Below are 56,145 nucleotides of genomic sequence, written 5' to 3'. Positions count from 1 at the left end.
CGGGGGGGGGGGGGGGGGGTTGGGGGGGGGGGGGGGGGGGGGGGGGGGCCCGCCCCGCGGGGGGGGGGGGGGCGCCCCCGGGGGGCCGCGGGGGGGGGGGGGGCCGCCCGGGGGGCCCCCCCCCCCACCCCCGGTTCAAAACCCAAGGCGAGGTGAACGACCGCCCAACTTCTGCCGTTTCAACGCCCTCTTCAGACGCGGGCCGACCGGCTTCTCCACGAACCGGTGGATCAGCCAGGCCAGCGCGAGCATGCCGAGCACGGTCACCGCGAGCGTCGGCCAGGGCGGCAGGCCCAGGCTCCGGTGCAGGACGCGGATGACGAACCAGCCCAGGTGCTCGTGGACCAGGTAGAACGGGTAGGTCAGCGCGCCGGCCGTGGTCAGCCAGCGCCAGTTCGCCCACCGCGTCCAGCCCAGCGCGACGGCCGCCACGGCGGCGAAGGCGAGCGTGACGATCAGAAGGATGACGTGCGGATCGCGGTGCACGGGACCCTGCGACCCCGGATGCCACAGACCCCGGGTGGCGGTGTACTGGCCCAGCAGCCAGGAGACGCCCACGATGCCCCACAGCAGCAGGTCCCCGCCGAAGCGGTGGACGAGGTACAGCGCGAGACCGCCGACGAAGAACGGCGCGTACTGCGGCATGACCAGCTGCTCGATCAGCGCGTTCCCGGACGACGCGCACACCGCCGCCGCCAGCGTCCAACCGCCGCAGAACAGCACCACCCGGCGGTAGGTGACGCCCCGCGCGACCACGAGCAGCGCGAACAGCACGTAGAAACGCACCTCGACCCAGAGCGTCCAGCACACGCCGAGCACCCGCGGCACGCCCATCGGCTGCTGCAGCATCGTCAGGTTGACCAGGAACTCGTCGGTCCGCACCGGGTGCACCACCACGGGCAGGGCCACCGCCGCGCCGGTGACCAGGACCAGGGCCGCCCAGTAGGCCGGATAGAGGCGGGCCACCCGGGAGCGGAAGAAGTCGCCCAGGGTGCGGCCCCAACTGCTCATGCAGATCACGAAACCGCTGATGACGAAGAAGAACTGCACGCCCAGACAGCCGTACACGGCCGCCTGGTGCAGGGACGGGAACATCCGGGTCGGGGACTGGTGCCAGGACGCGGCAACGGGTCCTCCGCGACCGGTGTAGTGGTAGAGGCAGACCATCAGCGCGGCCACGAGCCGCAGTCCGTCCAGGGCGAGCAGGCGCCCCCGGCCCCCGCCGGAGGCCGCCTGGTGCGAACTCGGGGGCATGGCCCCGGCCTTGTCCTGGGGAAGCCCGCCACCCTGGGGGAGCGTCGCTTGACTCACCGGCGGTGTCATGGGCGCACGCCCCGGCGCAGACTGCGTGCCGTGCGGGCCACGCGGCGGACGGTGGCGTTGCGCGGGATGAACGCCAGCTGGGCGGGGACCCCGCCGGGCAGCGCCAACGAGGTCAGACGCCTGCGCTTGAAGTAGCGCAGCGTCCCGTCGCGCAGATGTCCGGCCAGATAGCGCTCGGTCTCCTCGCGCAGCGCCGGCAGGATCTTCGGCTGCATCGCGTAGCCCACCGCCCGCACCAGCGCGCCCAGCGCCTCGACCGCCATGCCCGGTCGCTGCGCGGTCACCGCGGCCCGGTCGGTCAGCTCCGGCAGCAGCGCGTCGACGACGGTGACCGGGACGCGGTTGCTGTTCTCGTACGGGGTCAGGTGCTCCAGCAGGGTGCCGGTGCCGACGCGGGCGACCGGCAGGCCGTACAGCGCGGAGGCGGTGAGCAGCGCGGTGGAGAAGCAGCCGACGACCAGCGCGGGACGCATCCGCTGGTACAGCACCTCGGCGAGCACCGGGGTGTCCAGGACGGTGAGGTCGGCGCCGAGCTTCTCCGCCTCCTGCTCCAGGGTGCGGGCGAAGCGGGCCGGGGCGGAGGGGTGCGGCTTGAACACCACCCGGGTGTGGCCGAGGGCGACGGCGCCGCGCAGCATCCGGACGTGCAGGTCCTCCTCCTGCTCCGGAGTGAGGATCTCCAGTGCCGAGAGGTACTGGCCGAGCAGCAGCGCCGGCTCCTCGATCTCCGGCAACTCGTCGGCTATGGACGTGAGGTGGGCCAGCACCTTGGTGAAGGCGGCGGTCGGCACGATCTCCGGCGGCACGCCGAACTCGGTGAGCAGCAGCGGGGTGAGGCCCGGCACCAGGTCGAGGTGGAGGAGGCGGTCCACCCGGGTGCCGACCAGCGGGTCGATCTTGTTGCGGGTGGGGCCGTAGCTCATCAGACCGTCCGCGTAGACCGTGACCGGTGCCCCGGTGAAGATCTGCGCGAGGCCGAGCGCCGGGTTGACCTGGATCGACTCCACGGCCAACTCGACGTCGTCGTCACCGAGTTCCCACTCCAGTCGCAGGAACCTCTCCCACAGCGGCAGGTCGTCCGGCCGGGGCGCCCAGCCGCCCGGGTGGAAGGGGAAGATCGTCTCGTTGTACGACAGCACCTCGTCGAACCGCTCGCGCAGCTGCTCGAACCCGGGTGCCTCGTCCAGCCCCGGGGTCGTCTCGGGCGTCGCCGTGGTGTTGCAGACCAGCAGGATGCGCCGGTCGGCGGGGCGGAAGCAGCCGGAGTCCAGGGCGGCGGCGAGGGTGGCGGTGCCGTACAGCGTGGACGCCTGGAAGATCTGGGTGGTCACGCGGCGGCTCCGGCGGGGGCGGGACGGCGGCGCAGCCGGCGCAGCTTGCCGGCGCGCTGGACGTCCATCGAGTCCAGCGCGTCGTCCAGCACGTCCTGCGGCATGCGCCGCAGGGCGGCGGCACTGAGGGATTTCAGTTTCTTCGCCACCGGAGCCTCGAACCTTTCGATGGATCCCAGATGATGGGAAATGATGGCGCAATACGTGCGCACGGCCTTTGGCAGGAGTTTGTCCGATTCCGGGTCCCGTGCGACTTCCTCTATCACCTGGTCGAATGCCCGAATGAAATCGAGTTGCCGGACATCGCCGATCTGGGTGAGCGAAGAGGCGACCCCGCGCCGGTAGAACACCCCGAGCAGGCTCACCGCGGCGAAGGATTCCGCCTCCCGGTGCAGTTTCCAGATCCACGGCCGGTCCTCCGCCGTGCGCAGCCCGTCGGTGAAGTGCAGCAGCCCCCGGTCGGCCAGCCGGCGGTGGTAGACGCCCGCCCAGGCGAACGCGTAGTCCACCGAGGTGGACCGGTCGGCGGGCAGGATCGCCTCCCGCGGGTTCATCACCACACCGCGCCGGCCGTGCGGCACCCGGTGCACCACGCGCGCCCGGCCCGTGCACTGCACATGGTCCGTGCGGACGAAGTCGCAGCCCAGCTCCTCGATCGCGGCGACCAGCTCCGGGTAGTAGCCGGGTGCCAGCCAGTCGTCGCCGTCCAGGAACGTCAGGTACTCGCCGCGCGCCCGGTCGATGCCGGTGTTGCGGGCGGTCGCCAGCCCGCCGTTCTTCTCGTGCCTGACGTGGACCGCGCCGGGCAGCTCGCGCTCCGCGCGCGCGAGAATCTCTGAAGTCCCGTCGCGCGAACAGTCGTCGACGAGAATGAATTCGAAGTCGTCACGCGCGTTCGCCCTGAGGCTCCTCAGGGTGTCGGGCGCGTATTGCTGCACGTTGTAGAACGGCACGATGACGGAGAGCTTGACCACGCACAGGACGCTAGGGCGAAGCCCGGCATTCGTCTTGGCCGTCGCCTTGATCTCAGGTGAACGACGCGTGGCGAAGCTGTGAACCGGGCCTTTTTCCGGGCCGATCGGGGCCCGAAACGCCATTCGGCGATGTGCTGTTAACCGTTTGTTGCATTCCGGTTGGGCCGGACCTCGGAATGCCTTCCTAGCGTCTTCGGCGTGCCAGCAAGTGCAACGAAGGCCCTGCGGGTCGCCGTCCTCGCGGATTCCGACACCCGGTGGAAATGGGGCGCGCTCACCGCGCAACGCCTCAACCCCACCGACACCGGGATCCGGCTCGACGGCTATCTCCTGCGGGGCCGAGCGACCCCCACCGCCCGCCAGCTCGGCGAGGTCGGCGTCCGCGCCGACTCGCTGCGCGAGGTGAGCGCCCTGGAGTTCCTGCGCGCCATGGACGCGGAGTCGTACGACGTCCTCGTCCTCGCTCTGGTGGGCGGCGGCGTCCAAGCCGTGCTGCACGGGCTGAAGCAGGTCTGGGCGAGCCGGACCCGGCGTCCCGTCGTCGTCACCGGCTATGTCGGCGTCGTCTACGAGAAGCTCGCCGACGGCCTGCTGCTGCGGCACGGCGCGGACCTGGTCCTCGCCAACTCCCGCCAGGACGCGGACCGCTTCCGAGCCGTGTACGAGGGGGTGGGCGCCGACGCCTCCTCGGTGACCGAGGTCGCCCTGCCGTTCCTCGGCGGCGAGCCCTACGCCGGCCAACACGAGCCCCGCACGGTGGTGTTCGCGGCCCAGCCCTCGGTCCCGGACAGCCGCGAGGACCGCGCCTACCTGCTCGGCCGCCTCATCCGGCACGCCCGCGGGCACCCCGAGCGCGAGGTGCTGCTCAAGCTGCGCTCCAAGCCGGGGGAGCACACCACCCACATCGAGGAGCTGCCGTACCAGAAGCTGGTCCAGGGCCAGGACCCGCCCGCCAACTTCCGCCTGGTGTACGGGCACATGGGCGAGGTCCTCGACCGCACCGACCTGCTGGTCACCCTCAGCTCGACGGCCGCCCTCGAGGCCCTGCACCGGCGCATCCCCACGGCCGTCCTGACCGACCTGGGCGTGCGCGAGGTGCTCGGCAACCACCACTTCGTCGGCTCCGGCTGCCTCGCCTCCTGGGACCAGCTGGACGCCGGGCACCGCCCGGTGGCCGACCCCGGGTGGGTGGCCCGCAACGGCGTCGCGGCCGACGGAACCTACGCCACCGCCTTCGACGCGGCCCGCGAACGCATCGCCGGGCTGCTGGACCGCCCCGGCGGCCTGCCGCCCCTCACCCCCTACTACACACCCCAGACCGCGCCCGGCTACCTCCCCGGGATCCTCGCCCGCCACCACCTCGGTCCCGACGGCTCACCGCTGCCCGGGGCCCCCGCCGCCGACAAGGCCCCGGGACCGGTCCGGCAGATCGTCCGCCGGGCCGCACGCGGCGCCTACCGCCACGGCGTCCAGCGGGTGGCACCCGTGATCCGACGAATGGGAGAGCTGTGAGCGACCGGATCCCACGCCAAGGAGTCGAGCCCATGCCCAACGCCAACCCGGAAGCGGACCCCGCACCCTCGGTACGCCGGGTGCTCGCGGTGATCCCCGCGCGCGGCGGCTCCAAGGGCGTGCCCGCCAAGAACCTCGCCCCCGTCGGCGGCGTCCCGCTGGTGGCCCGCGCGGTGCGCGAGTGCCGGGCGGCCCGGCTGGTCACCGACGTGGTCGTCTCCACCGACGACCAGGCCATCGCCGCCGCCGCGCGGGCGGCCGGCGCCGAGGTCGTCCTGCGGCCCGCCGCCATCGCCGGGGACACCGCCACCTCCGAGGCCGCCGTCCTGCACGCCATGGACGCCCACGAGGCCCTGCACGGCTCACCGGTCGACGTCGTCCTGCTCGTGCAGTGCACCAGCCCCTTCCTCGTCCGCGAGGACATCGACGGGGTGGCCGGCGCGGTCGTGGACAACGGCGCCGACACGGCGGTGACCGTGGCGCCGTTCCACGGCTTCCTCTGGCGGGACCCGGCCGACGAGACCGACTCCGGGGACGGCAGCGGCGGTTACGGGGTCAACCACGACAAGTCCTTCCGGCCCCGCCGCCAGGACCGCCCGCAGGACCTGCTGGAGACCGGTGCCGCCTACGCGATGGACGCGGCCGGCTTCCGCAAGCACAACCACCGGTTCTTCGGCCACACCGAGCCGGTCCGCACCGACCCGGCCCGGGTGCTGGAGATCGACGACCCGCACGACCTGGCCCGCGCCCGGGCCCTCGCGCCGCTCTTCGACGCCGAGCGGCCCGGCGCCCTTCCCCGCCACGACGACATCGACGCCGTGGTCCTCGACTTCGACGGCACCCAGACCGACGACCGGGTGCTGATCGACTCCGACGGACGGGAACTCGTCTCCGTCCACCGCGGCGACGGACTCGGCATCGCGGCCCTGCGCAGAAGCGGCCTGAAGATGCTGATCCTCTCCACGGAACAGAACCCGGTGGTCGCCGCCCGCGCCCGGAAGCTCCAGCTCCCGGTGCTGCACGGCATCGACCGCAAGGACCTCGCCCTCAAGCAGTGGTGCGAGGAGCAGGGCATCGCGCCCGAGCGCGTGCTCTACGTCGGCAACGACGTCAACGACCTCCCGTGCTTCGCCCTCGTCGGCTGGCCCGTGGCGGTCGCCAGCGCCCACGACGTCGTACGCGGCGCCGCACGCGCGGTCACCACCGTCCCCGGTGGCGACGGCGCGATCCGAGAGATCGCCAACTGGATCCTCGGCCCCTCTCTCGATTCCCTCCCCGAGTAAGGACATCCCAGCCATGAGCACCAACTCCCGCATCCGTGACTTCGGTTCCCGCGAGGCCGGCCCCGGCCGCCCCGTCTACATCTGCGGCGAGATCGGCATCAACCACAACGGCGAGCTGGAGAACGCGTTCAAGCTCATCGACGTGGCCGCCGAGGCCGGCTGCGACGCCGTGAAGTTCCAGAAGCGCACCCCGGAGATCTGCACCCCGCGCGACCAGTGGGACATCGAGCGCGACACCCCCTGGGGCCGGATGACCTACATCGACTACCGCCACCGGGTGGAGTTCGGCGAGGACGAGTACCGTCAGATCGACGAGTACTGCAAGAGCCGGAACATCGCCTGGTTCGCCTCCCCGTGGGACACCGAGGCCGTCGCCTTCCTGGAGAAGTTCGACGTGCCCGCCCACAAGGTGGCCTCCGCCTCCCTCACCGACGACGAGCTGCTGCGCGCCCTGCGCGCCACCGGCCGCACCGTCATCCTCTCCACCGGCATGTCCACCCCGAAGCAGATCCGCCACGCGGTCGAGGTCCTCGGCTCGGACAACATCCTCCTGTGCCACGCCACCTCCACCTACCCGGCCAAGGCCGACGAGCTGAACCTCCGGGTGATCAACACGCTGGAGAAGGAGTACCCGAACGTCCCGATCGGCTACTCCGGCCACGAGACCGGTCTGCAGACCACCCTCGCCGCGGTCGCGCTCGGGGCGACCTTCGTCGAGCGCCACATCACCCTGGACCGCGCCATGTGGGGCTCCGACCAGGCCGCCTCCGTCGAGCCGCAGGGCCTCACCCGCCTGGTCCGCGACATCCGCGCCATCGAGGCGTCCCTCGGTGACGGCGTCAAGAAGGTCTACGACTCCGAGCTGGGCCCCATGAAGAAGCTGCGCCGCGTCGCCGGCGTCGTCGCCGAGGCGGAGATCGCGGCGGCGGCGGGCGAGCCGGTCGCGGTCTGAGAACGGCCCAGCGAGCCCCTCACCACGGGACGGTCGTACGTCGATGAGCCCCCGCGCCACGGACCCCGGCGCCCCGGTCCGCACCCTCGCCTTCGTGGAGAGCCCGGTCCAGCTGCTGAACGTGCTGGAGTGGGCGCACGTCCACGGGGTGCGCGGGGCGGACCCCGGCCCGCCGTCCGTGCCCCCGCAGGTACGGCGGTCGATGGCGGACGGGCCGCCGCCCGGCGCGGAACTCACCGTCGTCGTGCTGTCCCCGACCGACCCCATGACCCGGGGCCAGCTGCGGCGCATGGCCGACCTGGCCCGGGACGAGGGGTTCCGGGTGCGCTGGGAGGAGGCGCGCGGCGGCCCGGTCGCGCCCTTCCACACCATCGGCGGGCTGACCGGGCCGCTGCGCCGGGCCGACCGCATCGTCATGGGCGACCCGTTCTCCCGCTACGTACAGCTCCTCCTGACGATCACCCGGGCCCGTGACCTGGTGGTGGTCGACGACGGCACGGCGACCATGGAGTTCGTCGCCCAGCTCGCGCGCGGGGAACGCCTGGTCCGCTGGCACCGCAAGGGCGGCCGGCCCGGTCCCCGCGACCTGCTCTTCGCGCCGGTGTCCGCCGCCGCCCGCCGCCGGCTTACCCCGGGCGACCGCCGCCGGGTGGAGGTCTTCTCCTCCATGCCGGTGACCGAGACACCCGCCGGGGTGACCGTCACCGCCAACGACTTCGGCTGGACCCGCTCCCGCTTCGGGCCGCCGCGCATCACCAAGGGCGCGGACATGGTCGGAACCTCACTGGTGGAAACCGGCGTCGTCGACGGCGACCGCTACCAGGAGGCCGTCCGCGACCTCGCGAAGACCCACGGCGCCACCCGCTACTTCGCCCACCGCCGCGAGAGCGCGGACAAACTCCACCGGCTGGCCGCCGAGACCGGCCTGGAGATAGTCCGCCCCGATCTGCCCCTGGAGCTGATCGCCCGCCGTGGCCCGATCGGCCGTACGGTCCTCAGCTTCCCCTCGACGGTGGTCCACACCCTGCCGCTGGCCCTGGCCGGCACGGGCGTCCGGGTGGCGGTCTGCGACATAGACCCCGACTGGCTGACGGAGACGGCGTCCCCCCGGGCGCAGGGCTTCCTGTCGGGGGTGACCGGTACGGCACGGGACGTACACCGTCTGGCGGCGGTGAGCCCGGCGTAGGGCCCCTTCGGGCCGCGCCCGCCCCGCCCGGTCAGCGCCGGGCCAGTACGAAGGCCCGGGGCCGCTTCTCCTCCCCGTCCGGTTCCCGGAGGACCGTCGCCCGCACCTCCAGTCCGGCCGCCCCGAGCAGCGCGCCCATCGTCTCCGGGGTCCGCCAGTAGTACGGGAGATCGATCTCGTACCCGAACCGCTCGGTGAGCCGTGTACCACCCCCTTCACGGCCCGACTGGAACGCCAGCAGGACATGACCGCCGGGCACCAGGGTGCGGTGGAATTCGGCGAAGGCGACCGGGAGCTGCTCGTCGGGCACGTGGATCGTCGAGTACAGCGCCAGGATGCCGCCCAGCGTCCCGTCCGGCAGATCCAGCGCGGTCATCGAGCCCACGTGGAAGCGAAGGTGCGGATGGGCCTCCCGGGCGAGTGCCACCATCCCGGGCGAGACATCGACCCCGAACACCGCAACGCCCAGGTCGTGCAGGCGGGCGGCGACATGCCCGGGCCCGCTGCCGAGGTCCGCGACCGGGGCGGGCGAGTTCGCCGCGACCAGCTCGGCGAAGGCGGTGACCAGGGACTTGTCCAGGGGGTTCGCGGCCAGGCCGTCGGGGTGGCGGGCCGTGTACTCCTTGGCGATCCTGTCGTAGGAGAGGCGGGTGGTCTCCAGGAAGTCCGCGGGGTCCGCGTCGACGTCGCTCACGCCGGCGCACGCTACCGGTTACCGGCCGGTCCCGGTACGTGGACAGTTCCGGCGTGACTGTACCGAGGCGTGGTATCCGTGGAGTAGGGAAACAGAGGTCTTACCCACCTCAGTCCGCCGCCATGCGTCCGCCGGTCAGATTTTCTTCACCTAACGGGTTGAAGTTTTGTTGATCGAGGGTCAGTCGACCGACCGGGCGTCCTACCCTTCAGAGGGTGAAGCAATTGATGTCCCGAGAGTCCGAGGCCGACCTTCCCGGCGATGCGCTCCCCGGCGTGCTCAGCGAGGAGCTGTTCGCCGAACTCGTGGCGTTCCGCCGCGACCTGCACATGCACCCGGAACTGGGCAACCAGGAGTTCCGCACCACCGCCGCGATCAAGGAGCGGCTGGAGAAGGCCGGGCTGAAGCCCCGCGTCCTCTCCGTCGGCACCGGACTCATCTGTGACATCGGCGATTCGGGCGCCGGCGCCCCGATCCTCGCCCTGCGCGCCGACATCGACGCCCTGCCCATCCCGGACACGAAGAGCGACTGCGCGTACCGCTCGACCGTGCCCGACCGGGCCCACGCCTGCGGTCACGACGTGCACACCACCGTCGTCCTCGGCGCCGGCCTGGTCCTGGCCGACCTGCACGCCAAGGGCATGCTGCCGCGCCCGGTGCGGCTGATCTTCCAGCCGGCCGAGGAGGTGCTGCCCGGCGGCGCCGCCGACGCCATCGCCTGCGGGGCGCTCGACGGGGTGGCCCGTATCCTCGCCGTGCACTGCGACCCGCGCGTGGACGCCGGTCTGATCGGCCTGCGGCACGGCCCCATCACCAGCGCCTGCGACCGGCTGGAGATCGCCCTCGACGGCCCCGGCGGACACACCGCCCGCCCGCACCTGACCACCGACCTGGTCACCGCCGCCGCCCGCGTGGTCGTCGACGTGCCCGCGCTGGTCGCCCGCCGCGTCGACAGCCGCAGCGGCCTCGCCGTCACCTGGGGCAGGGTCGAGTCGGGGCACGCCCCCAACGTCATCCCGCAGCACGCCGAGCTGTCCGGAACCGTGCGCTGCCTGGACCTGGAGACCTGGCGGCAGGCGCCCGACGTCCTGCACGCCGCCATCGACGAGGTCGCCACCCTGCACCGGGCCAAGTCGGAGATCAACTACGTACGCGGTGTGCCCCCGGTCGTCAACGACCCCGCCGTCACCGAACTGCTGCGCGAGGCGATGACCGCCCGGCGCGGCGTGGAGTCGGTCGAGGGCACCGAGCAGAGCCTCGGCGGCGAGGACTTCTCCTGGTACCTGGAACGGGTGCCCGGCGCCATGGCCCGCCTCGGCGTACGTACCCCCGGCGACCGCACGGTGCGCGACCTGCACCAGGGCGACTTCGACGCGGACGAGCAGGCGATCACGGTAGGCGTGGAACTGTTCACGGCGGCTGCACTCCTGGACGCGATGCCCTAACGCGCGGCGGTGCGGGGGCACCACGGTGCCGCGCGAGCGCCGGGCGCGATGCCGTTAGGGCGCGGGGGTACGGGGCGCCCTGGTGCCGCGCGTCCCGGGGGTGCTCGCCGCGTGACCGGATTTCGCGGATCCGGCAGCGTGATGCACGCCTCCCGTGCCGCGCTCGCCGCGTGGCCGGATGGTGCTGACCCGCGCAGGGTGATCCGACACGTCCAGGGACTCGCCGCGTGGCCGGATGGTGCCTGCCTTGCCTCGTCGTGATGTCGGCGCGGACGAGCAGTTGTCCGCGAGGGATCTCGCCGCCCGGACGCAGTGGGCGAGCGCCCGGCGCGCGTACTCGGGCGAAGCGCCCCGCGAGTCCGCATGCCGGGGGTGAGCGTGACCGGCTCGCGCCGCGACCCCGGCGGTCGTAGACGACCGCCGCGCAGCGGTCCGGGAGCCGCCGCGCGCTGCCGCAGGGTGCCCGGGGCGCTGCCTCGGGGTCCCGCGCTGCGTCCGCACCGGCATGCGCCCGCCCGGTGACGGGACGGTGAGCGGACCTGCGCCAGGGTGGCTTCCGTGCCCTGGAGCCGGCATCGCGACCCCCGACAGCGGGGGCACCCCATTAGTGACCCTTCGTCCGCTTGTGTCACCCTGGTGTAACCGTCGGCGCACCGTCGTAACCCGGAGTCGGCACGAATCGATAACGGCGGGGAGAAACCCCGTTCCCCTCCCCTTCTACGCGCGTTACTGTGCGCCGAAATCGCCACCACTGGCGGCACATTGGGGAAGCGGGCCGGTGACGGTGCCGTGGGGATGAAGGGTGCTTGCTGTGCGTCTGATCTCTCGGAGGACCAGGTTCTCCCAAGCTGCGGTGACCGTCGCTGTCGTCGCCCTCGCGGCCGCCGGTTGCGGCAAGTCCAGCACCGACTCCACCACCTCGTCCAAGGACGGCAAGTACTCCGGCAAGGGCATAGGCCTGGCCTACGACGTGGGCGGCAAGGGCGACCAGTCCTTCAACGACGCCGCCTACTCGGGCTTCAAGAAGGCCGAGACCGACTTCAAGATCGGCGGCCGGGACATCGAGCCCCAGGACGGCGAGTCCGACGCGGACAAGGCGCAGCGCCTGGAGACCCTGGCGAAGGCGGGCTACAACCCGATCATCGGCGTCGGCTACTCCTACGCGCCGGCCGTCAAGGAGGTCTCCGCCAAGTATCCCCACGTCACCTTCGGCATGATCGACGACTCCACGATCCAGGCGAAGAACGTCGCCGACCTGGTCTTCGCCGCAGAACAGTCCTCGTACCTCGCGGGCGTCGCCGCGGCCTCGGCGACCAAGAAGGACCACATCGGCTTCATCGGCGGCGTGGACATCCCGCTCATCCACACCTTCGAGGCGGGCTTCGACCAGGGAGCCAAGTCCGTCAACCCGAAGATCAAGATCGAGTCGCAGTACCTCACCCAGACGGCCCAGGAGGGCGGCTTCTCCAGCCCCGACAAGGGCAAGGACGCGGCTCAGGGGCAGATCGACGCGGGCGCCGACGTGATCTACCACGCGGCCGGCCTCTCCGGCCAGGGCGTCATCCAGGCCGCCGCCACCGCCAAGGTGTGGGCGATCGGCGTGGACTCCGACCAGTACCAGCAGACCGCGCTCGCCAAGTACAAGGACTACATCCTCGGCTCGGCGCTGAAGAACGTCGGCGGCGCGGTCTACGACCTGGCGAAGTCGGTCGTCGAAGGCAAGCCGGAGAGCGGCACCGTGGAGGGCACCCTGAAGTCGGGCGGCGTCGGCTTCGCGGACACCAACCCGAAGTACAAGGCGCTGACCAAGGTCGTGGCCGCCGTGGACAAGGCCAAGCAGGACATCATCGACGGCAAGGTCACCGTCAACACCAAGTGATCCGAGCCCGGCCGGTACACCCGGTCGGGCACGGTTGCACCCGTGCGCCCCTTGCCTCCCGCAAGGGGCGTACTGCTCTCCGTAACCTTGGCCCGTGACTGTGGCCACAGCTCGATAACGGACCGGACATTGGGGGTTTTCCGTCAGGTCTACGCGCGTTACGCTGCGGCGGAACCAGCGCCTGGTTTGGGCGCTTGCACAAAGGAGTCAAGTTCCATGCGCCGGGTGTCCCGTATCGCGGTTGCAGGCGTTGCAACCGCAGCCCTTGCTGTCACTGTTTCCGCCTGCGGAAGCTCGTCCACCTCGTCCGCGACCGGCGGCAAGTCGAAGGGCATCGGCCTCGCCTACGACGTCGGCGGCAAGGGCGACCAGTCCTTCAACGACGCCGCCTTCGCGGGCTTCCAGAAGGCCGAGAAGGACTTCGGCGTCAGCGGCCGGGACATCGAGCCGCAGGACGGCGAGTCCGACGCGGACAAGGCGCAGCGCCTGGAGACCCTGGCGAAGGCGGGCTACAACCCGATCATCGGCGTCGGCTACTCCTACGCGCCGGCCGTCAAGGAGGTCGCCGCCAAGTACCCGAAGGTGACCTTCGGCATCATCGACGACAACACCATCAACGCGAAGAACGTCGCGGACATGGTCTTCCACGAGGAGGAGTCCTCCTACCTCGCCGGTGTCGCCGCCGCCAAGGCCACCAAGAAGAACCACATCGGCTTCATCGGCGGTGTGGACATCCCGCTGATCCACAAGTTCGAGGCGGGCTACGTCCAGGGTGCCCAGTCGGTCAACCCGAACATCAAGGTCGAGAAGCAGTACCTGACCGAGACGGCCCAGGAGGGCGGCTTCTCCAGCCCCGACAAGGGCCAGAACGCGGCCCAGGGTCAGATCGACGCGGGCGCCGACGTGCTCTACGCCGCCGCCGGCCTCTCCGGCCAGGGCGTGATCAAGGCCGCCGCCGCGCACAAGATCTGGGCGGTCGGCGTGGACTCCGACCAGTACCAGCAGACCGCGCTGGCCGCGTACAAGAACTACATCCTGACCTCGGCGCTGAAGAACGTCGAGGGCGCGGTGTACGACCTGTCCAAGTCCGTGATCAAGGACAAGAAGCCGCTGTCCGGTGAGATCCGCGGCTCGCTCGTCAACGGTGGCGTGGGCCTGTCGAACTCCAACCCGGCCTTCGCCGGCAACGCGGACATCCAGGCCGCGGTCAAGAAGGCCGAAGAGGGCATCAAGAACGGCACCATCAAGGTGAAGACCTCCTGACCTTCCCGGTCACGGGCCTTGGCCTGGAGAGCGCTGTAATGGCAGCGTTACGGCCACGGAACGGGGCCCGGGGAGCATGTCTCCCCGTGTCCCGTTCGCGCGGCAGAATGCTCGGAACGGATCGGGTACTTCAACAAAGCCGATCAGATCCGGGCACTATTTAAAGCAGGGGCGCTACGCGCGTAGAGTGGCCCCTTTCCTGAGGAGAGTGCGCCATCGACGCGTCCAGCAGCCCTCCGCTCACCGCACCCTCGACCGTCGCGGTAGAGCTCGCGGGCATCACGAAACGATTCCCCGGTGTCGTCGCCAACCACGACATCCACCTCACGGTCCGCAAGGGCACCGTCCATGCCCTCGTCGGCGAGAACGGCGCCGGCAAGTCGACCCTGATGAAGATCCTCTACGGCATGCAGAAGCCGGACGAGGGCACCATCGCGGTCGACGGCGAGCAGGTCTCCTTCTCGTCCCCGGCCGACGCCATCGCGCGCGGCATCGGCATGGTCCACCAGCACTTCATGCTGGCCGACAACCTGACCGTGCTGGAGAACGTGGTGCTCGGCAGCGAGAAGCTGCACGGCATCGGCGGCGGCGCCCGCCGGAAGATCAAGGAGATCTCCGACCGCTACGGTCTGGGCATCCGCCCGGACGCCCTGGTCGAGGACCTCGGCGTCGCCGACCGCCAGCGCGTCGAGATCCTCAAGGTCCTCTTCCGCGGCGCCAGCACCCTCATCCTGGACGAGCCCACCGCCGTACTGGTCCCGCAGGAGGTCGACGCACTCTTCGCCAACCTGCGCGAGCTGAGGTCCGAAGGCCTGTCCGTCATCTTCATCTCGCACAAGCTGGGCGAGGTGCTCTCCGTCGCCGACGACATCACCGTCATCCGGCGCGGCACCACCGTCGGCACGGCAGTCCCCTCCGAGACCACCCCGCGCCAGCTCGCGGAGCTGATGGTCGGCAGCGAGCTGCCCACCCCGGAGACCGCCGAGTCCACCGTCACCGACCAGCCGGTGCTCGAGGTCAGCAACCTCACCGTCTACGCGAGCGGCGGCGCCTCCCTGGGCGCCGAGGCCGAGCCGTCCTCGCCCGGGCTCACCGAGTTCGCGGGCGCCGGCGAGGCCAAGCGCGTCCTGGACGACGTCACCTTCACCATCCACGCCGGCGAGGTCATGGGCATCGCCGGTGTCGAGGGCAACGGCCAGACCGAGCTGATCGACGCGCTCATCGGCACCAAGCACGCCGACTCCGGCCGGATCGTCTTCCTCGGCGACGACATCACCCCGTGGGCCACCCGCAAGCGCCGCGAGCGGGGCGTCGGCTACATCCCCGAGGACCGCCACCGCCAGGGCCTGCTCCTGGAGTCCCCCCTCTGGGAGAACCGTATCCTCGGCCATGTCACCGAGAAGCCCAACGCCAAGGGCTTCTGGCTGGACATCAAGGGCGCCCAGGCCGACACCCGCCGGATCGTCGAGCAGTACGACGTCCGCACCCCCGGCATCGACGTCACCGCGGCCTCCCTCTCCGGCGGCAACCAGCAGAAGCTGATCGTCGGCCGCGAGATGAGCCACGACCCCAAGTTCCTGATCGCCGCCCACCCCACCCGGGGCGTGGACGTCGGCGCCCAGGCGCAGATCTGGGACCGCATCCGCGAGGCCCGCCGCGAGGGCCTGGCCGTGCTGCTGATCTCCGCGGACCTGGACGAGCTGATCGGCCTGTCCGACACCCTGCGCGTGATCTACAACGGCAGGCTGGTCGCGGACGCCGACCCCGCCACCATCACGCCGGAGGAGCTGGGCTCGGCCATGACGGGTGCCGCGTCCGGTCACCTGGAACACGTAGAGACCGCCCCCGAAGACGGGGCAGACGCCGGTCCGGAGGACGACGCCCGATGAAGAAGTTCGACAAGGAGCGGGTGCTCCTCGCGGTGGCCGGACCGGTCATCGCGCTCGTCCTGGCGATCGCGCTGACCTCCGTCGTGCTGCTCGCCTCGGGCAAGAACCCGTTCGAGCCGTACACCCTGATGCTCCAGCAGCTGCCGTACTCGGACATCCAGGTCCTGATCATCAACCAGGCGTCGCTGTACTACATCGCCGCCATCGCGGTCGCCCTCGGCTTCCGCATGAACCTGTTCAACATCGGCGTCGACGGCCAGTACCGCCTCGCCGCGGTGATGACCGCCGTGGTCGGCGCCAACGTCGGCCTGCCGAGCTTCCTGCAGATCCCCCTGCTCCTCCTGGTCGCCATGGGCACCGGCGCCTTCTGGGCCGGTATCGCGGGCGTCCTGAAGGTCACCCGGGGCGTCAGCGAGGTCGTCGCGACGATCATGCTCAATGCCATCGCCACCAGCGTCATCGGCTACGTCACCCTCACCGACGTGTGGGGCGTGCAGGTCGGCAACAACATGACGACCGGCATCATGAAGAAGTCCGGCTGGTTCCCCGGCATCAACATGGGCTCCGACGTCGGCGAGATCTACGGCCTGGTCTTCCTCGCCGTCCTGCTCGGCATCGGCTACTGGCTGGTCCTCAACCGCACCCGGTTCGGCTTCGACCTGCGCGCCACCGGCGCCTCCGAGACCGCCGCCGCGGCCTCCGGCGTCGACGCCAAGCGCATGGTGCTCGTCTCCATGCTGATCTCCGGCGCCATCGCGGGCCTGTCCGGCCTGCCGCTGCTGCTCGGCGACACCCACACCTACAGCCTGAGCTTCCCGGCGGGCCTCGGCTTCACCGCCATCGGCATCGCCCTGCTCGGCCGCAACAACCCCGGCGGCATCGCCCTCGCCGCCCTGCTGTGGGCCTTCCTCGACAAGGCGTCTCCCGCCCTCGACTACGCGACCCCGGTGGCGTACGACAAGGAGATCGCCACGATCATGCAGGGCCTGATCGTCTTCGCGGTCGTCATCTCGTACGAGGCCGTACGCCAGTGGGGTCTGCGCCGCCAGCAGCGCCAGGTCGGCGCCGAGCTGGCCGCGGCCGCCGCTCAGAACACCAACAAGGAGGTGGCGGCCTGATGTCCACCGCGACCATCGCCAAGCCGCAGGCGAAGCAGCCCGGCAGGGGCCGCCGTATGTCGCTCCCGGTACTCCTGCTCGTCATCGCGGGCGTACTGGTGCTGACCTCGATCGTCCGCCTGATCACCGGCGCGGACGGCATCACCTCGACCGGCCAGATGTCCACCGCCCTGGAACTCGCGGTGCCGATCGGCCTCGCCGGCCTCGGCGGCCTGTGGGCCGAGCGCGCGGGCGTCGTCAACATCGGCCTCGAGGGCATGATGATCCTCGGCACCTGGTTCGGCGCCTGGGCCGGCTACCAGTGGGGCCCCTGGGCCGGTGTCGCCTTCGGCATCATCGGCGGCGCGCTCGGCGCCGTCCTGCACGCCATCGCCACGGTGACCTTCAACGTCAACCACATCGTCTCCGGTGTGGCGCTGAACATCCTGGCCCTCGGTGTCACCCGCTACCTGTCGAAGTTCACCTTCGCCAACGCCCCGCAGGGCTCCACCAAGCAGTCCCCGCCGATCGACTCGCTGGGCACCTTCTCGGTCCCCGGCCTGTCCGACTGGCTGGACACCCTCAACGGCAAGCACTGGTTCCTCGTCTCGGACATCGGCGGCCTGCTCGGCGGCCTGGTCACCGACCTGTCGCCGCTCACCGTGATCGCGGTGGCCCTGGTCCCGCTGACCTGGTGGGTGCTGTGGCGCACCGCCTTCGGCCTGCGCCTGCGCTCCTGCGGCGAGAACCCGGTGGCGGCCGAGTCCCTCGGCGTCAACGTGTACAAGTACAAGTACATCGCGGTGATCATCAGCGGTGGCTTCGCCGGACTCGGCGGCGCCTTCCTCTCCCTCGTCGCCTCCAACGTCTACCTGGACGGCCAGACCGCCGGCCGCGGCTACATCGGCCTCGCGGCGATGATCTTCGGCAACTGGATGCCGGGCGGCCTCGCCCTCGGCGCCGGCCTCTTCGGCTACACCGACAGCCTCAACCTGCGCGGCGGCACGGTGAACGTCCACGCGCTGATCCTGCTCCTCGCCATCCTGCTGGTCTTCGGCGCGGCCTACCTCGTCTGGAAGAAGAAGTACGTCCCCGCCGTCGTCACCGCCGTCGTCGCGGCCCTGATGTTCGTCTGGTACGTCGCCACCAACGACGTCCCGCGCCAGCTGGTGACGGCCACGCCGTACCTCGTCACGCTGCTCGTGCTGTCGCTGTCCGCGCAGTCCCTGCGGATGCCGAAGGCCGACGGCCTGCCGTACCGGAAGGGACAGGGCAAGTGACCGCCGCGTCCGCAGCGTCCGGCGCGTTCGACTGGGAGGCGCTGCGCGCCGAGGCACGGGAGGCCATGTCCCACGCCTACGCCCCCTACTCGGGCTTCCCGGTCGGCGTGGCGGCGCTGGTCGACGACGGACGCACGGTCTCCGGCTGCAACGTCGAGAACGCCTCGTACGGCATCGGACTGTGCGCCGAGTGCGGGCTGGTCTCCGAGCTGCAGCGCACCGGCGGCGGCCGTCTGACGCACTTCACCTGCGTGGACGGCACCGGCTCCCTGCTCGTCCCGTGCGGGCGCTGCCGCCAGCTGCTGTACGAGTTCGGCGGCCCGGACCTGCTGCTGGACACCCCGGCGGGCATCCTCCCGCTCTCCGAGATGCTGCCGCAGGCCTTCGGGCCGGACCATCTCACCAAGTAACTCCCCCTCGCGGCCCCTCCGGGCTCCAAGAGCCGCCCGGAGGGGCCGCGGGCTTTCGCACCGGACTCCAAGAGGAACGAGGCCACGGCCATGGACGCCATCTCCGTCATCCGCACCAAGCGGGACCGCGGTGAGCTGAGCGACGAGCAGATCGACTGGGTCATCGACGCCTACACCCGCGGCGAGGTCGCCGACTACCAGATGGCCGCCCTCAACATGGCCATCCTGCTCAACGGCATGAACCGGCGTGAGATCGCCCGCTGGACGGCCGCCATGATCGCCTCCGGTGAGCGCATGGACTTCTCGTCCCTGTCCCGCCCGACGGCCGACAAGCACTCCACGGGCGGTGTGGGCGACAAGATCACCCTGCCGCTGGCCCCGCTGGTCGCCGCCTGCGGCGCGGCCGTCCCGCAGCTCTCCGGCCGGGGCCTCGGCCACACCGGCGGCACCCTGGACAAGCTGGAGTCGATCCCGGGCTGGCGCGCGCTGCTCTCCAACGAGGAGATGCTCTCCGTCCTCGACGGGACGGGCGCGGTGATCTGCGCGGCGGGCGACGGGCTGGCCCCCGCGGACAAGAAGCTGTACGCCCTGCGTGACGTGACCGGCACGGTGGAGGCGATCCCCCTGATCGCCTCCTCCATCATGTCGAAGAAGATCGCCGAGGGCACGGGCTCGCTGGTCCTGGACGTCAAGGTGGGCACGGGCGCCTTCATGAAGACGCTGGCGGACGCCCGCGAACTGGCCTCCACGATGGTCGGTCTCGGTACGGACCACGGTGTGCGGACGGTCGCCCTGCTGACCGACATGTCCACCCCGCTCGGCCTGACCGCCGGCAACGCCCTGGAGGTCCGCGAGTCGGTGGAGGTGCTGGCCGGCGGCGGCCCCGCGGACGTGGTCGAGCTGACCGTCGCCCTGGCCCGCGAGATGCTCGACGCGGCCGGGGTGAAGGACGCCGACCCGGCGAAGGCCCTGGCCGACGGTTCGGCGATGGACGTCTGGCGCCGCATGATCGCGGCCCAGGGCGGCGACCCCGACGCCCCGCTGCCCACCTCGAAGGAACAGCACGTGGTCAAGGCCTCCGCCTCCGGCGTCCTGACCCGGCTGGACGCCTACGACATCGGCATCGCCGCCTGGCGCCTCGGCGCGGGCCGCGCCCGCAAGGAGGACCCGGTGCAGGCGGGCGCGGGCGTCGAACTCCACGCCAAGCCGGGCGACACGGTGACGGCGGGCCAGCCCCTGCTCACCCTCCACACGGACACCCCCGAGCGCTTCGAGTACGCGCTCCAGGCGGTGGAGGGCTGCTACGACGTGGCCCCGGCCGGCACGGAGTTCTCGGCCACGCCGGTCGTGCTGGAACGTATCGCCTGACCAGGGGATTCTTCGTTCGGGTGAACGGGACCGGTGGACCGGCGCCGGTCCCGTTCGGCATGCTGGGATCGGTGACGCACCGATTGGAGACCGCCATGAGCGCACTCACCGTGAGCCAGGACCCCGACCAGCACTGGGACGACCTCGTCCGGTACTGGGAGGAGATGGAATGGCCCGAGGGCAGCAAGGTGGAGATCATCGAGGGGATCATCACCGTGTCACCTGCTCCCGCGTACCGCCACAACGTGATCGCGGCCCGTATCCAACGTCGCCTCTACTCCGTCATCCCAGAGGACTGGGAGGTCTTCCAGACGCTGGCCGTTGCCGTACCGTCGCGTCTGGGCATGCTCATCCCGGACCTGGTGGTGGCGCCCTTGCAGGATCACGCGGAGGCGGACTCCCACATCCCTGCCGCCCTCGCCGAACTCGTCGTCGAGGTGACCTCCAAGTCCAACGCCCGCCACGACCGCGTCAGCAAGCCCGCCGCATACGCCACCGCGGGAATCCCGCTGTACCTCCTCATCGACCCTTGGGCCTCGGGAGGCCCCACCGCGACGCTCTACGGAGAGCCGAAGGGCGATGTCTACCAGGTTCTGAGCGCTGTGAAGTTCGGCGACGCCATCAAGCTGCCCGCACCCTTCGACCTGGTCATCGACACGGGCGAGTTCCCAACCGAGTAGGGCAGCTTACCCCCCGATGAGTTACCGGCGTCCACCAGGTCTACAGCACGTGGACGCCAAGACACCCGCCGTGCTCGTGCTGGCCGGCCCCGTCACCCAGGACGAGGTGCCGGGGCTCTGTGCCGAGGTCCGGGCACTTCTGGAAGCCACCGGCGCCGGAGTCGTCGTATGCGATGTCGCGGGGCTCGGGCCCCCCGGACTGCGCACCGTCGACCTGCTGGCCCGGCTGCAGCTGGCCGCGCGGCGGGCCGGCGGGCTGATACGGCTGCGTGACCCCGGCCCGGCGCTACACGCCCTCCTCGATCTCGTCGGTCTCCGGTTCCAGGTGGAGGGGCAGCCCGAAGAGCGGGAACCAGCGCTTGGTGTCGAGGAAGAAGTGGAACCCGGTCAGCCGGCCGTCTGATATCTCCAGCACCTGGACCGCCCAGGGGACGAACCCGCCCGCCTCCGGGTCCGGCTTGTACTGGGCGAACCCCGGCAGCCCGTTGACCTGCACCGGCAGCAGACGGGAGCCCGCGCAGGCGGCGCCGAGCGTGGTCATGAAGCCCGTGATGTCGTCATGGCCGGTCAGCCACAGGTCGAACGGCGGCATCGTCATGACGGCGTCCTCGTGCAGCAGCGCCGTCAGCGCGGTCATGTCGTAGCCCTCGAACGCCTTCACATAGCGCTCCAGGAGTTTTTGCTGCTCCTCGTCCAAGGGGTCCGAGACCGCCGCCCCGGCGGCCTTGTCGTCCCGCTCGGCCAGCGTCGCCCGCGCCCGCTGCAAGGCGCTGTTGACCGACGCCACCGTGGTGCCCAGCAGCTCGGCCACCTCGCTCGCCTTCCAGGCCAGCACCTCGCGCAGGATCAGCACCGCCCGCTGCTTGGGCGGCAGCTGCTGCAGCGCGGCCATGAAGGCGAGCCGGACCGACTCCTTGGCGACGGCCGCCTCCGCCGGGTCCTCCGGCGTGGGCAGCACCCGGGCGTCCGGCATCGGTTCCAGCCATGTGCTGTCGGGGCGCGGCGCGAGGGCCGCCCGGGCGAGCGGGGTCGACTCGCTCAGGTCCATCGGACGGGCGCGCTTGCTGCCCGCCGACAACATGTCCAGGCACACGTTCGTCGCGATCCGGTACAGCCACGAGCGCAGGCTGGAGCGGCCCTCGAACTTGTCGTAGCTCCGCCAGGCCCGCACCAGGGTGTCCTGCACCGCGTCCTCGGCCTCGAAGGAGGATCCGAGCATCCGGTAGCAGTACCCCGTCAGCTCGGTCCGGTGTTTCTCCAGTGCGACGTCGAGGTCCACCGTCGCCGTGCCGTTCGTCATCGTCCACCCACCCCTGTGGCCGTACCTGTCCGCGGCGCCATCGCGCCCCAGCACTTCGGAAGCTACCGCAGCCCACTGACAACGGCCCCCGGAGCGCCCAAACTTCCAGCTCAGACCAGCTGCTTCACGGACATGAGCAGATGCCGGTGCGCCTCGCCCGCCGCGCCGTCGCTCAGCAGCGCCCGCTGCCCCGCCCCGAGCAGCTCCAGCCGCAGCCGCTCCCCCTCGAAGGAGTTCAGCGCGTCCAGCAGGTACCCCGGCGCGAAGGCCACCGCCACCTCCCCGGCGCCTCCCAGCTCCACGGGCAGCCGCTGCGCCGCCACGTCGTCCGCGTACCCGGCCCGCACCAGCACCGAGCCCTCACCGGCCGAGAAGTCCAGGCGTACCGGACTGTTCGCCTCCGCCACCACCGCGACCCGCCGCACCGCCTCCGCCAGCGCCGCCCGGTCCACCCACGCGACCGAGGCCCCCGCCAGCTCGAACAGCGACCCGTACCCCGGCAGCCGCCCCTCCAGCCGCCGTACGACCGCCCGCATCCGGCCGCCCTCGAACCCGACCAGCCCGCTGTCGGCCCCCGGGTCGAGACCGATGCGCACCGTGCCGCAGCGGGACAGCGACCTGGCGGCGTCCAACAGCCGCCGCGCCGGCAGCAGCGCCTCGACCACCACGTCCCCGGCCTCCGTCGCCGGCTTCCACTCCAGCCGCCGTACGGCATACCGGTAGCGGTCGGACGCCGAGAGGGTCATCTCGTCGCCCGCCAGGCGCAGCTGCACCCCGGTGAGTACGGGCAGCGTGTCGTCCCGGCCCGCCGCGACGGCGACCTGGCCGACGGCGGCGGCGAACGCGGCCGCGTCCACACCGCCGTACGAGCCGGGCGCCGGCGGGACCGACGGGTACTCCTCGCGCGGCAGCGTCGACAGCCCGAACCGGGTGCCGCCCGCCTCCACCGTGAACCGGGTGCCCTCCACGGCACAGCTCACCGGCCCCTCGGGCAGCACCCGGCAGATGTCCAGCAGCCTGCGCCCGAGAACGAGCACCTCACCGGGTGCCGCCGTGTCCGCCTCGGTCTCGATGCGCGCCGCCGTCTCGAAGTCGAAGCCCGACACGGTCAGCCGCCCCGCGCCCGCCTCCAGCAGCAGCCCGCCCAGCACCGGCACCGGCGACTTCGACGGCAGCGCCCGCGCCGCCCACCCCACGGCGTCCGTGAACACCCCGCGCCCGACCCGGAACTCCATGAACAAACCCCCTGCTCGGCCCAGTTGACGCGCGGACGCTACCGGCGGCCACTGACAACGGGAGCTGAGCAGGGGGAACGAGGACGTGGCTCAGTGCGCGGCGACCGGCGCACGGCGTGCCGCCCGTGAGCCGAGCACCGTGATCGTCACGACGCCGAGGACCGCGAGGACGCCGACCCCGACCGTTCCGGACCAGCCGCTCGCGTGGAAGGCCATGGCGCCCACCGTGCTGCCCACGCTGGAACCGACGTAGTACGCGGACTGGTACAGCGCCGAGGCCTGCGCCCGGCCGTGCGTCGCCGTCTTGCCGACCGCCGAGGACGCCACCGCGTGGCCCGCGAAGAAGCCCGCCGTGATCAGTACCAGACCCAGCAGGACCGGCCCGATCGAGTCCGCCAGGGACAGCAGAAGACCCGTCGCCGTGGTGCCGCCGGCCAGGTACAGCGCGCCCCGGCGGCCCAGCCGGCCGACCAGCCGTCCGGCCGTCGACGCCGACACCGTGCCCACCAGGTACACCAGGAAGATGGAGCCGACGATGCCCTGCGGCAGCCCGAACGGCTCCCCGGTCAGCCGGTACCCGATCACCGTGTACACCCCGCCGAACACCGTCATGAAGAGCGCGCCGATCGCGTACAGGCGGCGCAGCAGCGGGTCGGACAGGTGGTCGCGGAGCGTGCGGCCCAGCACCCGGGGCCTGAGCGAACCGGGCCTGAAGTGCTTCGGTGCCGGCAGCAGCAGCCGGAACGCCACCGCGCAGAGCACCGCGATCGCGCCGACGACGCCGACCGCCACCCGCCAGCCCCACTCCTGCGCGACCCACCCGGTGATCACCCGGCCGCTCATCCCGCCCACGCTGTTGCCCGCGACGAACAGTCCGATCGCCGTGACCAGTGCCTTGGGGCGGACCTCCTCGGCCAGATAGGCGGTCGCCGAGGCCGGCAGACCGGCCAGCGCCGCGCCCTGCACCGTGCGCAGCACCACCAGCGCGCCGATCGACGGCGCGAAGGGCACCAGCATGCCGACGACCACCGCGACCGCCAGCGACGCCGTCATCACCGTACGCCGCCCGAACCGCTCCGACAGGGCGCTCATCGGCAGCACGAACAGGGCCAGCCCGCCGGTCGCCGCCGCCACCGTCCAGCTCGCCTCGCTCGCCGCCACCCCGAACTCGCCGGAGATCAGCGGCAGCAGTGCCTGGGTGGAGTACAGGAGGGCGAAGGTCGCGACACCGGCGAGGAAGAGCGCGAGGCTCATCCGGCGGTAGCCGGGTCCGCCCGGGGTCATCCGGGAGTCGGCGGGGGCGGGGGAGAGAGCGGGAGGGGACGTTGCGGCGCCCACGACGGTGGACGCCCCGGTATCGGCGGGAGACATGCCTCGAAGCTACGGACGGCCCCGCTCATCCGTCCAATGCACGGAATCGTCATAATCGTTCCCATGGTGCATCAGCCGAGGTCGCAGGAGTGGCTGTCACGCAACAGTGACACAGAAGACATCGTCACAGTGCTCGCCCCGCGTCTGGCGTACTTCGCCGGTGTCGCCCGTACCGAGCACGTCACCCGCGCCGCCCAGGAGATGGACGTCCCGCAGTCCACCCTCTCCCGCGCGCTGGTCCGCCTGGAGCAGGACCTCGGTGTCCAGTTGTTCGCCCGCCACGGCCGCACCGTCTCCCTCACCCCCGCCGGGCGCACCTTCCTGGGATCCGTGGAGCGCGCCCTCGCCGAGATCGGGCGCGCCGCCGAAGAGGTCCGCGCCGACGCCGACCCGGCCACCGGCAAGGTCGCCTTCGGCTTCCTGCACACCCTGGGCGCGGAAACGGTCCCCGGCCTGCTCCACGCCTTCCGTGCCGACCACCCCCGCGTCCGCTTCAGCCTGGTGCAGAACTACGGCGAGGCGATGCTGGAGCGGCTGCGCGCCGGCGAACTGGACCTCTGTCTGACCTCGCCCGTCCCCGACGCCCCCGATCTGGTGGCCCGCCGCCTGGACGAGCAGAAACTCCGCCTCGTCGTCCCGGCCGACCACCGCCTGGCCGCCCGCAGGCGCATCCGGCTGGCCGAGGCGGCCGACGAAACCTTCGTCACCCTGGAACCCGGCTACGGCATGCGCCGCATCACGGACGACCTGTGCGAGGAGGCGGGCTTCAAGCCCCGCATCGCCTTCGAGGGGGAGGAGGCCGAAACCCTGCGGGGGCTGGTGGCGGCGGGCCTGGGCGTGGCCCTGCTGCCTCCGCCGGCCTTCCCCCGCCCGGGTGTGGTGGAACTGACGGTCACGGCCCCGAGGGCGGTTCGGGAGATCGGCGTGGCGTGGCGGGCGGGCCACCAGGACACGCCCCCGGTGGCGGCCTTCAAGAAGTTCCTGCTGTCCAGGAGGGGGAGTCTGCTTCCCTGACCCGGCCCGGATCACCTCTTGCGCAGGGACCGTCCGAAGCCGGCGGCCAGCGGCATCCTGAGTCCGATGGGCGGCGGAGCCGCCAGCGCGTCCTCCACCGGCCGGGACACCGCGCACCCGAACAACGCCCCCATCGCGAAGTCCGCGACCAGGGCCCGCACTTCGTGCCGGTGCTGGTGCAGCCCGTGGCCGTCCGAGTGGACCTCGAACCGGCACACCTCCCGGTTCGCCTTCTTGGCCCGCGCCGCCAGCCGGAACGACAGCTCCGGGTCGGTCCGCTCGTCGTTCGTGCCGTGCACGATCAGCACCCGTCGCCCGGCCAGCTGCCGTACCGGCTCCGAGGGCGCGGCGACGTCGTCCTCGGGCAGCCAGGGGCCGACGGCCACCACGGAGTTGACCGCCTCGTGCCCGGCCGCCCGCAGCGCCGCCCGGCCGCCCATGTCGAGCCCCACCAGGCACACGGGAACATCACCGTATCGCCGTACGATCTCGTCCGCCGCCCAGCTCGCGTCCTCCGCCATCGGGGCCGCGTCGCCGTTCCAGCCCCGGTACCGGTAGTGGACGATATGGGTGGCCAGCCCCTCGTCCCGGCCCGTCCGGGCCAGCGTGCGGCCGAGGGCGCGGAGGAACGGGGTCGCCCATACGGGGGAGGGTCTGCGGTCGGAGACCTCCTCGCCGCCGGGGAGCAGCAGCACCGCCCCGCTCACCGAGGTCGGCTCCGGGCCGACTGCCTTCCCCAGCTTGGCCGTTCGAACCGGCGTCGCTTGCTGTGCCATGGCAGAACAGTGTCAGAAGCGGTGGTGTCCGCCACCCGTCCGTGCGGTCACCGTTACGTATCGACGGAAAAGTAAAGTGGCGTACGCCGGGCGATCTACGCGCGTAGGAGTTAGAGTGCGGAAATGACGAGCCAGACTGCACCGAGCCCGGCGGCGTCGGGTGGGAACGTCCCGACGCCGGACCAGATCCGCCGCGCACCCAAGGTTCTGCTGCACGATCACCTCGACGGCGGCCTGCGCCCCGGGACCATCGTGGAACTCGCCCGGGACGCGGTCTACACCCAGCTCCCCGAGACCGACCCGGACAAGCTCGGCACCTGGTTCGCCGAGGCGGCCGACTCCGGCTCCCTGGAGCGGTACCTGGAGACCTTCTCGCACACCGTGGCCGTGATGCAGACCCGTGACGCGCTGGTCCGGGTCGCCCGCGAGTGCGCCGAGGACCTCGCCGCGGACGGTGTCGTGTACGCGGAGGTGCGCTACGCCCCCGAGCAGCACCTGGAGGGCGAGCTGAGCCTGGAGGAGGTCGTCGAGGCGGTCAACGAGGGCTTCCGGCAGGGGGAGCGGCTCGCCCGGGAGAACGGTCACCGGATCCGGGTCGGCGCCCTGCTCACCGCCATGCGGCACGCCGCCCGAGCCCTGGAGATCGCCGAACTCGCCAACCGGTACCGGGATCTGGGGGTCGTCGGCTTCGACATCGCCGGCGCCGAGGCCGGCTACCCGCCCACCCGGCACCTGGACGCGTTCGAGTACCTCAAGCGCGAGAACAACCACTTCACCATCCACGCCGGCGAGGCCTTCGGGCTGCCGTCCATCTGGCAGGCGCTCCAGTGGTGCGGCGCCGACCGGCTCGGTCACGGGGTGCGGATCATCGACGACATCCAGGTCCAGGAGGACGGCACGGTCAAGCTCGGCCGGCTCGCCTCCTACGTCCGGGACAAGCGGATCCCGCTGGAGCTGTGCCCCAGTTCCAATCTGCAGACCGGGGCCGCGTCCTCGTACGCCGAGCACCCGATCGGCCTGCTGCGGCGACTCCACTTCAGGGCGACGATCAACACGGACAACAGGTTGATGTCCCACACGACCATGAGCGAGGAATTCGAGCACCTCGTCGAGGCGTTCGGCTACACGCTCGACGACCTGCAGTGGTTCTCCGTCAATGCGATGAAATCGGCGTTCATTCCTTTCGATGAACGGCTGGCCATGATCAATGACGTGATCAAGCCCGGATATGCGGAGCTGAAATCCGAATGGCTGTTCCGGCAGACGGCCTCCACCAGCGGTTCTTCCGGGTCGGAGGGGTAGCTGCGGCCCGGTCGGGGGCGCGAATGCGGGCGAGCTTTCACAATTCGTCCGCATTTTGGTGTTTGCGGCGGATGGTTCGGCATGTTTACGGTCGTGGAACCGGTCAGATCGATTTTGATTTTCCCGTCTCCGCATTCAAGGACGCATTCAATATGAAGCAGTCTGCTGCCAAGACCCTCGGTGTCGCCGCCCTCGGTGCCGCTTTCGCCGCCCTCGGCGCGGGCGTGGCCGACGCGGCCCCCGCTGTCACCGACGCAACGCCGGCGCTGGGCGCCGTGGCCAAGACCCTGCCGGCCGAGAACGTCTCCACGGTGCTGCCGGGGGCCGGTGAGACCCTCACCCAGGGGCAGGGCGCGCTCGGCGCCGGGGCGCCCGCCGCGCAGCCCGCCGTCGAGAAGGTGCTGTCCGAGGGGCCGACCGGTCCGGTCAACGGCCGGCTCGGCGGACTGCCGCTGCAGAACACGGGCCTGCCCGCGCACGGAGTGCTGGTGAGCGGGGTCCCGCTGGGCTGAGGCCGGCCTCGCCGACGACGCCGCTGGGGCGCACCGGAACGTCCGGGAGCGCCCCGGCGGCGTTCCGGCGGTGTTCCGGCCCCCGGCGGCACCGGATCACCAGGCGGTCCGGGTCTTGTCCTCCGCCGGCAGCAGGACCCACAGCGCTATGTAGAGCAGGAACTGCGGCCCGGGCAGCAGACAGGACAGCAGGAAGATCACTCGCATCGTCGTCGCCGAGGTACCGAAGCGCCGGGCCAGCGCGGCGCACACTCCGCCGATCACGCGGCCATGGGTGGGGCGGGCGAGGCTGGACATCTGCGGCTCCTTCGTGAGCATCGGGCGGAGCCGCCCGGTCGGCGGCTCCATCTGTGTTCCACGGTACGGAGACGAACGGGACGAAGCATCGCTCTATGGGGCGATCCCCACCCTGGGAATCGTCGGGGTCCGACCCTGAGCCCTCTCGTCCAGCAGGACCGCCGTACGGCTCTCCCGTTCGTCGTGCCGCCGCAGCCGGGCACGGCCGGCGGGCACCACGGCCAGATGGGCCACGGCCACGCCCACGGTGTTCAGCAGCAGCGAGTCGACGTCCACCACCCGGCCGGGCACACCGGTCTGCAGCAGCGCGATGCCCAGCGAGATCAGGGCGCCCGCGGTCACCGTACGCAGCAGGGAGCCGAGCGGGGAGGCGTCGAGCCTGCCGTGCGCCATCGGCAGCAGCACGCCCAGCGGCGCCAGCAGGGCCAGGCCCTCACCGATGCGTCTGGCCGCCGTCGGCCAGCCCAGCGCCAGGTCGGCCCGGATGCCGGCCAGCGGCCGCAGGTTGGCGGGCATCACCCAGGGGACGTCCAGGGGCCGCAGCATCAGCCAGGCGACAAGCGCGAGATGGGCGACGAGGAGGACACCCCCTGTCACACGGACGCGGATCGCGGCGCTGCCGCCGATGGAGCCTTGACGCTGCACGCCCCCCTAGACGCGCCCGCGCACTCGATCGGTTCCGCATCCGTCGCGCACCAGTGCGTGAGGCGTCCGCCACACCGGGAAACCGCCCGGTCCGCTCAGCCCGCCGTCACCTCGCCGGACGGCGGCCGGCTGCTGCCCGGGCGGGTACGGACGTCGTCGGTGCACTCGTAGCGGCGCGGGGGCCCCTCGCCCGGGCCGCCCAGGACGACCGAGCCGTCGCCCTCGGCCGCGGCCGAGTCGGAGAGCGTGCACACGATCTGGGCCAGTGCGTAGCCGGTGAGCCGGTCCGGGGCGGTGCCCAGGCGCAGGGCGTCCTCGGGGTCCTTGCCACGCGGGCCGCTCACGCTCAGGCCGCCCGGCACGTACGTCGCGTAGCCCGCGTCCTTCTCGGCCGCCGTCGGCGACTCGGCCAGCTCGTCCAGCAGCCCCTGCGCCACCATCACCCGCCGCCGCGCGTCCGCCGTACCGTCCGGCACCCGTACCGTCCGGTCGACGGTCACCAGCGAGGAACCGCACAGCAGGAACACCTGCACCGGCACCCCGCGCGAGGCCTGGGCCGACACGTCGGGCTCGGAGCGGGAGCACGGCACGCGCGAGGGCGCGCCGCCGAAGTCGGTCGGCACCTCGGTGGCCCGGATCCCGCAGCCGGTGAGCAGCGCGCCGAGGAGGGAGAGTGCCAGGAGGCGGCGGGCGGTCACGAGCCCTCCTTCGCCGAGCCGTTGTGCTGGTGCAGCTGCTGGTGCTGGTGGTCCTGCTGGTGCTGGTGGTCCTTGTGGCCGTCGTCCGGCTCCTCGGTCAGCCGGGAGGCGTCCCGCGGCAGCCGCAGCGTGAACACCGCACCGCCCTCGGGGGAGTTGGCCGCGGTGATCTCGCCGCCGTGGATATGGGCGTTCTCCATCGCGATCGACAGGCCGAGACCGCTGCCCTCGGAGCGCGGCCGGGAGGCGCTCGCCTTGTAGAACCGGTCGAACACGTGCGGCAGGACGTCCTCGGGGATCCCCGGACCGTGGTCGCGGACCGCGATGACCAGGTCCTCGCCGTCGATGCGCACCGACACCCGCACCGGCGATCCGCCGTGCTTGAGCGCGTTGCCGATCAGATTGGCGAGGATGACGTCCAGACGGCGGGGGTCGAGCCGGGCGTGGGTGCCGCGCTCGGCGTCCAGCTCGACGGCGTCCAGCCAGGCGCGCGCGTCGATGCAGGCGGTGATCTGGTCGGCGATGTCCACGTAGTCCAGGACCAGCCGGGCCGTGCCCGCGTCGAAGCGGGTGACCTCCATCAGGTTCTCGACCAGGTCGTTGAGGCGTCGGGTCTCGCTGACGACGAGCCGTACGGCCGGCTCGATCATCGGGTCGATCGACCCGGACTCCGCCTCCAGCTCCTCCTCCAGCACCTCCGTCACGGCGGTGATGGCGGTCAGCGGCGTCCGCAGCTCGTGGGACATGTCGGCCACGAAACGGCGGGAGGCCTCGTCCCGGGCGGCCATGTCCTCGACCCGTTTCTCCAGCGCCTCCGCCGCGTTGTTGAACGTCCGGGACAGATCGGCCAGCTCGTCCGTGCCCGACACCCGCAGCCGGGTGTCCAGCCTGCCCTCGCCGAGCCGGCGCGCGGCCACCCCGAGCCGGTGCACCGGCTTGAGCACGGTCGTGGCGGCGGCCTGGGCCAGCAGCGCCGAGCCGATCAGCGCGAGCCCGGTGGCGATGCCGAGCGACCAGGCCAGCGAGTTGAGGTCCTTGGCCTCCGGCTCCAGCGACTTCACCATGTACCCGGTCGGCCCGCCGCCGATCACCTTCGTACCGGCCACCAGATACGGCGTGCCGTGCTGGACGACCCGCTGCCAGTACAGGTGGTACGCCGCCTTGTCGGAGCCGGTCACCTTCTGCCGCTTGTCCACCGCCGCGCGCAGCGACTTCGGCACGTCCTCCAGCGCGAACCCGTTCAGGCCGCCCGAGTTGCCGTACACCGTCCTGCCGTAGGCGTCCTGGCCGACCAGCAGCACGCTGAAGCGCTGGCTGCTGTTGGCCATCTGCCCCGCGGCGCGCTGGAGTTCGTCCTGGGTGAGCCGGACGGGCAGCGCGCCGGCCCGGTTCTGCATCTCCTGCTGGAAGTCGCGCAGCACCGCGTCCTGGGTGCGGGTGAGCACCGCCTCGCGGTTGAGCCAGTACGCGATGCCCGACGCCGACACCGCGGCCGTCAGCGCCACCAGCCCGAAGACCAGCATCAGCCTGAGCCGCAGACTGGTGAAACGCAGCCGCGTGAGACTTCTCCTGCGCCCCGCGGCCCAGCCGCGCAGCCCTCCCGGTGTATCGGTCACTGAGGAACGTCCAGGCGGTAGCCGACACCGCGGACCGTACGGATCAGGGTCGGGGACGACGGGACGTCCTCCACCTTGGCCCGCAGCCGCTGCACGCACGCGTCCACCAGCCGCGAGTCACCGAGGTAGTCGTGCTCCCACACCAGGCGCAGCAACTGCTGCCGGGACAGTGCCTGACCGGGCCGCCGGCTCAGCTCCAGCAGCAGCCGCAGCTCGGTGGGGGTCAGCTGGAGGTCCTCGCCGTTCTTGGTCACGGTCATCGCCGACCGGTCGATGACGAGGCTGCCGAAGGACGCCGAGTCGCTGGACTCCCGCTCGCCGCGCCGCAGCACCGCCCGGATCCGGGCGTCGAGCACCCGCCCCTGCACCGGCTTGACGACATAGTCGTCGGCGCCGGACTCCAGCCCGACCACCACGTCGATGTCGTCGTTGCGCGCGGTCAGCAGGATGATCGGCAGCTGGTCCGTGCGCCGGATGCGACGGCACACCTCGAACCCGTCGATGCCGGGCAGCATCACGTCCAGCACGATCAGGTCCGGCCGCGACTCGCGCAGCAGCTTCAGACCGTCCTCACCGCTGGCAGCGGTGGCAACCCGGTGTCCCTGGCGCGTAAGAGACAGCTCCAGGGCCGTACGGATGGCGTCGTCGTCCTCGATCAGCAACAGGGAAGGCACGGGCACATTCTTGCCTATGGACGGCCTCTCGTACGACCTGCCGGCACCAGCGCCCGGTACGGCACCGGCGGCGCCCCCGGTACCGCCACCGCCTGTGCGCCCCCTGTGACGGCCCTGGGCCGGACCCCTGTGACAGGTCTGTGACAGTCGGCTGACACGGCCATGAAGGTCGATCGGCAAGCTACTCGGCACAGGCAAGGAAGCAACACCGAAGCAAGCCGAACACCGGAAGTCCACGACGGGGAGCGCGAGATGAACACGCCGCACGGCATGAGCACCAGCGCAGTGGTCACGCGTCTGCACGACGTCAACCGGGGTTCCGACAAAGCCGGGGCGGTGGGCGCTCGGGGGTGCGCTCGCGGCACCGGGCGTCAGCACCCGGCGTTCATGTCGGTGGTTGACGCGCGCACGGGGGAAACGCACGGGGGAACCGCGTACAGGGAGGACTCGGGGGAGCGCCGCTCGCTGACCGAGGCGGAGTTCACCGCCTACGTCCAGGAGCGCCGCGCCTCCCTGTACGCCACCGCCTACCACCTGACCGGCGACCGCTTCGAGGCCGAGGACCTGCTGCAGAGCGCGCTGTTCTCGACGTACCGGGCGTGGGAGCGGATCAGCGACAAGGCGGCGGTCGGCGGCTATCTGCGCCGCACCATGACCAACCTGCACATCAGCGCCTGGCGGCGCCGCAAGCTCAACGAGTACCCGACCGAGGAACTGCCGGAGACGCCCGGCGACACGGACGCGATGCGCGGCACCGAGCTGCGCGCGGTCCTGTGGCAGGCGCTGGCCCGGCTGCCCGAACTCCAGCGCACCATGCTGGTCCTGCGCTACTACGAGGGCCGCACGGACCCGGAGATCGCGGAGATCCTCGACATCAGTGTCGGCACGGTGAAGTCCAGCATCTGGCGCTCGCTGCGCCGGCTGCGCGAGGACGAGGTCCTCAGCTTCGGCCGTGACGAGGAGGACGCCTTCGGGGAGCTGGTCGCCTGAGGGTGACGGGGGGGAAACACGGGGGACCGCGCGGGACCACTGGGGGGTGGGCCCGCGCGGACGGGGAAAGAGGGGGGAACACGGGGGAGCGGGAAGAAGCGGGACTGGAGGGCCGGGGGGTCCGTCCAGTCCCGCTTCTGTCTGTTCCGTGCCCGTGCGCGGGTCAGGCCGCCGTCTGCTGGCGTGTGTGCCGGCCCGCCGCCGCGGCCGCCAGCCGGCCCAGCGCCTCGTCCCGGTCGCACGGATGGGCGCCCAGGGAGACCTGGCGGGCGACGATCGAGCGTTCCGCGCGCATCAGCCGCCAGCCGCGCCGCAGCAGGAACGGCACCGACTTGCGGCCCTCCTTCAGATCCCTCAGGAAGCGCCGGCGGAAGGTGGTGACCGGACCGCGGGACAGGCACAGCGCGTCGGCCAGCACCCCCAGTTCGCGGCAGCGCTCCACGATCTCCGCCGCGAAGATGCCCTCCGCGAGGAACAGCGGGGTCCGCCCGATGCGCAGCGTCTCCTCGCCGGTCCGGGCGCTCAGCGCGATGTCGTACGTCGGTACGGGCGTCGACCCCGTGGCGCACAGCCGGGTGATGGCCTCGACCGCGACCTCCGCGTCCCAGGACAGCGGATGGTCCCAGTCGATGTCCGAACTCCCGTCCACCAGCGGCAGGGTCGGGTCGTCACCCTCCTTGTAGAAGTCGTCGAGGCGCAGCACGGGGAGCCCGGAACGGGCGGCGACGAGGGACTTGCCCGAGCCCGAGGGGCCGCACAGCAGCACGACACGGGCGGGAGACGGAGGATGAATGCTCACGGAACACCAGTTTGACGTATGGGGAGCGTCCTGCCGACCCCGCGGGTCGGCTTTGGAGCGTGCGTCACATCTCAATTACTCTGCGTTGTGACATAATCACTCAACGCATCCAAAGGTGGCCCCACGCATGGCACGAAAGGTCTCCCCACGACTCTCCGCCGTCCAGCGCGCGCTGGTGGCCCTCGCCACCGCCGGAGTGGCCCTCGGCGCGGCGGCTTCCGTCGCGCACGCGGGCGTGCGGGCGCCCGCCGGTCCGGCCTCCGGTCTCCGGGCCGCCCCCGTCGCGGTGCCGGCCGACGGTGACATCGGTGTCGTCAACGACATCGGCGAGGTCACCGGCCCGCTCGCCCAGGTGTGGTCGATCGGCGCGGTGCCGGCGGTGGGATCGGTGGGCGGGCTGTTCGGCGGCGGACAGGCCTGAGAAGTCCTCAAGCGCGGTCGAGGAGAGCCGCGCCTCCCCCGGACGGAGGGGAAGCGCGGCTCTCGGCCGTGGCGGCGTCGTCAGTACGACGAGCCGGACGCGCCCAGGGAGCCCGTCGGGTGCCAGACCGTCTTCGTCTCCAGGAACGCCGTCATCCGGTCGATGCCGGGCGTGGCCGTCCAGTCGTCCACAGGCTGTGGACGCAGTACGCGCTTGAGGTTGTCCGCCGCCGCGACCTCCAGCTCCTTCGCCAGCACCTCGTCGGCGCCCGCGAGGTCGATCGCGTTGACGTCCTGGTGCGCGGCGAGCGTCGGCGCGATCTCCGCCGTACGGCCGGACAGGACGTTGACGACCCCGCCGGGCACGTCGGAGGTGGCCAGCACCTCGCCCAGGGACAGGGCGGGCAGCGGGGACCTCTCGGACGCCACGACGACCGCCGTGTTGCCGGTGGCGATCACCGGGGCGAGGACGGAGACCAGCCCCAGGAGGGACGACCGCTGCGGGGCGAGGACGGCCACCACACCGGTCGGCTCCGGGGAGGACAGGTTGAAGAACGGGCCCGCGACCGGGTTCCCGCCGCCCACCACCTGGGCGATCTTGTCCGTCCAGCCGGCGTACCAGACCCAGCGGTCGATCGTCGCGTCGACCTGCTCGGCCGCCTTGGACTTGGACAGTCCCTCCGCGTCCGACACCTCGCGGACGAACTGCGCCCTGCGGCCCTCCAGCATCTCCGCGACGCGGTAGAGGACCTGGCCCCGGTTGTAGGCCGTGGCGCCGGACCAGCCGCCGAACGCCTTGCGGGCGGCGACGACCGCGTCCCGGGCGTCCTTGCGGCTGGACTGCGGTGCGTTGGCCAGCCAGTTGCCCCTGCCCGCCGCGTCGGCGGCTGACCTCTGCGTGGTCACCTCGTACACCCGGCCGCTCTCCGAACGCGGGAACTTCCCGCCGACGTACAGCTTGTAGGTCTTGAAGACAGACAGTCGGTCAGACATCGAGGTACGCCTCCAGGCCGTGACGGCCGCCCTCGCGGCCGAAGCCCGACTCCTTGTACCCGCCGAACGGCGAGGTCGGGTCGAACTTGTTGAACGTGTTGGACCAGATCACGCCCGCACGGAGCTTGCTCGCGACCGCGAGGATCCGCGAGCCCTTCTCGGTCCAGATGCCCGCCGACAGGCCGTACTGCGTGTTGTTGGCCTTGGCGACGGCCTCGTCCGGGGTGCGGAAGGTCAGCACCGACAGCACCGGGCCGAAGATCTCGTCGCGGGCGATGGTGTGGGCCTGGGTGACGTTCGTGAAGAGCGTCGGCGCGAACCAGTAGCCGGCGGACGGGAGTTCGCAGGCCGGGGACCAGCGCTCGGCGCCCTCCGCCTCGCCCTGGTCGACGAGCGAGGTGATACGGGCGAGCTGCTCGGCCGAGTTGATCGCGCCGATGTCCGTGTTCTTGTCCAGGGGGTCGCCGAGGCGCAGGGTGGACAGACGGCGCTTGAGCGAGTCGAGCAGCTCGTCGTGGACCGACTCCTGGACGAGGAGCCGGCTGCCCGCGCAGCAGACCTGGCCCTGGTTGAAGAAGATGCCGGTGACGATCCCCTCCACCGCCTGGTCGAGCGGGGCGTCGTCGAAGACGATGTTGGCGCCCTTGCCGCCCAGTTCGAGGGTGAGCTTCTTGCGGCTGCCCGCCACCGTGCGCGCGATCTCCTTGCCCACGGCCGTGGAGCCGGTGAAGGCGACCTTGTCGACGCCGGGGTGGGCGACCAGGGCGGCGCCCGTGTCGCCGTAACCGGGAAGGATGTTGACCACACCCCTGGGCAGGCCGGCCTGACGGCAGACGTCCGCGAAGAAGAGCGCGGACAGGGGGGTCGTCTCGGCGGGCTTGAGGACCACGGTGTTGCCGGTGGCGAGCGCGGGCGCGATCTTCCAGGCCAGCATCAGCAGCGGGAAGTTCCAGGGGATGACCTGCCCGGCCACGCCCAGCGGGCGCGGGGACGGCCCGAACCCGGCGTGGTCGAGCTTGTCCGCCCAGCCCGCGTAGTAGAAGAAGTGCGCGGCCACGAGGGGCAGGTCGGCGTCCCTCGTCTCCTTGATCGGCTTGCCGTTGTCCAGCGTCTCCAGGACGGCCAGCTCGCGGCTGCGCTCCTGGATGATCCGGGCGATGCGGAAGAGGTACTTGGCGCGCTCGGAGCCGGGCAGCGCGGACCACTTCTCGAAGGCCTTGCGGGCGGCGGCCACGGCGCGGTCGACGTCCGCGGCACCGGCCTGGGCGACCTCGGAGAGGACCTCCTCGGTGGACGGCGAGACGGTCTTGAAGACCTTGCCGTCGGCCGCCTCGGTGAACTCACCGTCGATGAACAGGCCGTAGGAGGGGGCGATGTCGACGACCGAGCGGGACTCGGGCGCGGGTGCGTACTCGAAAGCCATGATGGATCAGTCCACCGTCACGTAGTCGGGGCCGGAGTAACGGCCGGTGGCCAGCTTCTGGCGCTGCATCAGCAGGTCGTTCAGGAGCGAGGAGGCGCCGAAACGGAACCAGTGGTTGTCCAGCCAGTCCTCGCCGGCGGTCTCGTTGACCAGGACCAGGAACTTGATCGCGTCCTTGCTGGTCCGGATGCCGCCCGCGGGCTTCACGCCCACCTGTACCCCGGTCTGCGCGCGGAAGTCGCGGACGGCCTCCAGCATCAGCAGGGTGTTCGCGGGCGTCGCGTTCACCGCGACCTTGCCGGTGGAGGTCTTGATGAAGTCGGCGCCCGCCAGCATGCCGAGCCAGCTCGCACGGCGGATGTTGTCGTACGTCGACAGCTCGCCGGTCTCGAAGATGACCTTGAGCCGGGCCGACGCCCCGCAGGCCTCCTTCACGGCGACGATCTCGTCGTACACCTTCAGGTACTTGCCCGCGAGGAACGCCCCGCGGTCGATGACCATGTCGATCTCGTCGGCGCCCGCGGCGACGGCGTCGCGGACGTCGGCCAGCTTCACGTCGAGCGCGGCGCGGCCGGCCGGGAAGGCGGTGGCGACCGAGGCGACCTTCACCGAGGAACCGGCGACGGCCTCCTTGGCGGCGGCCACCATGTCGGGATAGACGCAGACCGCCGCGGTGGCCGGGGCCGTACGGTCGGTCGGGTCCGGGTGGACCGCCTTGGCGCCGAGCGCCCGGACCTTGCCCGGGGTGTCCGCGCCTTCCAGCGTCGTCAGGTCGACCATCGAGATGGCGAGGTCGATGGCGTACGCCTTCGCGGTGGTCTTGATGGAACGGGTGCCGAGCGAGGCGGCGCGCGCCTCCAGGCCGACCGCGTCGACGCCGGGCAGCCCATGGAGGAAGCGGCGCAGCGTGCTCTCGGACGCGGCGACGTCGGCCAGAGCGCCGACTGTGGGTGCAGAGGTGGGCATGGTCACCAACCCACCATATCTACGCGCGTAGCGACTGTACAGTCCCGGGTGCTCATCTCCTGCCGCGCCACCACGTACGAGCGCCGCAGGCTGCGTCGGGCAGAATCGGACCATGACGACCCCGGACCACCAGTCACCCGCGCCACAGCCTCCGGCCGCCTTCGCCAGGGACCGGATCTACCGCTCGCCCGCGGCGCTCGCGGGCGGTGTGCTGCTGCTCGCGATCGTCGGGTGGCTCGGCTTCGACGCGCTGGTCAAGGGGCACGACCGGACGCCGTGGCTGGCGCTGGCCGGACTGATCCTGATCGTCCCCCTGGTGGTCGCCTTCACCCTGCGCCCGGCGGTGTTCGCGGGCGAGGACCGGCTGCGCGTGCGCAACCCCTTCCGAGTGATCACGCTGCCCTGGGGCGAGGTCGCCTCGCTGCGCTCCGGCTACTCCAACGAGGTCGTCGTCAAGTCCGGCACCAAGTACCAGCTGTGGGCCATCCCGGTCTCCCTCCGGGCCCGCAAGAGGGCGGCGCGCCGGCAGGCGCGGGCCGCGTCGGAGGCACGCGGTGCCGGCCGCCCCGGCGGGCTGGGCGGGCTGGGCGGCGGCATGGGCTTCGGCCTCGGTGGCGGCCTGCGGGGCGCGGAGGCGGCGGCCGGTCCCGCCCGTGCGGAGTCCGACCAGGCCATGGACGACCTGCGCCAGCTGCTGGAGAACCGGGCCGAGGCGGAGACGGCCCAGGGCGAGATCACGGTCCGCTGGGCCTACGAGATCGCGGCACCGGCGGTGGCGGGGGCGGTCCTGCTGGCCATCCTGCTGGCGATGGGGTGACGGCCGCCTCCCGGTTTCCGATGGCCGGCTCCCCGCTGCCCGGCGGCGCCGTTCTCGACGCCGACGAGCTGGCCGCGCGGTGGGCGGACGCCTGGCGGCCGGAGCAGGTCGCGGAGCGGCTGGGCGGGATCGGTGTGCCCTGGTGCGTCGTCGCCGGGTGGGCGCTGGACCTGTTCCGTGGCGGGCGGTCGCGGCTCCACGGCGATCTGGAGATCGCGGTGCCGGCAGCGGGTTCGCGGCGGTCCGGGACCGCTTTCCCGAGTACGTGTTCGACGCCGTGGGCTCGGGGCGGGTCTGGGCGGGGGCGGGCGCCGGGGAACTCGCGGCCACCCACCAGACCTGGTCCCGGGATCCGGCGAGCGGTCGGTTCCTCTTCGACGTCTTCCGTGAGCCGCACGACGGCGGGACCTGGATCTGCCGACGGGACGAGAGCCTTCGGCTGCCGTACGAAGCGATCATCGAACGGACGGCCGACGGCGTTCCGTACCTGGTCCCGGAGCTGGTGCTGCTGTTCAAGGCGAAGGACACGCGGCCCAAGGACCACGCCGACTTCGAAGGGGTCCTGCCGCTGCTGAGCCGGGCCCGGCGGGACGCTCTCGGGGCATGGCTGACGCGCGTGCATCCAGGGCACCCGTGGCTGGCGAGGCTGACGAGCGACCGGTGGTGACGGAAGGGGATGCCCCCGGAGGGCGGGGACATCCCCCGGTGCGTCAGATGCCCGCCGCCGCCGACAGGTCGCGCTTGACCGCCGTGAGCAGTTCGGCCGCGCGGGCGCGGGCCGCCGGCAGCTCGGTGTGCGCGGCGACCGGCACGACGACCTCCAGGTAGCACTTCAGCTTGGGCTCGGTGCCGCTGGGGCGCACGATCACCCGGGCGCCGGTGAGGGTGTAGCGCAGGCCGTCGGTGGGGGGCAGCGTCCCGGTGCCCCGGGTGAGGTCCTCGGCCTTGGTGACGGGGAGGCCGGCCAGCTCGGTCGGCGGCCGCTCGCGCAGACGGCGCATGGCGTCGGAGATGACCGACAGGTCCTGGACGCGGACCGACAGCTGGTCGGTGGCGTGCAGACCGTGCTCCACCGCCAGGTCGTCGAGGAGGTCGAGGAGGGTGCGGTTCTCCTGCTTGAGCTGCGAGGCCAGCTCCGTGATGAGGAGGGCCGCCGTGATGCCGTCCTTGTCCCGTACGCCCTGCGGGTCCACGCAGTAGCCGAGGGCTTCCTCGTAGCCGTAGCGCAGGCCCTCCACGCGGGCGATCCACTTGAAGCCGGTGAGGGTCTCCTCGTAGGGCAGCCCCGCCTTCTCGGCGATCCGGCGGAGCAGCGAGGAGGAGACGATCGACTCCGCGAAGGTGCCCCGGGCACCGCGCCGCACCAGGTGGGCGGCGAGCAGCGCGCCCACCTCGTCGCCCCGCAGCATGCGCCACCGGCCGGCGTCCTCGACGGCCACGGCGCAGCGGTCGGCGTCCGGGTCGTTGGCGATCACCAGATCGGGGTCGGTGGCCCGGGCCGCGGCGAACGCCAGGTCCATGGCGCCGGGCTCCTCCGGGTTGGGGAAGGCGACGGTCGGGAAGTCCGGGTCGGGCTCGGCCTGCTCGGCGACCAGCACCGGCTCCGGGAAGCCGGCGCGGGCGAACGCGGCCAGGAGCACGTCCTTGCCGACGCCGTGCATGGCCGTGTAGACGGTGCGCGCGGTGCGGGCGGAGCCCTCGGCAAGGACCGCGTCCGTACGGGCGAGATAGGCGTCCAGGACCGCCTCGTCGAGGGTCTCCCAGCCGGAGTCCGGGCGGGGGACGTCGTGCAGCGAGGCGATCGCGTCGATCTCGGCCGCGATCTCGGCGTCGGCGGGCGGGACGATCTGCGAGCCGTCGCCGAGGTAGACCTTGTAGCCGTTGTCGCGGGGCGGGTTGTGGCTGGCGGTGACCTCGACGCCGGCCACCGCGCCCAGGTGCCGTACGGCGAAGGCCAGCACGGGGGTGGGCAGCGGGCGGGGCAGGACGGCGGCGCGCAGGCCCGCGCCGACCATCACGGCGGCGGTGTCCCGGGCGAAGTCGGCGGACTTGTGGCGGGCGTCGTAGCCGATGACGACGACTCCGTCGGTCCGGCCGTGCTTCTTCAGGTACGCGGCGAGACCGGCGGCGGCGCGGATGACGACCGAGCGGTTCATGCGCAGGGGGCCCGCGCCGAGTTCGCCGCGCAGGCCGGCGGTGCCGAACCGGAGGGTCCCGGCGAAGCGGGCGGACAGCTCCGCCGTGTCACCGGCGTCGATCAGCTTGGCCAGTTCGTCGCGGGTCTCCTGGTCCGGGTCCTCGGCGAGCCATGCGTGGGCCCTGGCCATCAGATCGTCGTGCACCTTGGGATCAACCTCTCCGTGTTTGCCTGGTCTCCCGGGGGTTCGCCCCGGGCCCCTGTCCTCGCTCCTCGCCCACCCGACCCGGCGGGCGGAGGGCCTGCCGCAGTGCTGTGGCCGGAAAGGATTACCGAGCCGGTGAACCTTTCCGGTCGCAGCACTAGAGCCTGCCCAGCACCTGCGTCAGCAACTGGCCCATCCGGGACGCCGAGTCGCGGCCCGCCTGCAGGACCTCCTCGTGGTTCAGCGGCTCGCCGGTCATGCCGGCCGCGAGGTTGGTCACCAGGGAGATGCCCAGCACCTCGGCGCCCGCCTCGCGCGCGGCGATGGCCTCCAGCACCGTGGACATGCCCACCAGGTCGGCGCCGATCACCCGGGCCATGCGGATCTCGGCCGGGGTCTCGTAGTGCGGGCCGGGGAACTGGGCGTAGACGCCCTCCTCCAGCGTGGAGTCGACCTCCTTGCACAGGGCGCGCAGGCGCGGCGAGTACAGGTCGGTGAGGTCGACGAAGTTGGCGCCGACGATCGGCGAGGTCGCCGTCAGGTTGATGTGGTCGCTGATCAGCACCGGCTGGCCGGGGCGCATGCCCTCGCGCAGGCCGCCGCAGCCGTTGGTGAGGACCACGGTCTTGCAGCCGGCCGCCACGGCCGTGCGCACGCCGTGCGCGACGGCGGCGACGCCCCGGCCCTCGTAGTAGTGCGTGCGGCCCAGGAAGACCAGGGCGCGCTTGTCACCGAACGAGTACGAGCGGATCTTGCCGCCGTGCCCCTCGACGGCCGGCGGCGGGAAGCCGGGCAGCTCGGTGACCTGGAACTCGGCGTCGGGAGCGCCCAGGGCGTCGACGGCCGGAGCCCAGCCGGAGCCCATCACGAGGGCGACGTCGTGGGTGTCGGCGCCCGTGAGTTCGCGCAGGCGCGCGGCGGCCGCGTCGGCGGCGGTGTAGGGGTCGCCCTGGATGTCGTCCGGAAGAAGAGATGCGTTCACGCGATGAGGGTAGCCGTTCTCTGCCTACGCGCGTAGATGATGGAGCCCACGGGTTTGCGATCGTTGTCTTGTTGTTTCCGACGAGGACGGGAGGGCGCGGGTCGGTGCGGTGCCGAGCGTGGGCCGTCCGCCGCCCGGGGCGAGGGGTGTGCGGCGGCACCGTCAGCAGGGACGCTTGCGCAGCTCCATCACGTAGTCGTGCGGGGCCCCGGCGGACTCCGCCGCGTCCGCGACCTCGCCCAGGTAGCGGGCCGACGGCAGGCCGCCCTCGTAGCCGTTCAGGACGTACAGCCACGCGGACTCCTCGCCCTCCAGCGTGTGCACGCGCACCCGCATCCGGCGGTAGATGCCGAGGCCGACGCCCTCCCAGCGGTCCATGGACTCCTCGTCCGGGGGCGCGATGTCGTACAACCCGACGAATACCTGTGCCCCGGGGTCCTCGACGATCGTGGCCAGGGCGCCCTCCCAGCCCAGTTGCTCACCGCCGAAGGTCAGCCGCCAGCCGCTGAGCCAGCCGGTGGCGCGCAGCGGCGAGTGCGGGGCGCGGCGCGACATCAGCCTCGCGTCGAGGTTGCCGGCGTAAGCGGCGTAGAGCGACGACATGCGACGAGCGTACGGCAGTGGAAAATCCCGCCCCTCGCGCCCCGGTGGCAACCCCGCGCACAACCGCCGCGCCCCCGGCGAGTGGCACCTTGAGGCGTGCGGGACAATGGGGTACGTGACTCGGATCGTGATCATCGGTGGCGGACCCGGCGGATACGAAGCTGCGCTGGTCGGCGCGCAGCTCGGCGCGGAGGTGACCGTCGTGGACTGCGACGGTCTGGGCGGAGCGTCGGTGCTGACCGACTGCGTGCCGTCGAAGACCCTTATCGCTACGGCCGAGGTGATGACCACCTTCGACTCCTCCTACGAGGAGCTGGGGATCATCGTCGCCGACGACACCCCGCCGCTGGAGCAGGCGGCCCGGGTGGTCGGGGTGGACCTGGGGAAGGTCAACCGCCGGGTGAAGCGGCTGGCGCTCGCCCAGTCGCACGACATCACCGCGTCCGTCACGCGGGCCGGTGCCCGGGTCATGCGCGGGCGCGGGCGCCTCGAGGGCATGCAGGCCCTCGACGGTTCGCGCAAGGTCGTCGTCACCGCCGCCGACGGCTCCGAGGAGACCCTCACCGCCGACGCCGTCCTCATCGCCACCGGCGGGCACCCGCGCGAGCTGCCCGACGCCCAGCCCGACGGCGAGCGCATCCTCAACTGGACCCAGGTCTACGACCTCACCGAGCTGCCGGAAGAGCTGATCGTGGTCGGGTCGGGCGTGACCGGCGCCGAGTTCGCCGGCGCCTACCAGGCCCTCGGGTCCAAGGTCACCCTGGTCTCCTCCCGGGACCGTGTGCTGCCGGGTGAGGACCCGGACGCCGCCGCCGTGCTGGAGGACGTCTTCCGCCGGCGTGGCATGAACGTCATGGCCCGCTCGCGTGCCGAGTCCGCCAAGCGGGTCGGCGACCGGGTGGAGGTGACCCTGGCCGACGGGCGGGTCATCACCGGCTCGCACTGTCTGATGGCGGTCGGCGCCATCCCGAACAGCGCCGGGCTCGGCCTGGAGGAGGCGGGCGTCAAGCTGCGCGAGTCCGGTCACATCTGGACCGACAAGGTGTCCCGGACGACCGCTCCCGGCGTGTACGCGGCCGGTGACGTGACCGGCATCTTCGCCCTCGCGTCCGTCGCCGCCATGCAGGGACGTATCGCCATGTACCACTTCCTCGGCGACGCGGTCACCCCGCTGAACCTGAAGACGGTCTCCTCGAACGTCTTCACCGACCCCGAGATCGCCACCGTCGGCTACAGCCAGGCCGACGTCGACGCCGGCAAGATCGACGCCCGGGTGGTGAAGCTGCCGCTGCTGCGCAACCCGCGCGCCAAGATGCAGGGCATCCGGGACGGCTTCGTGAAGATCTTCTGCCGTCCGGGTACGGGCATCGTCGTCGGCGGTGTGGTCGTCGCGCCGCGTGCCTCGGAACTGATCCACCCCATCTCGATCGCCGTCGACAACAATCTGACGGTCGAACAGATCGCGAACGCCTTCACGGTGTACCCCTCCCTTTCGGGGTCGATCGCCGAAGTGGCACGGCAGTTGCACACTCGTAAGGCGACCGGCGAGGCCTGACGGCGGGGGCGAACTTGCCGCTGGTCACGGGGAGTTGTCGAGCATGCGTGCGGCATAGGCGGGGCGGATAGGCCCTATACCACTTCCCGCCCTGCCGTGCGAACAACTTCTATTATTCGGCGCAAACAGCTGAAAGCAGACGGTCGCCCGCGTTACTGTCAGTTTCGTGTTCGCTGCAGAACGTCGCCAATTGATCCTCGAAATGGTGCGAGCCAACGGAGCCGTGTCGCTCCGGGAGCTCGCCCGCGTCGTCCAGACCTCCGAAGTGACCGTACGGCGGGACGTGCGCGCGCTGGAGGCAGAAGGACTCCTCGACCGCCGGCACGGCGGTGCGGTACTGCCGGGCGGGTTCACGCGGGAGTCCGGCTTTCCGCAGAAGTCACATCTCGCGACCGCCGAGAAGACGGCCATCGCCGACCTCGCCGCGGGTCTCGTCGAAGAGGGCGAGGCCATCGTGATCGGCGCCGGGACCACCACACAGGAGCTGGCCCGCCGGCTCGCCCGGGTGCCCGGTCTGACCGTCGTCACCAACTCACTGCTGGTGGCGCAGGCGTTGGCCCACGCCAACCGCGTGGAGGTCGTGATGACCGGCGGCACCCTGCGCGGCTCCAACTACGCCCTGGTCGGCTCCGGTGCGGAACAGTCCCTCCAGGGGCTCAGAGTATCCAAGGCCTTCCTGTCCGGGAGCGGCCTCACCGCCGAGCGCGGGCTGTCCACGTCCAACATGCTGTCGGCGTCCGTCGACCGGGCGCTGGTGCAGGCCGCCGCGGAGGTGGTGGTCCTCGCCGACCACACCAAGCTCGGCACGGACACGATGTTCCAGACGGTGCCGACGGACGTCATCACCCGCCTGGTCACCGACGAGCCGCCGGCCCATGACGACCGCGCCGCCACCGAACTGCAGGCTCTCGCCGATCAGGGCGTCCAGATCGGCGTGGCCGGAGCGGGGGGGCCGGGGGGTGAGCAGGTCCCGGTCCGCCGGGCGCCGCTGCCGGGGCCCCGCCGGGGCCAGGCGCCGGGTGCCGGCCTCCGTTCGGCCGCCCCGCTCGACCCGAGCGGCACGGACCGAGCCCGGGTCGCGGACCTGCGCCGACGGTAGCGGGGTGCTGCGCCGCTTGAGCGGGGTGGTGCTGAGCGGGCGTGGGTTGCGGGTTCGGGTCGGCTGGGGCTGTGCCGGGTGGTTCGGCCGGGGGCGGGCCCGCGCGGCGCTGAGCCTGCCGGGCGGCCGGGCGTGTCGGAGGCTCTGCGGTTGGCTGCGCCGCCTGGTGCCGGTGGCGTGGAGCGGGCGTGGGCCGGGAACCCGGGTCGGCAGGGGCCCGGGTCTGTCGCGCCGCTTGTACGGGGACCTGCCGGGAGTCTGTTTCGGCACTGAGCCTGCAGGGCGGCCAGGTGCGGTCGGCGGTCCGGGGGTGCGCTGCGGCTGAGGCTGCTGGGCGGGCACGTGCGGGGGCTGCGCCGCTGCGGAGGCCTGCCGGGAGGCTGTTCCGGCATGGTGTCCGACGGGTGGCCGCCCGAGGTGGGGCGCGTCGCGGCTGGGCCTGCCGGGTGGTGCTGACCGGTTCGAGGCGGGGCCTGCGCCGCTTGTACGGGGGTGGCGCCTGCCGGGAGTCTGCTTCGACGCTGAGCCTGCCGGGCGGGGAGGTGGGGGGCTGGGCCGCCGTTCGGTGTGCCGTTTGTGCCGGGTGGCGTGCGCGTGGTGGAGCGGGGGCGGGTCTGCCTCGGCGCTGAGGCTGTCCGGTGGTCGGTCGCCCTCGGTGCTGCCGGTTGCCGGGCCTCGGGGACTGCGGGTTCGTTGGCGTGCGGGTCTCTCCCCGCGCCCCCTCAGGGCGCGGGGAGAGCAGCCACGTGACGCTAGTCCTTGATCTCGCAGATCGGGGCGCCCGACGTGATCGACGCGCCGACCTCCGCGCTCAGGCCCTTGATCGTGCCGGCCCGGTGGGCGTTCAGCGGCTGTTCCATCTTCATGGCTTCCAGGACGACGATCAGGTCGCCCTCCTTGACCTCCTGGCCCTCCTCGACGGCCACCTTCACGATGGTGCCCTGCATCGGGGAGGCGAGGGTGTCACCGGAGGCCACCGGGCCGGACTTCTTGGCCGCGCGGCGCTTCGGCTTGGCCCCGGCGGCGAGACCGGTGCGGGCCAGCGTCATACCGAGGGACGCCGGCAGGGAGACCTCCAGGCGCTTGCCGCCGACCTCGACGACGACCGTCTCGCGGCCCGTGTCCTCCTCCGCCTCGCCGTCGGCGGGGGCGGAGAAGGGCTTGATCTCGTTGACGAACTCGGTCTCGATCCAGCGGGTGTGCACCTTGAACGGCTCGCCGGAACCGGTCAGCTCGGGCGCGAACGCCGGGTCCCTGACCACCGCACGGTGGAACGGGATGGCCGTGGCCATGCCCTCCACCTGGAACTCCTCCAGCGCGCGGGAGGCCCGCTGCAGGGCCTCACGGCGGGTGCGGCCGGTGACGACCAGCTTGGCGAGCAGCGAGTCCCAGGCCGGGCCGATGACCGAGCCGGACTCCACGCCCGCGTCCAGCCGGACACCGGGACCGGACGGCGCCTCGAAACGGGTGACCGTACCCGGCGCCGGGAGGAAGTTGCGGCCCGGGTCCTCGCCGTTGATGCGGAACTCGAACGAGTGACCGCGCAGCACAGGGTCGCCGTACCCCAGCTCCTCGCCGTCGGCGATGCGGAACATCTCGCGCACCAGGTCGATACCGGCGACCTCCTCGGTCACCGGGTGCTCGACCTGGAGACGGGTGTTGACCTCCAGGAAGGAGATCGTGCCGTCGTTGCCGACCAGGAACTCCACGGTTCCCGCGCCGACGTACCCGGCCTCCTTCAGGATGGCCTTCGAGGACGAGTACAGCTGGGCGATCTGCTCCTCGGACAGGAACGGCGCCGGGGCCTCCTCGACCAGCTTCTGGTGCCGGCGCTGCAGCGAGCAGTCACGCGTCGACACGACGACGACGTTGCCGTGCTGGTCGGCCAGGCACTGGGTCTCCACGTGCCGAGGCTTGTCCAGGTAGCGCTCCACGAAGCACTCGCCGCGGCCGAAGGCGGCCACCGCCTCGCGCACCGCGGAGTCGTACAGCTCCGGGACCTCTTCCAGGGTCCGGGCGACCTTCAGGCCGCGGCCGCCGCCGCCGAAGGCGGCCTTGATCGCGATCGGCAGGCCGTGCTCCTCGGCGAAGGCCACGACCTCCTCGGCACCGCCCACCGGATCGGGCGTACCGGCGACCAGCGGGGCGCCGGCGCGCTGCGCGATGTGCCGGGCGGCGACCTTGTCGCCGAGGTCGCGGATGGCCTGCGGCGGCGGACCGATCCAGATCAGGCCCGCGTCCAGGACCGCCTGCGCGAACTCGGCGTTCTCCGACAGGAAGCCGTAACCCGGATGGACGGCGTCCGCGCCGGACTCGCGCGCCGCGTTCAGGACCTTCGCGATGTCGAGATAGCTGGTGGCCGGGGTGTCACCGCCCAGGGCGAACGCCTCATCCGCCGCGCGGACGTGCAGAGCGTCACGGTCCGGGTCGGCGTAGACGGCCACGCTCGCGATCCCGGCGTCCCGGCAGGCCCGGGCCACGCGGACAGCGATTTCGCCACGGTTGGCGATGAGCACCTTGCGCACGATTGAGGCTCCCTCCTTGAAACAAGCCGAGTTTAGGGACTGCCGACGAGACACTTCGACCCGTCCACAGTGGTGAGCTTGCCCACACGGAGCGTGATACGAGGCCAGCTCGACCCATGAAATCCCTTGTCGCGCCTCGACGCGCAGGACTCCACCGGAAAACCCTAGCCCCGTCATGTGGTCAAGGTCTCTGTGAGAGCGTGCTGCGGGCCACTTCGTTTCTTTGTCGAGTCCCTACGAATGGCCCAATGATTCTTTGCCCGCGCCCCGACCCTTGTCCCTGGGTTTACCCGTTAGTAGCGTTCGCGATCGAACGTACTTCAGGTAACAGCAGCTCTGCTCGGGCTGAGGTCGAAAGTGGGTGGGACCGGTGGTACGCAGACCGGTGGCGTGGGTGGTGGCGGTCGTACTCCTCGCCGAGGCGCTGGGCATCGGGGCACTGAACTGGTTTCTGGGGATCGTCGTCGACCGCCAGAAGATGTCCCTGGCAGGCCTCGACCCGAACGTCATGTCGACGTCCTCGAAGATCGGCGGAGTGCTCTTCGGCCTCTACTTCGCGCTGTGCGCCCTGGTGGCCCTGCTCGTCGCCGTACGGGACCGCGCGCCCGCCGGTCTCGGGCGTGTCCTGCTGATCAGCGTCGCCGTCGTGCACGGCCTGCTGGGCGCGCTCGTCTGGGGCATGGTCGGCTGGCCGGCGTTCCTGTTCATGGTGGTGGTGCTGGGACTCGTCGTCCTGCTGCTGATGACCTACGACCGTGAGGGCGGCGGAGCCGACCCGCGCCCGCGCGGGGGCGTCCCCGGGCAGGGCGGGGCCCCCGAGGCCGAGAAGGAGCCGCAGGCCGCCGGCGACGAGCCGCAGGACGCGGTGCCGGGCACCGCCCCCGTCACTCCGCCGGCGCCCACAGCTCCGTGATGCCGACGCCCAGTTCGGCCAGCAGCCGCCGTACCAGGGGCAGGCTGATGCCGATCACGTTGCCGTGGTCGCCGTCGATGCCCTCGATGAACGGCGCCGAACGGCCGTCCAGGGTGAAGGCTCCCGCGACGTAGAGGGGTTCGCCCGAGGCGACGTACGCGGCGACCTCCTCGTCGCTGGGCTCGCCGAAGCGTACGAGGGTGGAGGCGGTGGCGGAGACGTACCGCTTGGCCGTCGTGTCCCAGACGCAGTGCCCCGTCTGGAGGATCCCGGCCCGCCCGCGCATCGCCTTCCAGCGGGCGGTGGCCTCCTCGGCGTCCGCCGGCTTGCCCAGCGCCTGCCCGTCCAGCTCCAGCACCGAGTCGCAGCCGATCACCAGGGCGCCCTGCACCTCGGGCCGCGCCGCCACCACGGAGGCCTTCGCCTCGGCGAGGGCGAGTGCCAGCTCGGCGGGGGTGGGGGCGCTGACGGCGTCCTCGTCGACCCCGCTCACGATCACCTCGGGCTCCAGCCCGGCCTGCCTGAGCAGCCCGAGCCGGGCGGGAGACTGGGAGGCGAGGACGAGGCGCCGGCGCGGCTTGGCAGTCATGCCGTCAGATTAGCGTGACCTCCGCGCTCGGCCGCCGCGCTACCTCAGACCGATCACGATCATGGCCAGGACCATCGCCACGGCCATGAAGAGGCCGAGCCGCCGAAGCATGGCCTGCGCCTCGCGCAGTTCCTTCGGCGGCTCGTCTTCCGGGTCCGACCAGAGCATGCCACCAGCGTGGAGCCTGGACGGGGACGGGTGCCTGAGTACGAGTACTCAGGTTTGCGGCTCCTGGTTCGACGACCGGACCTAACTCGGCCAGTAGGTGCGCCCCCATGCCGCCGGGCCCGGCTGCGGCAGCCGCGCGGACGCGATCCGGCGCGGGTCGGACCACGCGGCCCTCGGGCCTTCCGCGCCGGACGGCGCAACCGAAGCCGCCGCGGCGCGGGCACGGACCACCGCCAGGGCGGCGGCCAGCTCCTCCGGGGTCGGGTTGCCCCGTACGACCTTGATGTTCATGACGGCTCCCAGCAGGCCTAGAGGGGGATGTTGCCGTGCTTCTTCGGAGGCAGGGATTCCCGCTTCGTACGCAGCTGACGCAGGCCCCGCACGACATGCCGGCGGGTGTCGGACGGCACGATCACCGCGTCGACGTAGCCGCGCTCGGCCGCCACGTACGGGTTGAGGAGAGTGTCCTCGTACTCGCGGATCAGGCGGGCGCGGACCGCTTCGGCACCCTCGCCGTTCCCGCCGTTCGCCTCCGCCTCGGCGATCGTGCGGCGGTGCAGGATGTTGACCGCGCCCTGGGCGCCCATCACGGCGATCTGGGCGGTCGGCCAGGCCAGGTTGAGGTCGGCGCCCAGGTGCTTGGAGCCCATGACGTCGTACGCGCCGCCGAACGCCTTCCGGGTGATCACGGTGATCAGCGGGACGGTCGCCTCCGCGTACGCGAAGATCAGCTTGGCGCCGCGCCGGATGATACCGGTGTGCTCCTGGTCGACGCCGGGCAGGAACCCGGGCACGTCGACGAAGGTGACCACGGGGACGTTGAAGGCGTCGCAGGTGCGCACGAAGCGCGCGGCCTTCTCGCTGGCGTCGATGTCCAGACAGCCCGCGAACTGCAGGGGCTGGTTGGCGACGATGCCGACCGGATGGCCCTCGACCCGCCCGAACCCGGTGAGGATGTTCGGCGCGAACAGCGGCTGCGTCTCGAAGAACTCGCCGTCGTCCACGATGTGCTCGATCACCGTGTGCATGTCGTACGGCTGGTTCGCGCTGTCCGGCACCAGCGTGTCCAGCTCGCGGTCCTCGTCCGTGACGGACAGGTCCGCCTCCTCCGCGAACACCGGCGGCTCGCTGAGGTTGTTGGACGGCAGGTACGACAGCAGCTGCTTGACGTACTCGATGGCGTCCTTCTCGTCGCCCGCCATGTGGTGGGCCACACCGGAGGCGGTGTTGTGGGTGCGGGCGCCGCCCAGCTCCTCGAAGCCGACGTCCTCACCGGTGACGGTCTTGATGACGTCCGGGCCGGTGATGAACATGTGCGAGGTCTGGTCGACCATGACCGTGAAGTCGGTGATGGCGGGCGAGTAGACCGCGCCGCCCGCACAGGGCCCGACGACCAGGCTGATCTGCGGGATCACACCGCTCGCGTGGGTGTTGCGGCGGAAGATCTCGCCGTACGCGCCGAGCGAGGCGACGCCCTCCTGGATCCGCGCGCCGCCGGAGTCGTTGATGCCGATGACCGGGCAGCCGGTCTTCAGCGCGAAGTCCATCACCTTGACGATCTTCTGACCGTAGACCTCGCCCAGGGCGCCGCCGAAGACGGTGAAGTCCTGGGAGAAGACGGCCACCGGACGGCCGTCGACCGTGCCGTAGCCGGTCACGACGCCGTCTCCGTAGGGGCGGTTCGTCTCCAGCCCGAAGTTGCTGGAGCGGTGCCGGGCGAACTCGTCCAGCTCGACGAACGAATCCTCGTCCAGCAGGAGTTCGACCCGCTCGCGGGCCGTCAGCTTGCCCTTGGCGTGCTGCTTCTCCACCGCGCGCGCGGAGCCGGCGTGCGTCGCCTCGTCAATACGACGCTGGAGATCCGCGAGCTTGCCCGCGGTGGTGTGGATGTCGGTCTCTTCCGGCTCGGACATCGGGATCGCGGCTCCCTGCCTGCTCAAAAGGGGGGGACGGTTACTCATCCGTAGAGTAGTGGTGCCCCTACGAAACAGCAGTGCGGCGTTTCACACACCTAGGGTGGCTTGCATGACGCCGCGAGATGCATCAGACGACAGCCGCTGGTCCGATCTGGACCGTCCGCCCCTCAACGCCATGGCGCTGCGCCGGGGGTTGGTGCGGGAAGGAGGCCTGTGGTCCGCGGTGGACGTGGTGCCGCGCACCGGCTCCACCAACTCCGACCTGGTGGACCGGGCCGCCGCCGGCAAGGCCGCCGAGGGTGCCGTCCTGGTCGCCGAGGAGCAGACCGCCGGGCGGGGCCGCCTGGAGCGCCAGTGGACGGCGCCGCCGCGCTCGGGCCTGTTCTTCTCCGTCCTGCTGCGGCCGGCCGAGGTGCCGGTGGCCCGCTGGGGATGGCTGCCGCTGCTCACCGGGGTGGCCGTGGCGACCGGCCTGTCCCGTGCGGCGGGCGTGGACACGGCGCTCAAGTGGCCCAACGACCTGCTGGTGAGCGTCGACGGCGAGGAACGCAAGGCCGGGGGCATCCTCGCCGAGCGGGCCGGGGACGACGGAGTGGTCATCGGCGTCGGCATCAACGTCACGCTGCGGGCGGCGGAACTCCCGGTGCCGCAGGCCGGGTCGCTGGCGCTGGCCGGGGCCGTCTCGACGGACCGGGATCCGCTGCTGCGCGGGGTGCTGCGGTCCCTGGAGGACTGGTACGGGCGGTGGCGGGCGGCGGGCGGCGATCCCGCGGTCAGCCGCCTCCAGGAGACGTACACCGCCGGGTGCGCCACGCTGGGGCGCCTGGTGCGGGCCGAGCTGCCGGGGAACCGGTCGGTGGTGGGGGAGGCGGTGGCCGTGGACGGCGACGGCCGGCTGGTGCTGGCCACGAAGGAAGGGGTACGGGAGCCGGTGGGGGCGGGCGACATCGTGCACCTGCGGCCCGCGTGACCGGGGCACCTGACGGAGTGAGCTGGCGCACACCTGCCGTAGAGTGAAGGCCGGTCGATACCTGACCGTGACAGATCGGAAGGGCAGCAGGCGTGACCGTCGACGACACGGGCTCCGGCGCGGGCGCGGACGCCGCCGACTCCGGCGAGGACCCGCTCGCCCTGCGTCTCGAACAGCTCATCCTGGGCGCCGAGCGGCGCTACACGCCTTTCCAGGCGGCCCGCAGCGCCGGCGTCTCCATGGAGCTGGCCTCCCGCTTCTGGCGGGCCATGGGCTTCGCCGACATCGGCCAGGCCAAGGCGCTGACCGAGGCCGACGTACTGGCCCTGCGGCGGCTGGCCGGTCTCGTCGAGGCGGGGCTGCTGAGCGAGGCGATGGCGGTGCAGGTGGCGCGGTCCACGGGGCAGACCACCGCCCGGTTGGCCGAGTGGCAGATGGATTCCTTCCTGGAGGGGCTGACCGAGCCGCCCGAGCCGGGGATGACCCGCACCGAGGTGACGTACCCGATCGTCGAGCTGCTGCTGCCCGAGCTGGAGGAGTTCCTGGTCTACGTCTGGCGCCGACAGCTGGCCGCCTCGGCCGGCCGGGTGATCCAGGTGGCCGACGACGAGGAGATGGTCGACCGGCGGCTCGCGGTCGGCTTCGCCGATCTCGTCGGCTTCACCCGGCTGACCCGCCGGATGGAGGAGGAGGAACTCGGCGAACTCGTCGAGGCCTTCGAGACCACCGCCGCCGACCTGGTGGCCGCGCGCGGCGGCCGGCTCATCAAGACCCTCGGTGACGAGGTGCTGTACGCCGCCGACGACGCGGGCATCGCCGCCGACATCGCCCTGCTCCTGGTCGAGACGATGTCGAACGACGAGACGATGCCGGAGCTGCGGGTCGGCATGGCCTTCGGCACGGTGACCACCCGAATGGGCGATGTCTTCGGTACGACGGTCAACCTGGCCTCCCGGCTGACCTCCATAGCCCCGCGTGACGCGGTGCTCGTCGACACCGCCTTCGCCGAGGAGCTGATCCGCACCGGCGAGGCCCCCGCCTCGGAGGCCGAGGCGGCCGAGGCCGCGGCCGCCGCCGAGAAGGAGGGCGAGGAGCCGCCGACGTACCGCTTCGCGCTGCAGCCGATGTGGCAGCGGCCGGTCCGTGGGCTCGGCGTGGTCGAGCCCTGGCTGCTCACCCGCCGCGACGGCGAGCACTGACGGCCCGAGCACCGACGGCCCGAGCATGACGGGCCCGGGCTGGGCCCTTACTGCCCCTGCGCCCGCAGGGCGTTCACGCACAGGCCGATCACCGGCACGCACACCCCGCCGGGCGCGGGTGCGGGCGTACTGCGGGCCGGTGCCGGGGCGGTCGTGGGGGCCGTGGGCCTCGTTTCCGTCGGTGCGGGCGCCGGGGCGGCCGCGGTGGCGGCCGGGGCGGTGGTCGCGACGGCGGTCGGGATGGTCGTCGGCACGCCGGCACCGCCGCCCGGCAGCGAGCCGGGGCCGGCCGGCGGTGCCGTGGCGCGAGCGGCCGGCGCGGAGGCGGTCGGTGCCGGGCTCGCTCCGCCCATGACGGAGGTCGCCGAGGGCACGGCCGTGGGGACGGCGCCGACGGTGGCGGCCGTGTGGGCCGCGCGGCCGGCGGTGCCGCCGCCCGCGTCCAGGTCCGGTTCCGCCTCGGCCGTGCCCGGGGCACCCACGCCGGACTCCGGGACCATGCGGACGAGGCTGAGGGCTCCGGCGGCCAGCGCGAGGCCCCCGGCGGCGAGGAGGAGTTTGCGGGGGCGGGGCTTGCGATGGCGGCCACGGCGGACGACGGGCGCCGCCTCCGCCTCCGCCTGTGCGTGGGTGTACGTCAGTGTCATGGGTTCCCTCCCCGCCGCGCGCCCCCGGTGCGCGTGGCGGAGCGCACGTTATGCGCTCCTGTGAGGGGTGTGGGGTGAGTCGGCCGGGATGTCACTCGAACGGGGGGTCGGGCCGGTCCTGGCGGCCATCGGCCGGGCCGCCCCTTTTCCGGGCCGGTTCCGGCTGCGATGATCAGACCGACAGGGAGTTAACCCGCGTTAACCGGAGGGTGTCATGAGCGAGGAGCGGTACGGGGAGTTCGTGCTGGTACGGCGGCACGGCGACGGCGGCGCGGGGGGCGTCGGGCATGTCGCGGAGCTGGTGCTGGACCGGCCGGGGGCCATGAACGCGGTCTCCACGGAGATGGCCCGTTCCCTCGCCGCCGCCTGCGCCGCGCTCGCCGCCGACCGGGAGGCGCGGGTCGTGGTGCTGACCTCGTCGAACGAGCGGGCGTTCTGCGTCGGCGCCGATCTGAAGGAGCGCAATTCGTTCAGCGACGCCGAGCTGGTGCGACAGCGGCCGCTGGCCCGGGGGGCGTACACCGGGGTGCTGGAGCTGCCGATGCCGACGGTGGCCGCCGTGCACGGGTTCGCGCTGGGGGGCGGCTTCGAACTGGCGCTCGCCTGCGATCTGATCGTGGCCGACCGTACGGCGGTGGTGGGGCTGCCGGAGGTCTCGGTGGGAGTCATGCCCGGTGGCGGCGGTACGCAGCTGCTGCCCCGGCGGGTCGGGGCCGCCCGGGCCGCCGAGCTGATCTTCTCGGCGCGGCGCGTGGAGGCCGTGGAGGCGCTTGGGCTGGGGCTCGTCGACCAGCTGGCGGAGGCCGGACAGGACCGGGCCGAGGCGCTGGCGCTGGCCGCGCGGATCGCCGGGAACTCGCCGGTGGGGCTGCGGGCGGCCAAGCGGGCGCTGCGGCTGGGGCACGGGCTCGACCTGCGCGCGGGGCTGGAGATCGAGGACGCGGCATGGCGGTCGGTGGCGTTCTCCGGGGACCGGGCGGAGGGAGTCGCGGCGTTCAACGAGAAGCGGAAGCCCGAGTGGCCGGGGGAGTGAGGCCCGCACCTGGCACGCGGCATTCGGGCGCGGCACTCGCACGGCGGTACTCGCACGCGGCACTCACCGGTCCGACCCGTTTGGCACCGCAATGACCCCATCGGACCGAAACCTCCCTAACCTGGAGTGATGGGTGAGGACAAGCGGCTCGCCGCTGTGGTGGCGCTGGCCCAGGGGATGGCGGCGGCGCACACTCCGGGGGAGTCGTGGCAGGCCGCCGCGCGCGGTGCGTGCCGGGCGCTGGACGGGAGTTTCGCCGCGCTGTCGGTGTGGGAGCGCGAGCTGGGGCGGCTGCGGGTCCTGGTGAACGTCGGGGAGCGGGCGCCGGACGAGGAGGAGTTCCCGGAGGCCGAGGCCTACCCGGTGCACCAGTTCCCTGAGATCACCGAGTTCCTGCACGAGAGGTGGGCGGGCGGCGGCGGCCCCAACGCCTGGGTGGAGACCGCCGAGGGGCCCGCCGCCGGCACCCCCGGCTACTTCCACCAGCGCGTCGCCGCCCTGCGCCGCCGGGGACGCGGCTGCTGCGTGGTCGCGCCGGTGGTGCTGCACGGCAGGGCCTGGGGCGAGCTGTACGTCGCCCGCGCCTCGGGCGCGCCCGTCTTCGACCGGGGCGACGCCGACTTCGCCACCGTGCTGGCCGCCGTCGTCGCCGCCGGGATCGCGCAGACCGAGCTGCTGGAGGAGGCCCGTCGGCTGGCGTACACCGACGCCCTGACCGGGCTCGCCAACCGCCGTGCGGTCGACGCCCACCTGGACGAGGCCGTGGAGCGGCACCGCGCGGAAGGGGTCGTGGTCAGCCTGGTGGTGTGCGATCTGAACGGGCTCAAGCGGGTCAACGACAGCCAGGGGCACGCGGTCGGGGACCGTCTGCTGGAGCGCTTCGGGTCGGTGCTGTCGCTGTGCGGCGCGATGCTGCCGGGTGCGCTGGCCGCGCGGCTGGGCGGCGACGAGTTCTGTCTGCTGGCGGTCGGGCCGGCCGCCGACGACGTGGTCAAGGCTGCGAACGAACTGTGCCGCAGGTCGGCCGAGTTGGAGCTGGGCGAGGGCGTGGCCTGCGGGGTGGCGTCCACCGGGCACGCCATCGGGCCGGTCGGCTCGGCCCGCCGGCTGTTCCGGCTGGCGGACGCGGCGCAGTACCGTGCGAAGGCGCTGCGCGCCGAGCGGCCCGTGGTGGCCGGCCGGGAGGGTCC

Annotated in this window: 53 protein-coding genes and 1 pseudogene; 28 read left to right on the top strand and 26 right to left on the bottom strand. The window is 72.0% G+C overall.

Annotated features, from left to right (window positions below; translation table 11 throughout):
* Positions 1-135: 135 nt before the first annotated feature.
* The 3 genes from ACFYMM_RS02195 to ACFYMM_RS02185 form a co-directional block, all read right to left on the bottom strand.
* On the bottom strand, positions 136-1,254 hold the full coding sequence (locus ACFYMM_RS02195) for an acyltransferase family protein (RefSeq protein WP_388382916.1): 1,119 nt from the start codon (positions 1,252-1,254) through the stop codon (positions 136-138).
* Positions 1,255-1,319: 65 nt separating this feature from the next.
* Positions 1,320-2,654 carry an alpha-2,8-polysialyltransferase family protein gene (locus ACFYMM_RS02190; RefSeq protein WP_388382914.1) on the bottom strand — a complete coding sequence of 445 codons (1,335 nt, stop codon included), beginning with the start codon at positions 2,652-2,654 and terminating at the stop codon, positions 1,320-1,322.
* Positions 2,651-3,628, bottom strand: coding sequence for a glycosyltransferase family 2 protein (locus ACFYMM_RS02185; protein WP_388383305.1), 978 nt, complete (start codon positions 3,626-3,628; stop codon positions 2,651-2,653). Before ACFYMM_RS02185 ends, ACFYMM_RS02190 begins: the two co-directional genes overlap by 4 nt.
* A 198-nt stretch (positions 3,629-3,826) precedes the next feature.
* Between ACFYMM_RS02185 and ACFYMM_RS02180 the strand changes: the two genes are divergently transcribed.
* The 4 genes from ACFYMM_RS02180 to ACFYMM_RS02165 are packed head-to-tail and all read left to right on the top strand — an operon-like array spanning position 3,827 to position 8,561.
* Complete coding sequence (locus tag ACFYMM_RS02180) at positions 3,827-5,140, top strand: DUF6716 putative glycosyltransferase (RefSeq protein ID WP_388382912.1); 1,314 nt, start codon at positions 3,827-3,829, stop codon at positions 5,138-5,140.
* A gap of 32 nt (positions 5,141-5,172) precedes the next feature.
* Positions 5,173-6,423 carry a cytidylyltransferase domain-containing protein gene (locus ACFYMM_RS02175; protein WP_388382910.1) on the top strand — a complete coding sequence of 417 codons (1,251 nt, stop codon included), beginning with the start codon at positions 5,173-5,175 and terminating at the stop codon, positions 6,421-6,423.
* A gap of 13 nt (positions 6,424-6,436) precedes the next feature.
* Positions 6,437-7,375 (top strand): N-acetylneuraminate synthase family protein, encoded by a 939-nt coding sequence (locus ACFYMM_RS02170; protein ID WP_388382908.1) that lies wholly within the window; start codon positions 6,437-6,439, stop codon positions 7,373-7,375.
* Between the two features lie 43 nt (positions 7,376-7,418).
* Positions 7,419-8,561, top strand: coding sequence for a hypothetical protein (locus ACFYMM_RS02165; RefSeq protein WP_388382906.1), 1,143 nt, complete (start codon positions 7,419-7,421; stop codon positions 8,559-8,561).
* A 31-nt stretch (positions 8,562-8,592) separates the two neighbouring features.
* On the opposite strand, the gene ACFYMM_RS02160 is transcribed toward ACFYMM_RS02165, so the two are convergent.
* The gene (locus tag ACFYMM_RS02160) at positions 8,593-9,255 is read right to left on the bottom strand and encodes a class I SAM-dependent methyltransferase (RefSeq protein WP_388382904.1); all 663 of its coding nucleotides are present in this window, start codon (positions 9,253-9,255) and stop codon (positions 8,593-8,595) included.
* A 227-nt stretch (positions 9,256-9,482) separates the two neighbouring features.
* Here ACFYMM_RS02160 and ACFYMM_RS02155 point away from each other — a divergent pair, with 227 nt between their 5' ends.
* The 10 genes from ACFYMM_RS02155 (at position 9,483) to ACFYMM_RS02110 (ending at position 20,969) form a co-directional block, all read left to right on the top strand.
* The gene (locus tag ACFYMM_RS02155; protein ID WP_388382902.1) at positions 9,483-10,700 is read left to right on the top strand and encodes a M20 family metallopeptidase; all 1,218 of its coding nucleotides are present in this window, start codon (positions 9,483-9,485) and stop codon (positions 10,698-10,700) included.
* A gap of 853 nt (positions 10,701-11,553) precedes the next feature.
* Entirely contained in the window at positions 11,554-12,579 is a 1,026-nt protein-coding gene (locus ACFYMM_RS02150) for a BMP family protein (RefSeq protein WP_388382900.1), read from the top strand.
* 216 nt (positions 12,580-12,795) lie between these two features.
* The gene (locus ACFYMM_RS02145) at positions 12,796-13,842 is read left to right on the top strand and encodes a BMP family protein (RefSeq protein ID WP_388382899.1); all 1,047 of its coding nucleotides are present in this window, start codon (positions 12,796-12,798) and stop codon (positions 13,840-13,842) included.
* A 215-nt stretch (positions 13,843-14,057) separates the two neighbouring features.
* Complete coding sequence (locus ACFYMM_RS02140; RefSeq protein WP_388383303.1) at positions 14,058-15,731, top strand: ABC transporter ATP-binding protein; 1,674 nt, start codon at positions 14,058-14,060, stop codon at positions 15,729-15,731.
* Positions 15,728-16,849 (top strand): ABC transporter permease, encoded by a 1,122-nt coding sequence (locus ACFYMM_RS02135; protein ID WP_388382897.1) that lies wholly within the window; start codon positions 15,728-15,730, stop codon positions 16,847-16,849. Before ACFYMM_RS02140 ends, ACFYMM_RS02135 begins: the two co-directional genes overlap by 4 nt.
* Positions 16,849-18,108 (top strand): ABC transporter permease, encoded by a 1,260-nt coding sequence (locus tag ACFYMM_RS02130; protein ID WP_388382895.1) that lies wholly within the window; start codon positions 16,849-16,851, stop codon positions 18,106-18,108. The genes ACFYMM_RS02135 and ACFYMM_RS02130 overlap by 1 nt, the downstream gene beginning before the upstream one ends.
* Entirely contained in the window at positions 18,105-18,518 is a 414-nt protein-coding gene (locus ACFYMM_RS02125) for a cytidine deaminase (RefSeq protein ID WP_388382893.1), read from the top strand. Before ACFYMM_RS02130 ends, ACFYMM_RS02125 begins: the two co-directional genes overlap by 4 nt.
* Positions 18,519-18,608: 90 nt before the next feature.
* Positions 18,609-19,886: a thymidine phosphorylase gene (locus tag ACFYMM_RS02120; RefSeq protein ID WP_388382892.1), complete on the top strand. Its 1,278-nt coding sequence runs from the start codon at positions 18,609-18,611 to the stop codon at positions 19,884-19,886.
* Positions 19,887-19,981: 95 nt separating this feature from the next.
* The gene (locus ACFYMM_RS02115; RefSeq protein ID WP_388382890.1) at positions 19,982-20,566 is read left to right on the top strand and encodes a Uma2 family endonuclease; all 585 of its coding nucleotides are present in this window, start codon (positions 19,982-19,984) and stop codon (positions 20,564-20,566) included.
* Positions 20,567-20,582: 16 nt separating this feature from the next.
* Positions 20,583-20,969 (top strand): STAS domain-containing protein, encoded by a 387-nt coding sequence (locus ACFYMM_RS02110; protein WP_388382888.1) that lies wholly within the window; start codon positions 20,583-20,585, stop codon positions 20,967-20,969.
* Here the strand turns inward: ACFYMM_RS02110 and ACFYMM_RS02105 are convergent.
* From ACFYMM_RS02105 to ACFYMM_RS02095, 3 genes are all read right to left on the bottom strand, one after another.
* Positions 20,853-21,866, bottom strand: a complete 1,014-nt coding sequence (locus ACFYMM_RS02105; protein ID WP_388382886.1) for a sigma-70 family RNA polymerase sigma factor — start codon at positions 21,864-21,866, stop codon at positions 20,853-20,855. The genes ACFYMM_RS02110 and ACFYMM_RS02105 overlap by 117 nt on opposite strands.
* A 110-nt stretch (positions 21,867-21,976) precedes the next feature.
* On the bottom strand, positions 21,977-23,101 hold the full coding sequence (gene dnaN, locus ACFYMM_RS02100; RefSeq protein ID WP_388382885.1) for a DNA polymerase III subunit beta: 1,125 nt from the start codon (positions 23,099-23,101) through the stop codon (positions 21,977-21,979).
* A gap of 90 nt (positions 23,102-23,191) precedes the next feature.
* Positions 23,192-24,472 carry an MFS transporter gene (locus ACFYMM_RS02095; protein WP_388382883.1) on the bottom strand — a complete coding sequence of 427 codons (1,281 nt, stop codon included), beginning with the start codon at positions 24,470-24,472 and terminating at the stop codon, positions 23,192-23,194.
* A 63-nt stretch (positions 24,473-24,535) separates the two neighbouring features.
* On the opposite strand from ACFYMM_RS02095, the gene ACFYMM_RS02090 reads away from it, so the two are divergent.
* Positions 24,536-25,486, top strand: coding sequence for a LysR family transcriptional regulator (locus ACFYMM_RS02090; protein ID WP_388382881.1), 951 nt, complete (start codon positions 24,536-24,538; stop codon positions 25,484-25,486).
* Between the two features lie 11 nt (positions 25,487-25,497).
* On the opposite strand, the gene ACFYMM_RS02085 is transcribed toward ACFYMM_RS02090, so the two are convergent.
* Complete coding sequence (locus ACFYMM_RS02085) at positions 25,498-26,262, bottom strand: alpha/beta hydrolase (RefSeq protein ID WP_388382879.1); 765 nt, start codon at positions 26,260-26,262, stop codon at positions 25,498-25,500.
* Positions 26,263-26,385: 123 nt separating this feature from the next.
* On the opposite strand from ACFYMM_RS02085, the gene ACFYMM_RS02080 reads away from it, so the two are divergent.
* Positions 26,386-27,564 (top strand): adenosine deaminase, encoded by a 1,179-nt coding sequence (locus ACFYMM_RS02080; protein WP_388382877.1) that lies wholly within the window; start codon positions 26,386-26,388, stop codon positions 27,562-27,564.
* Between the two features lie 152 nt (positions 27,565-27,716).
* Positions 27,717-28,076 (top strand): ATP-binding protein, encoded by a 360-nt coding sequence (locus ACFYMM_RS02075; RefSeq protein ID WP_388382875.1) that lies wholly within the window; start codon positions 27,717-27,719, stop codon positions 28,074-28,076.
* A 96-nt stretch (positions 28,077-28,172) separates the two neighbouring features.
* Here ACFYMM_RS02075 and ACFYMM_RS02070 read toward each other — a convergent pair whose 3' ends face one another.
* From ACFYMM_RS02070 to afsQ1, 5 genes are all read right to left on the bottom strand, one after another.
* Complete coding sequence (locus tag ACFYMM_RS02070; RefSeq protein WP_388382873.1) at positions 28,173-28,373, bottom strand: PspC domain-containing protein; 201 nt, start codon at positions 28,371-28,373, stop codon at positions 28,173-28,175.
* A 93-nt stretch (positions 28,374-28,466) separates the two neighbouring features.
* On the bottom strand, positions 28,467-29,018 hold the full coding sequence (locus ACFYMM_RS02065; protein WP_388382871.1) for a VanZ family protein: 552 nt from the start codon (positions 29,016-29,018) through the stop codon (positions 28,467-28,469).
* A gap of 95 nt (positions 29,019-29,113) precedes the next feature.
* Positions 29,114-29,716 (bottom strand): hypothetical protein, encoded by a 603-nt coding sequence (locus tag ACFYMM_RS02060; RefSeq protein WP_388382869.1) that lies wholly within the window; start codon positions 29,714-29,716, stop codon positions 29,114-29,116.
* Positions 29,713-31,332 carry an ATP-binding protein gene (locus ACFYMM_RS02055; protein WP_388382867.1) on the bottom strand — a complete coding sequence of 540 codons (1,620 nt, stop codon included), beginning with the start codon at positions 31,330-31,332 and terminating at the stop codon, positions 29,713-29,715. The genes ACFYMM_RS02060 and ACFYMM_RS02055 overlap by 4 nt, the downstream gene beginning before the upstream one ends.
* Entirely contained in the window at positions 31,329-32,006 is a 678-nt protein-coding gene (gene afsQ1 / locus ACFYMM_RS02050; RefSeq protein WP_388382866.1) for a two-component system response regulator AfsQ1, read from the bottom strand. Before afsQ1 ends, ACFYMM_RS02055 begins: the two co-directional genes overlap by 4 nt.
* 252 nt (positions 32,007-32,258) lie before the next feature.
* On the opposite strand from afsQ1, the gene ACFYMM_RS02045 reads away from it, so the two are divergent.
* Entirely contained in the window at positions 32,259-32,996 is a 738-nt protein-coding gene (locus ACFYMM_RS02045; protein ID WP_388382864.1) for a SigE family RNA polymerase sigma factor, read from the top strand.
* A 163-nt stretch (positions 32,997-33,159) separates the two neighbouring features.
* Here ACFYMM_RS02045 and ACFYMM_RS02040 read toward each other — a convergent pair whose 3' ends face one another.
* On the bottom strand, positions 33,160-33,762 hold the full coding sequence (locus tag ACFYMM_RS02040) for a uridine kinase (RefSeq protein ID WP_388383302.1): 603 nt from the start codon (positions 33,760-33,762) through the stop codon (positions 33,160-33,162).
* A 160-nt stretch (positions 33,763-33,922) separates the two neighbouring features.
* On the opposite strand from ACFYMM_RS02040, the gene ACFYMM_RS02035 reads away from it, so the two are divergent.
* On the top strand, positions 33,923-34,216 hold the full coding sequence (locus ACFYMM_RS02035) for a hypothetical protein (RefSeq protein ID WP_388382862.1): 294 nt from the start codon (positions 33,923-33,925) through the stop codon (positions 34,214-34,216).
* An 80-nt stretch (positions 34,217-34,296) separates the two neighbouring features.
* Here the strand turns inward: ACFYMM_RS02035 and ACFYMM_RS02030 are convergent, their stop codons facing one another.
* From ACFYMM_RS02030 to deoC, 3 genes are read right to left on the bottom strand one after another with little or no spacing between them, the layout of a single operon-like run.
* A complete protein-coding gene (locus ACFYMM_RS02030; RefSeq protein ID WP_388382860.1) occupies positions 34,297-35,208 on the bottom strand; it encodes an aldehyde dehydrogenase family protein in 912 nt (303 codons plus the stop codon).
* The gene (locus ACFYMM_RS02025; protein WP_388382858.1) at positions 35,201-36,631 is read right to left on the bottom strand and encodes an aldehyde dehydrogenase family protein; all 1,431 of its coding nucleotides are present in this window, start codon (positions 36,629-36,631) and stop codon (positions 35,201-35,203) included. The genes ACFYMM_RS02030 and ACFYMM_RS02025 overlap by 8 nt, the downstream gene beginning before the upstream one ends.
* 6 nt (positions 36,632-36,637) lie before the next feature.
* Entirely contained in the window at positions 36,638-37,603 is a 966-nt protein-coding gene (gene deoC / locus ACFYMM_RS02020; RefSeq protein WP_388382855.1) for a deoxyribose-phosphate aldolase, read from the bottom strand.
* 106 nt (positions 37,604-37,709) lie between these two features.
* On the opposite strand from deoC, the gene ACFYMM_RS02015 reads away from it, so the two are divergent.
* Positions 37,710-38,414, top strand: coding sequence for a PH domain-containing protein (locus ACFYMM_RS02015; RefSeq protein WP_388382853.1), 705 nt, complete (start codon positions 37,710-37,712; stop codon positions 38,412-38,414).
* Positions 38,415-38,434: 20 nt separating this feature from the next.
* Positions 38,435-39,081, top strand: a pseudogene (locus tag ACFYMM_RS02010) (nucleotidyltransferase domain-containing protein).
* A 43-nt stretch (positions 39,082-39,124) separates the two neighbouring features.
* Here the strand turns inward: ACFYMM_RS02010 and ACFYMM_RS02005 are convergent.
* The 3 genes from ACFYMM_RS02005 to ACFYMM_RS01995 all read right to left on the bottom strand — a co-directional run bounded on the left by ACFYMM_RS02005 (position 39,125) and on the right by ACFYMM_RS01995 (position 42,341).
* Positions 39,125-40,756, bottom strand: coding sequence for a phospho-sugar mutase (locus tag ACFYMM_RS02005; protein WP_388382851.1), 1,632 nt, complete (start codon positions 40,754-40,756; stop codon positions 39,125-39,127).
* Between the two features lie 157 nt (positions 40,757-40,913).
* On the bottom strand, positions 40,914-41,738 hold the full coding sequence (locus ACFYMM_RS02000) for a purine-nucleoside phosphorylase (RefSeq protein WP_388382850.1): 825 nt from the start codon (positions 41,736-41,738) through the stop codon (positions 40,914-40,916).
* Between the two features lie 162 nt (positions 41,739-41,900).
* Positions 41,901-42,341, bottom strand: a complete 441-nt coding sequence (locus ACFYMM_RS01995; RefSeq protein ID WP_388382848.1) for a gamma-glutamylcyclotransferase — start codon at positions 42,339-42,341, stop codon at positions 41,901-41,903.
* Between the two features lie 106 nt (positions 42,342-42,447).
* Here ACFYMM_RS01995 and ACFYMM_RS01990 point away from each other — a divergent pair, with 106 nt between their 5' ends.
* Complete coding sequence (locus ACFYMM_RS01990) at positions 42,448-43,896, top strand: NAD(P)H-quinone dehydrogenase (protein ID WP_388382847.1); 1,449 nt, start codon at positions 42,448-42,450, stop codon at positions 43,894-43,896.
* Positions 43,897-44,098: 202 nt separating this feature from the next.
* Positions 44,099-44,995, top strand: coding sequence for a DeoR/GlpR family DNA-binding transcription regulator (locus ACFYMM_RS01985; RefSeq protein ID WP_388383300.1), 897 nt, complete (start codon positions 44,099-44,101; stop codon positions 44,993-44,995).
* A 752-nt stretch (positions 44,996-45,747) separates the two neighbouring features.
* Here the strand turns inward: ACFYMM_RS01985 and ACFYMM_RS01980 are convergent.
* Positions 45,748-47,520, bottom strand: coding sequence for an acetyl/propionyl/methylcrotonyl-CoA carboxylase subunit alpha (locus ACFYMM_RS01980; protein ID WP_388382845.1), 1,773 nt, complete (start codon positions 47,518-47,520; stop codon positions 45,748-45,750).
* A gap of 361 nt (positions 47,521-47,881) precedes the next feature.
* Between ACFYMM_RS01980 and ACFYMM_RS01975 the strand changes: the two genes are divergently transcribed.
* Positions 47,882-48,433: a hypothetical protein gene (locus tag ACFYMM_RS01975; RefSeq protein WP_388382843.1), complete on the top strand. Its 552-nt coding sequence runs from the start codon at positions 47,882-47,884 to the stop codon at positions 48,431-48,433.
* On the opposite strand, the gene ACFYMM_RS01970 is transcribed toward ACFYMM_RS01975, so the two are convergent.
* The 4 genes from ACFYMM_RS01970 to ACFYMM_RS01955 all read right to left on the bottom strand — a co-directional run bounded on the left by ACFYMM_RS01970 (position 48,405) and on the right by ACFYMM_RS01955 (position 51,103).
* Positions 48,405-49,022: a Maf family protein gene (locus ACFYMM_RS01970; protein WP_388382841.1), complete on the bottom strand. Its 618-nt coding sequence runs from the start codon at positions 49,020-49,022 to the stop codon at positions 48,405-48,407. The two genes, ACFYMM_RS01975 and ACFYMM_RS01970, sit on opposite strands and share 29 nt — an antisense overlap.
* A gap of 39 nt (positions 49,023-49,061) precedes the next feature.
* The gene (gene mmpB / locus ACFYMM_RS01965) at positions 49,062-49,190 is read right to left on the bottom strand and encodes a morphogenic membrane protein MmpB (protein ID WP_388382839.1); all 129 of its coding nucleotides are present in this window, start codon (positions 49,188-49,190) and stop codon (positions 49,062-49,064) included.
* A gap of 81 nt (positions 49,191-49,271) precedes the next feature.
* Positions 49,272-49,481, bottom strand: a complete 210-nt coding sequence (locus tag ACFYMM_RS01960; RefSeq protein WP_388382837.1) for an acyl-CoA carboxylase epsilon subunit — start codon at positions 49,479-49,481, stop codon at positions 49,272-49,274.
* Between the two features lie 17 nt (positions 49,482-49,498).
* Positions 49,499-51,103: an acyl-CoA carboxylase subunit beta gene (locus ACFYMM_RS01955; protein WP_388382835.1), complete on the bottom strand. Its 1,605-nt coding sequence runs from the start codon at positions 51,101-51,103 to the stop codon at positions 49,499-49,501.
* Positions 51,104-51,215: 112 nt separating this feature from the next.
* Here ACFYMM_RS01955 and ACFYMM_RS01950 point away from each other — a divergent pair, with 112 nt between their 5' ends.
* Both ACFYMM_RS01950 and ACFYMM_RS01945 read left to right on the top strand, forming a co-directional pair.
* Entirely contained in the window at positions 51,216-52,076 is an 861-nt protein-coding gene (locus tag ACFYMM_RS01950) for a biotin--[acetyl-CoA-carboxylase] ligase (protein ID WP_388382833.1), read from the top strand.
* Positions 52,077-52,168: 92 nt separating this feature from the next.
* Positions 52,169-53,275: an adenylate/guanylate cyclase domain-containing protein gene (locus ACFYMM_RS01945; protein WP_388382832.1), complete on the top strand. Its 1,107-nt coding sequence runs from the start codon at positions 52,169-52,171 to the stop codon at positions 53,273-53,275.
* Positions 53,276-53,322: 47 nt separating this feature from the next.
* On the opposite strand, the gene ACFYMM_RS01940 is transcribed toward ACFYMM_RS01945, so the two are convergent.
* A complete protein-coding gene (locus ACFYMM_RS01940) occupies positions 53,323-53,922 on the bottom strand; it encodes a hypothetical protein (RefSeq protein WP_388382830.1) in 600 nt (199 codons plus the stop codon).
* Positions 53,923-54,136: 214 nt separating this feature from the next.
* On the opposite strand from ACFYMM_RS01940, the gene ACFYMM_RS01935 reads away from it, so the two are divergent.
* Entirely contained in the window at positions 54,137-54,955 is an 819-nt protein-coding gene (locus ACFYMM_RS01935; RefSeq protein WP_388382827.1) for an enoyl-CoA hydratase/isomerase family protein, read from the top strand.
* 129 nt (positions 54,956-55,084) lie between these two features.
* Positions 55,085-56,145: diguanylate cyclase domain-containing protein (locus tag ACFYMM_RS01930; RefSeq protein WP_388382825.1), on the top strand; the 1,061-nt coding region annotated here is incomplete at its 3' end.

The sequence above is a fragment of the Streptomyces sp. NPDC006739 genome, assembly GCF_042869815.1.
Classification (GTDB): Bacteria; Actinomycetota; Actinomycetes; order Streptomycetales; family Streptomycetaceae; genus Streptomyces.
This window is presented reverse-complemented; position numbering and strand designations above follow the sequence as displayed.

Coding starts and splice junctions, on each gene's coding strand:
- ACFYMM_RS02015 (WP_388382853.1), top strand. CDS start 37,710: ATGACGACCCCGGACCACCAGTCACCCGCGCCACAGCCTCCGGCCGCC.
- ACFYMM_RS02025 (WP_388382858.1), bottom strand. CDS start 36,631: ATGGCTTTCGAGTACGCACCCGCGCCCGAGTCCCGCTCGGTCGTCGAC.
- ACFYMM_RS01995 (WP_388382848.1), bottom strand. CDS start 42,341: ATGTCGTCGCTCTACGCCGCTTACGCCGGCAACCTCGACGCGAGGCTG.
- ACFYMM_RS02075 (WP_388382875.1), top strand. CDS start 27,717: ATGAAGCAGTCTGCTGCCAAGACCCTCGGTGTCGCCGCCCTCGGTGCC.
- ACFYMM_RS02030 (WP_388382860.1), bottom strand. CDS start 35,208: ATGTCTGACCGACTGTCTGTCTTCAAGACCTACAAGCTGTACGTCGGC.
- ACFYMM_RS01990 (WP_388382847.1), top strand. CDS start 42,448: ATGGGGTACGTGACTCGGATCGTGATCATCGGTGGCGGACCCGGCGGA.
- ACFYMM_RS01955 (WP_388382835.1), bottom strand. CDS start 51,103: ATGTCCGAGCCGGAAGAGACCGACATCCACACCACCGCGGGCAAGCTC.
- ACFYMM_RS02090 (WP_388382881.1), top strand. CDS start 24,536: ATGGTGCATCAGCCGAGGTCGCAGGAGTGGCTGTCACGCAACAGTGAC.
- ACFYMM_RS01935 (WP_388382827.1), top strand. CDS start 54,137: ATGAGCGAGGAGCGGTACGGGGAGTTCGTGCTGGTACGGCGGCACGGC.
- ACFYMM_RS02145 (WP_388382899.1), top strand. CDS start 12,796: ATGCGCCGGGTGTCCCGTATCGCGGTTGCAGGCGTTGCAACCGCAGCC.
- ACFYMM_RS02165 (WP_388382906.1), top strand. CDS start 7,419: ATGAGCCCCCGCGCCACGGACCCCGGCGCCCCGGTCCGCACCCTCGCC.
- ACFYMM_RS02130 (WP_388382895.1), top strand. CDS start 16,849: ATGTCCACCGCGACCATCGCCAAGCCGCAGGCGAAGCAGCCCGGCAGG.
- ACFYMM_RS02120 (WP_388382892.1), top strand. CDS start 18,609: ATGGACGCCATCTCCGTCATCCGCACCAAGCGGGACCGCGGTGAGCTG.
- ACFYMM_RS02105 (WP_388382886.1), bottom strand. CDS start 21,866: ATGACGAACGGCACGGCGACGGTGGACCTCGACGTCGCACTGGAGAAA.
- ACFYMM_RS01960 (WP_388382837.1), bottom strand. CDS start 49,481: ATGAACATCAAGGTCGTACGGGGCAACCCGACCCCGGAGGAGCTGGCC.
- ACFYMM_RS02110 (WP_388382888.1), top strand. CDS start 20,583: ATGAGTTACCGGCGTCCACCAGGTCTACAGCACGTGGACGCCAAGACA.
- ACFYMM_RS01970 (WP_388382841.1), bottom strand. CDS start 49,022: ATGACTGCCAAGCCGCGCCGGCGCCTCGTCCTCGCCTCCCAGTCTCCC.
- ACFYMM_RS02085 (WP_388382879.1), bottom strand. CDS start 26,262: ATGGCACAGCAAGCGACGCCGGTTCGAACGGCCAAGCTGGGGAAGGCA.
- ACFYMM_RS02035 (WP_388382862.1), top strand. CDS start 33,923: ATGGCACGAAAGGTCTCCCCACGACTCTCCGCCGTCCAGCGCGCGCTG.
- ACFYMM_RS02170 (WP_388382908.1), top strand. CDS start 6,437: ATGAGCACCAACTCCCGCATCCGTGACTTCGGTTCCCGCGAGGCCGGC.
- ACFYMM_RS02135 (WP_388382897.1), top strand. CDS start 15,728: ATGAAGAAGTTCGACAAGGAGCGGGTGCTCCTCGCGGTGGCCGGACCG.
- ACFYMM_RS01985 (WP_388383300.1), top strand. CDS start 44,099: ATGGTGCGAGCCAACGGAGCCGTGTCGCTCCGGGAGCTCGCCCGCGTC.
- ACFYMM_RS02195 (WP_388382916.1), bottom strand. CDS start 1,254: ATGCCCCCGAGTTCGCACCAGGCGGCCTCCGGCGGGGGCCGGGGGCGC.
- mmpB (WP_388382839.1), bottom strand. CDS start 49,190: ATGCTCTGGTCGGACCCGGAAGACGAGCCGCCGAAGGAACTGCGCGAG.
- ACFYMM_RS02155 (WP_388382902.1), top strand. CDS start 9,483: ATGTCCCGAGAGTCCGAGGCCGACCTTCCCGGCGATGCGCTCCCCGGC.
- ACFYMM_RS02095 (WP_388382883.1), bottom strand. CDS start 24,472: ATGTCTCCCGCCGATACCGGGGCGTCCACCGTCGTGGGCGCCGCAACG.
- ACFYMM_RS02045 (WP_388382864.1), top strand. CDS start 32,259: ATGAACACGCCGCACGGCATGAGCACCAGCGCAGTGGTCACGCGTCTG.
- ACFYMM_RS02115 (WP_388382890.1), top strand. CDS start 19,982: ATGAGCGCACTCACCGTGAGCCAGGACCCCGACCAGCACTGGGACGAC.
- dnaN (WP_388382885.1), bottom strand. CDS start 23,101: ATGGAGTTCCGGGTCGGGCGCGGGGTGTTCACGGACGCCGTGGGGTGG.
- ACFYMM_RS02080 (WP_388382877.1), top strand. CDS start 26,386: ATGACGAGCCAGACTGCACCGAGCCCGGCGGCGTCGGGTGGGAACGTC.
- ACFYMM_RS01950 (WP_388382833.1), top strand. CDS start 51,216: ATGACGCCGCGAGATGCATCAGACGACAGCCGCTGGTCCGATCTGGAC.
- ACFYMM_RS01940 (WP_388382830.1), bottom strand. CDS start 53,922: ATGACACTGACGTACACCCACGCACAGGCGGAGGCGGAGGCGGCGCCC.
- ACFYMM_RS02070 (WP_388382873.1), bottom strand. CDS start 28,373: ATGTCCAGCCTCGCCCGCCCCACCCATGGCCGCGTGATCGGCGGAGTG.
- ACFYMM_RS02175 (WP_388382910.1), top strand. CDS start 5,173: ATGCCCAACGCCAACCCGGAAGCGGACCCCGCACCCTCGGTACGCCGG.